Source organism: Streptomyces viridiviolaceus, from assembly GCF_014650995.1.
Taxonomy (GTDB): domain Bacteria; phylum Actinomycetota; class Actinomycetes; order Streptomycetales; family Streptomycetaceae; genus Streptomyces; species Streptomyces viridiviolaceus.
Map to the genome: position 1 here is coordinate 228,917 of NZ_BMWA01000003.1, position 57,339 is coordinate 286,255.

Annotated in this window: 50 protein-coding genes and 1 tRNA gene (2 of these 51 only partly in view); 21 read left to right on the plus strand and 30 right to left on the minus strand. The window is 72.0% G+C overall.

All coding sequences use genetic code 11. The annotated features are described in order from the left end of the window. A protein-coding gene (locus IE260_RS05110) for a LacI family DNA-binding transcriptional regulator (RefSeq protein WP_189869249.1) crosses the window boundary here: on the plus strand, positions 1-63 show its end. It extends 993 nt beyond the left edge of the window; only the last 63 of its 1,056 coding nucleotides appear in the window; the start codon falls outside the window, past its left edge; the stop codon is at positions 61-63. 71 nt (positions 64-134) lie between these two features. Here IE260_RS05110 and IE260_RS05115 read toward each other — a convergent pair. From IE260_RS05115 to IE260_RS05130, 4 genes are all read right to left on the minus strand, one after another. Continuing rightward, a tRNA-His gene (locus IE260_RS05115) sits at positions 135-207 on the minus strand. A 145-nt stretch (positions 208-352) separates the two neighbouring features. Continuing rightward, positions 353-955: an oligoribonuclease gene (orn, locus tag IE260_RS05120; RefSeq protein WP_189869250.1), complete on the minus strand. Its 603-nt coding sequence runs from the start codon at positions 953-955 to the stop codon at positions 353-355. A gap of 190 nt (positions 956-1,145) precedes the next feature. Further along, the gene (locus IE260_RS05125) at positions 1,146-2,351 is read right to left on the minus strand and encodes a helix-turn-helix domain-containing protein (protein ID WP_189869251.1); all 1,206 of its coding nucleotides are present in this window, start codon (positions 2,349-2,351) and stop codon (positions 1,146-1,148) included. A gap of 377 nt (positions 2,352-2,728) precedes the next feature. Beyond that, positions 2,729-3,073, minus strand: a complete 345-nt coding sequence (locus IE260_RS05130) for a hypothetical protein (protein ID WP_189869252.1) — start codon at positions 3,071-3,073, stop codon at positions 2,729-2,731. Between the two features lie 322 nt (positions 3,074-3,395). On the opposite strand from IE260_RS05130, the gene IE260_RS05135 reads away from it, so the two are divergent. Continuing rightward, positions 3,396-3,923, plus strand: a complete 528-nt coding sequence (locus tag IE260_RS05135) for a universal stress protein (RefSeq protein WP_189869253.1) — start codon at positions 3,396-3,398, stop codon at positions 3,921-3,923. Positions 3,924-4,098: 175 nt separating this feature from the next. Next, entirely contained in the window at positions 4,099-4,662 is a 564-nt protein-coding gene (locus IE260_RS05140; RefSeq protein ID WP_189869254.1) for a GPR1/FUN34/YaaH family transporter, read from the plus strand. Positions 4,663-4,834: 172 nt separating this feature from the next. On the opposite strand, the gene glmS is transcribed toward IE260_RS05140, so the two are convergent. The 3 genes from glmS to IE260_RS05155 form a co-directional block, all read right to left on the minus strand. Then, the gene (gene glmS / locus IE260_RS05145; protein WP_189869255.1) at positions 4,835-6,652 is read right to left on the minus strand and encodes a glutamine--fructose-6-phosphate transaminase (isomerizing); all 1,818 of its coding nucleotides are present in this window, start codon (positions 6,650-6,652) and stop codon (positions 4,835-4,837) included. A 13-nt stretch (positions 6,653-6,665) separates the two neighbouring features. Beyond that, the gene (locus IE260_RS05150; RefSeq protein ID WP_010986670.1) at positions 6,666-6,923 is read right to left on the minus strand and encodes a hypothetical protein; all 258 of its coding nucleotides are present in this window, start codon (positions 6,921-6,923) and stop codon (positions 6,666-6,668) included. A 99-nt stretch (positions 6,924-7,022) separates the two neighbouring features. Further along, positions 7,023-7,898 (minus strand): DUF4429 domain-containing protein, encoded by an 876-nt coding sequence (locus tag IE260_RS05155; protein ID WP_189869256.1) that lies wholly within the window; start codon positions 7,896-7,898, stop codon positions 7,023-7,025. A 164-nt stretch (positions 7,899-8,062) separates the two neighbouring features. On the opposite strand from IE260_RS05155, the gene IE260_RS05160 reads away from it, so the two are divergent. Next, positions 8,063-9,607, plus strand: coding sequence for a beta-N-acetylhexosaminidase (locus IE260_RS05160; RefSeq protein WP_189869419.1), 1,545 nt, complete (start codon positions 8,063-8,065; stop codon positions 9,605-9,607). 61 nt (positions 9,608-9,668) lie between these two features. On the opposite strand, the gene IE260_RS05165 is transcribed toward IE260_RS05160, so the two are convergent. The 10 genes from IE260_RS05165 to IE260_RS05210 all read right to left on the minus strand — a co-directional run bounded on the left by IE260_RS05165 (position 9,669) and on the right by IE260_RS05210 (position 22,693). Next, a complete protein-coding gene (locus IE260_RS05165; RefSeq protein ID WP_189869257.1) occupies positions 9,669-11,438 on the minus strand; it encodes an IucA/IucC family protein in 1,770 nt (589 codons plus the stop codon). Then, positions 11,435-11,983 (minus strand): GNAT family N-acetyltransferase, encoded by a 549-nt coding sequence (locus IE260_RS05170; RefSeq protein WP_189869258.1) that lies wholly within the window; start codon positions 11,981-11,983, stop codon positions 11,435-11,437. Before IE260_RS05170 ends, IE260_RS05165 begins: the two co-directional genes overlap by 4 nt. Next, entirely contained in the window at positions 11,980-13,260 is a 1,281-nt protein-coding gene (locus IE260_RS05175; RefSeq protein ID WP_189869259.1) for a lysine N(6)-hydroxylase/L-ornithine N(5)-oxygenase family protein, read from the minus strand. Before IE260_RS05175 ends, IE260_RS05170 begins: the two co-directional genes overlap by 4 nt. Beyond that, complete coding sequence (gene desA, locus IE260_RS05180) at positions 13,244-14,686, minus strand: lysine decarboxylase DesA (RefSeq protein ID WP_189869260.1); 1,443 nt, start codon at positions 14,684-14,686, stop codon at positions 13,244-13,246. Before desA ends, IE260_RS05175 begins: the two co-directional genes overlap by 17 nt. Positions 14,687-14,853: 167 nt before the next feature. Beyond that, entirely contained in the window at positions 14,854-15,717 is an 864-nt protein-coding gene (locus tag IE260_RS05185) for a siderophore-interacting protein (protein WP_189869261.1), read from the minus strand. A gap of 30 nt (positions 15,718-15,747) precedes the next feature. Then, on the minus strand, positions 15,748-16,794 hold the full coding sequence (locus IE260_RS05190) for an ABC transporter substrate-binding protein (protein ID WP_189869262.1): 1,047 nt from the start codon (positions 16,792-16,794) through the stop codon (positions 15,748-15,750). A 123-nt stretch (positions 16,795-16,917) separates the two neighbouring features. Next, on the minus strand, positions 16,918-18,078 hold the full coding sequence (locus IE260_RS05195) for an acyl-CoA dehydrogenase family protein (RefSeq protein ID WP_189869263.1): 1,161 nt from the start codon (positions 18,076-18,078) through the stop codon (positions 16,918-16,920). A 5-nt stretch (positions 18,079-18,083) separates the two neighbouring features. Continuing rightward, positions 18,084-19,049, minus strand: a complete 966-nt coding sequence (locus IE260_RS05200) for a hydroxymethylglutaryl-CoA lyase (protein ID WP_189869264.1) — start codon at positions 19,047-19,049, stop codon at positions 18,084-18,086. After that, the gene (locus tag IE260_RS05205) at positions 19,046-21,064 is read right to left on the minus strand and encodes an acetyl/propionyl/methylcrotonyl-CoA carboxylase subunit alpha (protein ID WP_189869265.1); all 2,019 of its coding nucleotides are present in this window, start codon (positions 21,062-21,064) and stop codon (positions 19,046-19,048) included. Before IE260_RS05205 ends, IE260_RS05200 begins: the two co-directional genes overlap by 4 nt. 12 nt (positions 21,065-21,076) lie before the next feature. Then, positions 21,077-22,693, minus strand: a complete 1,617-nt coding sequence (locus IE260_RS05210) for a carboxyl transferase domain-containing protein (RefSeq protein ID WP_189869266.1) — start codon at positions 22,691-22,693, stop codon at positions 21,077-21,079. Positions 22,694-22,779: 86 nt separating this feature from the next. Between IE260_RS05210 and IE260_RS05215 the strand changes: the two genes are divergently transcribed. The 4 genes from IE260_RS05215 (at position 22,780) to IE260_RS05230 (ending at position 26,520) form a co-directional block, all read left to right on the plus strand. Beyond that, positions 22,780-23,379, plus strand: coding sequence for an SACE_7040 family transcriptional regulator (locus tag IE260_RS05215; RefSeq protein ID WP_189869267.1), 600 nt, complete (start codon positions 22,780-22,782; stop codon positions 23,377-23,379). 316 nt (positions 23,380-23,695) lie between these two features. After that, positions 23,696-24,853 carry an acyl-CoA dehydrogenase family protein gene (locus IE260_RS05220; RefSeq protein ID WP_189869268.1) on the plus strand — a complete coding sequence of 386 codons (1,158 nt, stop codon included), beginning with the start codon at positions 23,696-23,698 and terminating at the stop codon, positions 24,851-24,853. Positions 24,854-24,888: 35 nt separating this feature from the next. Further along, positions 24,889-25,755, plus strand: a complete 867-nt coding sequence (locus IE260_RS05225; RefSeq protein WP_189869269.1) for an acyl-CoA thioesterase — start codon at positions 24,889-24,891, stop codon at positions 25,753-25,755. Between the two features lie 303 nt (positions 25,756-26,058). Further along, on the plus strand, positions 26,059-26,520 hold the full coding sequence (locus tag IE260_RS05230; RefSeq protein ID WP_189869427.1) for a hypothetical protein: 462 nt from the start codon (positions 26,059-26,061) through the stop codon (positions 26,518-26,520). An 88-nt stretch (positions 26,521-26,608) separates the two neighbouring features. Here IE260_RS05230 and IE260_RS05235 read toward each other — a convergent pair whose 3' ends face one another. Both IE260_RS05235 and IE260_RS05240 read right to left on the minus strand, forming a co-directional pair. Further along, entirely contained in the window at positions 26,609-27,409 is an 801-nt protein-coding gene (locus IE260_RS05235; protein ID WP_189869270.1) for a phosphatase, read from the minus strand. A 68-nt stretch (positions 27,410-27,477) separates the two neighbouring features. Next, a complete protein-coding gene (locus IE260_RS05240; RefSeq protein WP_189869271.1) occupies positions 27,478-28,965 on the minus strand; it encodes a PucR family transcriptional regulator in 1,488 nt (495 codons plus the stop codon). 184 nt (positions 28,966-29,149) lie between these two features. Between IE260_RS05240 and IE260_RS05245 the strand changes: the two genes are divergently transcribed. From IE260_RS05245 to IE260_RS05255, 3 genes are all read left to right on the plus strand, one after another. Continuing rightward, positions 29,150-30,610, plus strand: coding sequence for a sodium:solute symporter family protein (locus IE260_RS05245; RefSeq protein WP_189869272.1), 1,461 nt, complete (start codon positions 29,150-29,152; stop codon positions 30,608-30,610). 93 nt (positions 30,611-30,703) lie between these two features. Further along, entirely contained in the window at positions 30,704-31,672 is a 969-nt protein-coding gene (gene speB / locus IE260_RS05250; RefSeq protein ID WP_189869273.1) for an agmatinase, read from the plus strand. Beyond that, entirely contained in the window at positions 31,669-33,354 is a 1,686-nt protein-coding gene (locus IE260_RS05255) for a thiamine pyrophosphate-binding protein (RefSeq protein ID WP_189869274.1), read from the plus strand. The genes speB and IE260_RS05255 overlap by 4 nt, the downstream gene beginning before the upstream one ends. A gap of 9 nt (positions 33,355-33,363) precedes the next feature. Here the strand turns inward: IE260_RS05255 and IE260_RS05260 are convergent, their stop codons facing one another. From IE260_RS05260 to IE260_RS05275, 4 genes are all read right to left on the minus strand, one after another. Continuing rightward, positions 33,364-33,720 carry a peptidase inhibitor family I36 protein gene (locus tag IE260_RS05260; protein WP_189869275.1) on the minus strand — a complete coding sequence of 119 codons (357 nt, stop codon included), beginning with the start codon at positions 33,718-33,720 and terminating at the stop codon, positions 33,364-33,366. Between the two features lie 230 nt (positions 33,721-33,950). Further along, entirely contained in the window at positions 33,951-34,754 is an 804-nt protein-coding gene (locus IE260_RS05265) for an endonuclease I family protein (protein ID WP_189869276.1), read from the minus strand. A 150-nt stretch (positions 34,755-34,904) separates the two neighbouring features. Further along, the gene (locus IE260_RS05270) at positions 34,905-37,088 is read right to left on the minus strand and encodes an ArnT family glycosyltransferase (RefSeq protein ID WP_229880422.1); all 2,184 of its coding nucleotides are present in this window, start codon (positions 37,086-37,088) and stop codon (positions 34,905-34,907) included. Positions 37,089-37,172: 84 nt separating this feature from the next. Then, entirely contained in the window at positions 37,173-37,538 is a 366-nt protein-coding gene (locus tag IE260_RS05275) for a hypothetical protein (protein ID WP_189869277.1), read from the minus strand. A 91-nt stretch (positions 37,539-37,629) separates the two neighbouring features. On the opposite strand from IE260_RS05275, the gene IE260_RS05280 reads away from it, so the two are divergent. From IE260_RS05280 to IE260_RS05295, 4 genes are all read left to right on the plus strand, one after another. Next, complete coding sequence (locus IE260_RS05280) at positions 37,630-38,661, plus strand: esterase-like activity of phytase family protein (protein ID WP_189869278.1); 1,032 nt, start codon at positions 37,630-37,632, stop codon at positions 38,659-38,661. Between the two features lie 87 nt (positions 38,662-38,748). Further along, positions 38,749-42,480 (plus strand): ABC transporter ATP-binding protein, encoded by a 3,732-nt coding sequence (locus tag IE260_RS05285; protein WP_189869279.1) that lies wholly within the window; start codon positions 38,749-38,751, stop codon positions 42,478-42,480. Between the two features lie 101 nt (positions 42,481-42,581). Beyond that, positions 42,582-42,971, plus strand: a complete 390-nt coding sequence (locus tag IE260_RS05290; protein WP_189869280.1) for a hypothetical protein — start codon at positions 42,582-42,584, stop codon at positions 42,969-42,971. Positions 42,972-43,069: 98 nt separating this feature from the next. Beyond that, positions 43,070-44,497 carry a S28 family serine protease gene (locus tag IE260_RS05295; protein WP_189869281.1) on the plus strand — a complete coding sequence of 476 codons (1,428 nt, stop codon included), beginning with the start codon at positions 43,070-43,072 and terminating at the stop codon, positions 44,495-44,497. A 22-nt stretch (positions 44,498-44,519) separates the two neighbouring features. On the opposite strand, the gene IE260_RS05300 is transcribed toward IE260_RS05295, so the two are convergent. From IE260_RS05300 to IE260_RS05310, 3 genes are all read right to left on the minus strand, one after another. Then, on the minus strand, positions 44,520-45,161 hold the full coding sequence (locus IE260_RS05300; RefSeq protein ID WP_189869282.1) for a hypothetical protein: 642 nt from the start codon (positions 45,159-45,161) through the stop codon (positions 44,520-44,522). A 115-nt stretch (positions 45,162-45,276) separates the two neighbouring features. After that, complete coding sequence (locus IE260_RS05305) at positions 45,277-47,112, minus strand: glycoside hydrolase family 3 protein (RefSeq protein ID WP_189869283.1); 1,836 nt, start codon at positions 47,110-47,112, stop codon at positions 45,277-45,279. Between the two features lie 386 nt (positions 47,113-47,498). Further along, positions 47,499-48,416, minus strand: coding sequence for a LysR family transcriptional regulator (locus IE260_RS05310; protein ID WP_189869284.1), 918 nt, complete (start codon positions 48,414-48,416; stop codon positions 47,499-47,501). A gap of 88 nt (positions 48,417-48,504) precedes the next feature. On the opposite strand from IE260_RS05310, the gene IE260_RS05315 reads away from it, so the two are divergent. From IE260_RS05315 to IE260_RS05325, 3 genes are read left to right on the plus strand one after another with little or no spacing between them, the layout of a single operon-like run. Beyond that, on the plus strand, positions 48,505-49,455 hold the full coding sequence (locus IE260_RS05315; protein WP_189869285.1) for an EamA family transporter: 951 nt from the start codon (positions 48,505-48,507) through the stop codon (positions 49,453-49,455). Then, positions 49,452-50,087 carry a GNAT family N-acetyltransferase gene (locus IE260_RS05320; protein ID WP_189869286.1) on the plus strand — a complete coding sequence of 212 codons (636 nt, stop codon included), beginning with the start codon at positions 49,452-49,454 and terminating at the stop codon, positions 50,085-50,087. The genes IE260_RS05315 and IE260_RS05320 overlap by 4 nt, the downstream gene beginning before the upstream one ends. Positions 50,088-50,125: 38 nt before the next feature. Beyond that, a complete protein-coding gene (locus tag IE260_RS05325; protein WP_189869287.1) occupies positions 50,126-50,707 on the plus strand; it encodes an RBBP9/YdeN family alpha/beta hydrolase in 582 nt (193 codons plus the stop codon). Here the strand turns inward: IE260_RS05325 and IE260_RS05330 are convergent. Next, entirely contained in the window at positions 50,691-51,491 is an 801-nt protein-coding gene (locus tag IE260_RS05330; protein WP_189869288.1) for a sugar phosphate isomerase/epimerase family protein, read from the minus strand. The two genes, IE260_RS05325 and IE260_RS05330, sit on opposite strands and share 17 nt — an antisense overlap. A gap of 205 nt (positions 51,492-51,696) precedes the next feature. Then, complete coding sequence (locus IE260_RS05335) at positions 51,697-52,743, minus strand: LacI family DNA-binding transcriptional regulator (protein WP_189869289.1); 1,047 nt, start codon at positions 52,741-52,743, stop codon at positions 51,697-51,699. A 254-nt stretch (positions 52,744-52,997) separates the two neighbouring features. On the opposite strand from IE260_RS05335, the gene IE260_RS05340 reads away from it, so the two are divergent. The 3 genes from IE260_RS05340 to IE260_RS05350 are packed head-to-tail and all read left to right on the plus strand — an operon-like array spanning position 52,998 to position 56,130. Continuing rightward, entirely contained in the window at positions 52,998-54,149 is a 1,152-nt protein-coding gene (locus IE260_RS05340; RefSeq protein WP_189869290.1) for a Gfo/Idh/MocA family protein, read from the plus strand. Next, positions 54,146-55,297, plus strand: coding sequence for a dihydrodipicolinate synthase family protein (locus IE260_RS05345; protein ID WP_189869291.1), 1,152 nt, complete (start codon positions 54,146-54,148; stop codon positions 55,295-55,297). Before IE260_RS05340 ends, IE260_RS05345 begins: the two co-directional genes overlap by 4 nt. Beyond that, on the plus strand, positions 55,294-56,130 hold the full coding sequence (locus IE260_RS05350) for a sugar phosphate isomerase/epimerase family protein (protein WP_189869292.1): 837 nt from the start codon (positions 55,294-55,296) through the stop codon (positions 56,128-56,130). The genes IE260_RS05345 and IE260_RS05350 overlap by 4 nt, the downstream gene beginning before the upstream one ends. Before the next feature lie 197 nt (positions 56,131-56,327). Here IE260_RS05350 and rbsD read toward each other — a convergent pair whose 3' ends face one another. Further along, a complete protein-coding gene (rbsD, locus tag IE260_RS05355; RefSeq protein WP_189869293.1) occupies positions 56,328-56,717 on the minus strand; it encodes a D-ribose pyranase in 390 nt (129 codons plus the stop codon). Then, positions 56,714-57,339: the 3' portion of a ribokinase gene (locus tag IE260_RS05360; RefSeq protein ID WP_189869294.1), read on the minus strand. It continues 277 nt past the right edge of the window; the window shows 626 of its 903 coding nt (coding positions 278-903); its start codon lies beyond the right edge, outside the window; it ends in the stop codon at positions 56,714-56,716. The genes rbsD and IE260_RS05360 overlap by 4 nt, the downstream gene beginning before the upstream one ends.

Below are 57,339 nucleotides of genomic sequence, written 5' to 3' on the forward strand. Positions count from 1 at the left end.
CGGGGACTGGAGCGGCACCAGGCGGTGCTGGCGACGGAGCTCGTGGAGCGCGCGTCGTCCTGACCCGGCCGGGCCCGTGGCGCAACGCAATCAGCCGGTGACCTTCTCGCGAAGGCCACCGGCTGATGTGTCAGGGTGAGTGACGGGACTTGAACCCGCGACTTCCTGGACCACAACCAGGTGCTCTACCAGCTGAGCTACACCCACCACGACCGGTGCTCGGAAACCTTTGGTGGGTTTCCCCGACCGGCCGAGAAAAAGTGTACAGGGTCCGAAGGGGTGCTCGCGCACGCCTTTCGCCGCGCCCCTGTCCGAGGGCACCCGGGTGGCCCCCGAACGGCCCCCGTCCTGCCTACTGAGCAGGCAGGACGTGCTTGGCGGCGATCGCCTTGGCGGTGTCGGAGTCGGGGCCCGGCTGCGGGACGAAGACCGCCTCCCGGTAGTAGCGCAGCTCGGCGATGGACTCGCGGATGTCGGCGAGCGCGCGGTGGTTGCCGTTCTTCTCGGGACTGTTGAAGTACGCCCGCGGGTACCAGCGGCGGGCCAGCTCCTTGATGGAGGAGACGTCGACGATCCGGTAGTGGAGGTAGTCCTCCAGCGTCGGCATGTCCCGCAGCAGGAAGCCGCGGTCGGTGCCCACCGAGTTGCCGCACAGCGGGGCCTTGCCGGGCTCCTTGACGTACTTCTTCACGTACGCCAGGACCTGCGCCTCGGCGTCCTCCAGCGTCGTGCCGCCGTCGAGCTCCGCGAGCAGCCCCGACGCGGTGTGCATCTGCCGCACCACTTCCGGCATGGTCTCCAGGGCCCGCTCGGGCGGGCGGATGACGATGTCCACGCCCTCGCCGAGCACGTTCAGCTCGGAGTCGGTGACGAGGGCGGCCACCTCGATGAGCGCGTCGTCGGACAGCGAGAGGCCGGTCATCTCGCAGTCGATCCACACCATGCGATCGTTCATGCGAACACCCTACGGCGCCCGTCCGGGGGGTGAGCCGGGGTGTGCGTGACCTTGTTCACCGGGTTGCCCGGCGTCGGCGCGGGTGCGGCCGGGGCTGCCGCATCCGGGCCCGCGCTTTCGGGCCGGGCGGCCCCGTCCGCGAACGCCGGACGCCGGACGGGCTGATCTTGCCCGTCCGGCGTTCAGAGGTTCACGGCGCGCTGCGTGGCCCCGGAAGGCTTGCCGCCGTGGCCGGCAGCGGGGGCGCCGTGCGGCGGGTCTGGAACGGCACCGGGCTGTCCGGCTGGAGAGCGGCCGGCTGCTGCCCGTTCTCCGCCGCCGCGGAGGCGCGGGTGGCACCGGTGCCGCCGCCCTCGCCGTCCGTCGGTCTGTCGCCCTGCGGCCGGCGCGCCCGGTACGCGGCGCGGTAGGCGGCAGGGGACGAGCCGAGCTGACGGCGGAAGTGGCCGCGCAGCGCCACCGGCGAGCGGAAGCCGCAGCGGCCCGCCACCTCGTCCACCGAGTAGTCGGACGTCTCCAGCAGGCGCTGCGCCTGGAGCACCCGCTGGGTGATCAGCCACTGCAGCGGCGCACTGCCGGTCAGCGAGCGGAAGCGGCGGTCGAAGGTGCGGCGGCTCATGTACGCGCGCGCCGCCAGCGTCTCCACGTCGAACTGCTCGTGGAGGTGCTCCAGGGCCCAGGCGACGACCTCGGCGAGCGGGTCGGCGCCGATCTCCTCCGGTAAAGACCGGTCGAGGTAGCGCTCCTGGCCGCCCGACCGGCGCGGGGGGACCACCAGGCGGCGGGCCAGTGCTCCGGCCGCCTCGTTGCCGTGGTCCGTGCGCACGATGTGCAGGCACAGGTCGATGCCGGCCGCGGTGCCCGCGGAGGTGAGCACGTCGCCGTCGTCCACGAACAGTTCTCGCGGGTCGACGTGCACCGACGGGTAGCGCTTGGCCAGCGTCGGCGCGTACATCCAGTGCGTGGTGGCGGGGCGGCCGTCCAGCAGGCCCGCGGCGGCCAGCACGAAGGCGCCGGTGCACAGCCCGACGATGCGGGCGCCCTCCTCGTGTGCCCGGCGCAGGGCGTCGAGCGCCTCCTGCGGTGGCGGCGAGGTGATCGACCGCCAGGCGGGCACCACGACGGTGCCGGCCCGGGAGATCGCCTCCAGGCCCTGTGGCGCGGTGAGTTCCAGGCCTCCCGTGGTCCGCAGCGGGCCTTCCTCGCCGGCGCACACCAGCAGTCGGTAGCGCGGCACTCCGGCGTCCTGGCGGTCGATCCCGAACACCGACAGCGGGATGGAACTCTCGAAGATGGGGCCGCCGCTGACCAGCAGCACCGCGACGATCTCCTTGCGGCGTCGCCCGGACAGCTTCCGGGCCGCGGTTTCCGGCGCGGCAGTGGAGTCGTGGCTCATACTGCTAAGCCCCCCTCGGTGGTCGCGGCTCCTCGGTTGTGTCGCTCCTGCACGTTTCCCCTCGGTCCTGCACGAGTCCCCCGCCGTAGACAGTCAAGATCGAATCTACTGTGTCCCGCCGCGCCGAGTTGGCCGGTTCGGCACTTGGGACATTGTCGACATGGCAACTTGGCGTGAAGCATTCGATCACGAAGCGTTGCACTCCCGCGCGTCGCAGGGAAGTGCGCCTTGTGGCAGTGGCCAATCCCCGTAGGGTGCGCAGGGTCGTGGAGACCCTTTCCGTGCAGGTGGAACGGGGGTTGGGGGGTGGTTCGGGCAGGGGATGCGCCATGGACAGAAGTTGGCTGAAAAGAAGCGGGCGCGTGCGCGGAAACCGGTCAGCCGACCGGTGTGTTCTCCCCGGTCCGCCGCCCGCCCCCGCGCGCCTCGGGGCCGGCCCCGTGACGGCGTCCGCGCCGGAGTGCGCCGGGCTCGGCGCCCGGGCCCGCCGCGAGGCGCTCCGACCGGCGCAGCAGCACGCGGCAGACGCCCGTGACGGCGGCCAGACCGAAGGCCGTGCCGGTGGCACCGGCCAGCGAGGCGCCGTACCAGAGCAGAACGACCGGGACGAGGACACAGCTGAAGGCCGCCCAGCGGACCAGCTCGGTGACGCCGTCCCGGGGCCGGGAGGCGTCTTCGGGGGTGCCGGACGGCGGCTCGGCGGGGTCGTGCGGTCCGGACATGCGAGCTCCCTGGGGCGTCGTTGACCGGATCAACGTCCGGGATGTCGCCTCGGTCACGTCCGGTCACGACCGATCACGGTGAGGTGGGGCGCACGGGCAGTTGAATCCCGTGCAAACCGCCTGTACAGCGCAGCAACCATTGCGTTACGGGCGCCCCCTCGTGCATGCTCCGGGGAACCGCGACGGAGCGTACGCGGGATCTGGGCGAAGGAGGCGTGCCGCCGTACCCTTGGGGGTATGGGGTTGGGAAGATGATTCCCGGACACAGCTCCGCCGCACACGGACGTCCCTCCCATAAAAGGATCTGAACGCCGAGACAGCCATGGCCGGTCACGAATTCTTCGAACCCGCGGACCGCAAGCGGCCCGTCGCCGAACCCACGGCGGCCGAGCCCCTGGCGGCGGAAGAGGCACGTCACTCGTGCGACCCCGCCTTCAAGCACGGCGTCGTCGTCGGCTTCGACGGCTCCACGTCCAGCGAGCGCGCCCTCGCGTACGCCATCGGCATGGCGCGGCGACTGGGTTCGGGCCTGGTCATCGTGCACGTGGCCAACCGGCTGCCCACCACGGTGTGGGCCGGCTGCGAGCCACCGGTCTTCGTCGATGTGCCGGACCACCGCACCGAGGTGCTGGGTCTGGAGCTGGCGTGTGCGGACTACCTCGCCGAGGTGCCCTGGATCCTGGTCGAGCGCGGCGGTGACATCTGCCACGAACTCGAAGAGGTGGGACGGGAGTACGAGGCGGACGCCATCGTCGTCGGCTCCAGTCACGGCCTCGTGGGCCGGATCTTCGGCTCCGTCGCCGGGCGGCTCGCCAAGCGGGCGCAGCGGCCCGTCGTGGTCATCCCCTAGCGCCGGCTTCCCGGCGGCCGGCTCCCCGGCGGTCGAGGCGCCTCGCGATCGACCCGCCTTGCGGTCAACTCCCTTGCGGACAACCCGAATCTACCGGTGCGTAGAGGTGTTTGTGCTCTTGTGAAGGGCATATACGGGTCACCGCACAACTGCACATGCATGAAGGGAGCCCGCCGTGGACAAAGACGTCTCTGCGGGAAGCACCACCACGATCGTCGGCCGACTCGCCCTCGGCATCACCCTGCTGGCCTTCGGCCTCGGCTCGACCGGAGCGATCGACGGCGTGACGGCGGCGGACGCCGTGACCGTCGCCCAGTACGTCGGCGGAGTCACCCTCTTCGTCGCCGGCCTGCTGGCGCTCCGCGACCGTGACACCGGCGCGGGTACGGCCTTCGCCGCGCTCGGCGCCCTGTGGTTCACCTGGGCCGTCTCGGCCGACAACCAGGTCACCGCCAACGCCGCGGGGCTCTTCCTGCTCCTCTTCGCCCTCGTGGCCCTCTCGCTGACGTTCGCGGGCGGCGACCTGCTCGGCCAGGGCACCTACGGGCTGCTCTTCGTGTCCCTGCTGCTCATGGCCATCGCCCGCTTCGCGGACGGCGAGGCGCTGGGCAAGGCGGGCGGCTGGTTCGCGGTCGCCGCGGGCGCGGTGGCCTGGTACGCGGCGACCGCGGCCCTGGCCCACTGGCCGACGGCACTGCCGAGGCGCGCTGCGGGCCGGGGGGTGACGGCCACCGGTTAGCTGCGCAGGCCGGGGGTGGGGCAGCCCCCGGCATGGGGACGGCCCCCCGCGTGACGGTGGCACACGTGGGGGGCCGTTCGGTTGTCCTGCCTGTGCGGGTGCGTTGTGGTTGCTCGCGCCCACGCGGCGGAGCCGCAAACCGACGCAGCCCCGCACCCCTTTCAGGGGCGTTCTACTCCACCGTCACCGACTTGGCGAGGTTGCGGGGCTTGTCGATGTCCCGGCCCAGGGCCAACGCCGTGTGGTAGGCGAGGAGCTGGAGGGGGATGCCCATGAGGATGGGGTCCAGTTCGTCCTCGTTCTTCGGGACGACGATCGTGTGGTCGGCCTTCTCCTGCTCCTGGTGGGCGACCGCGAGGATCTGGCCGCTGCGGGCCTTGATCTCCTCCATGGCCGCCCGGTTCTTCTCCAGCAGGTCGTCGTCCGGCACGATCGCGACCGTCGGCAGGGCGGGCTCGATCAGGGCGAGGGGGCCGTGCTTGAGCTCGGAGGCCGGGTACGCCTCGGCGTGGATGTAGGAGACCTCCTTGAGCTTGAGGGAGGCCTCACGGGCCACCGGGTAGCCCCGGACGCGGCCGATGAAGAGCATCGAGCGGGCCTCGGCGTACTGCGCGGCCAGCTGCTTGATGTCCTCCTCCTGCTTCATGATCTCGGAGATCTGCTCCGGGAGCTTGCGCAGACCCTCGATGATCCGCTTGCCGTCCCGCACCGACAGGTCGCGGGTGCGGCCCAGGTGCAGGGCGAGCAGCGCGAAGGCGACCGTGGTGTTGGTGAAGCACTTGGTGGAGACCACGCACACCTCGGGGCCGGCGTGCACGTACATGCCGCCGTCGGCCTCGCGGGCGATCGCCGAGCCGACGACGTTGACGATGCCGAGCACCCGGGCGCCCTTGCGCTTGAGCTCCTGCACGGCGGCCAGCACGTCGTACGTCTCACCGGACTGGGAGACGGCGATGTACAGGGTGTCGGGGTCGACGACCGCGTTGCGGTAGCGGAACTCGGAGGCCGGCTCGGCGTCCGCGGGGATGCGGGCCAGCTCCTCGATCATCTGGGCGCCGATCATGCCGGCGTGGTACGAGGTGCCGCAGCCGAGGATCTTCACCCGGCGCACGGCACGCGCGTCGCGGGCGTCCAGGTTCAGGCCGCCGAGGTGCACGGTGGAGAAGCGGTCGTCGATCCGGCCGCGCAGCACGCGGTCCACGGCCTCGGCCTGCTCGTGGATCTCCTTGTGCATGTAGGTGTCGTGGCCGCCCATGTCGTAGGAGGCGGCCTCCCACTCCACGGTGGTGGGCTCGGCGGTGGTGCGGGTGCCCTCGGTGGTGTACGTGCGGAAGTCGTCGGCCTTGAGGGTGGCCATCTCGCCGTCGTCGAGGGTGACTATCTGCCGGGTGTGGGCGACCAGCGCGGCGATGTCCGAGGCGACGAACATCTCCTTCTCACCGATGCCGAGGACCACCGGGGAGCCGTTGCGGGCGACCACGATGCGCTCGGGGAAGTCGGCGTGCATGACGGCGATGCCGTAGGTGCCCTCGATCACCCTGAGGGTCTCGCGGACCTTGTCCTCCAGCTTCTCGGCCGTCGAGCGGGCGATGAGGTGGACGAGGACCTCGGTGTCGGTCTCGGAGAGGAACTCGACGCCGTCCGCCTCCAGCTTGCGGCGCAGGTCGGCGGCGTTGTCGATGATGCCGTTGTGGACGACGGCGACCTTGTTGTCGGCCGACATGTGCGGGTGGGCGTTCACGTCGGACGGGGCGCCGTGGGTGGCCCAGCGGGTGTGGGCGATGCCGGTGGTGCCCTTGAAGCGCGCCGGGACCTTGGCCTCCAGGTCGCGGACCCGGCCCTTGGCCTTGACCATCTTCAGGCCGGCCGTCTTGGGGGACGTGACGACGATGCCCGCCGAGTCGTAGCCGCGGTACTCCAGGCGCTGGAGGCCCTCCAGGAGGAGCGGTGCCACATCACGCTTGCCGATGTATCCGACAATTCCGCACATATATACGTATTCCTCAGCCGTAGACGATGCGGCGCAACTGGCGGAGCGTCAGCTCCGGTGGTGCCACCGCGCGGTACTTCAGGTCCGCCTCGATCCGCTCGAAGATCGTCGCGTTCACCAGCCCCTGAGCCTGCAGTTCGCGGTGGCGGCGACGGACGTACTCCTCGGTCGTCTCGTCGAAGTAGGCGAGCACGTCCTGGATCACGCGCAGCGCCTCACCCCGGTTGAGGGGCGTGGACCGCGTCAGATGATCAACAAGTTCGTCGTGCACCCGGTAGATCCTGGGGTAAGGGCGAGGGTTTCGCAAGAATCCTGCCCGATTTCGGGCAGGCGGTGAAGGGGTGTCTGTGCGGCCTGTGTGTGATGCGGCTTACATTCGCTTCAGTACCGCCTGCTTGGCCAGGGCGAACTCGTCGTCCGTCAGCACCCCGGCGCGATGCAGTTCGCCAAGCTCCCGCAGCCGCCGCAGCAGCGCGTCGTGGTCGTCCTCCGCGGCGGGGGCGGGCGCGTCCTGGACCGGCTCTGCGGCCCTGTGGGCGACCGGGGCGGCCGGATGCGGGAGCCGGGCCTGCACGGCGGCGGCGACCAGGGCCATCAGCGGGTCCTTCTTGAAGCCCCACAGCTCGACGGCGTTGGGGTCGTACTTCGGCGGGGCCTTGGTCGGCGCGTTCCTCACGGTGAACCGGAGGCAGCCGTTGTCCAGGCCGGCCGCCGGGTGCCACTCCACGGCCGCGATGTCGTCGAGGGAGAGGGTGCGGGCGCCGGCGGCGACCTTGGAGTCCTCCGTCTTCCAGTTCCACTCCAGGCGGACGCGCTCGCCGTCGAAGCTCGCGGTGCCGTCCCCGGCGGAGACGGACAGCGGGACGGACGGGCCCGGCAGCAGGTACGCGTCCACCGGGCCGGACGGAACCCGGTCCAGGAGCAGGGCGCCCCGGACCTCGTCCACGAAGTACTCCGCGACGCCGTACCGGTCGGACTCCACCACCAGCTGGTACGGGTCGTGCGGCTCCGTCAGCCGTCCGCCGGTCGCGTGCAGCAGCGGGTCGGCGCCGTCCCGCAGGCGCAGTCGCAACCGCCCTGTCTTCTTGCCCTGCTCGAACGATATGCCGGCCAACGCATCCAAGGGCACGACGAGTTCACCCACGGTCTTGCGGAGCAGGCTGACGTTCTTGTCCCGGCCGGGGGTCAACCGCAGGACATCGCCGTCGAAGGTCCAGGTGCCGTCCTTCTGGATGATTTCCGCCATGAGGTGATTGTTTCACCGCTTCTGCGGGAGCGGGATCTGCGAGAGGGTGGTCTATACCCGTCGGGGTTCCTGTGCGGCACCCCGGAGTTGAGCTGAAGGGAGCGCATGTGAGACGGCACCACAGAACGACTCCCCGCATCACCCGCCTGCTCGGTTCGCTGCTGATGGTGGCGGCGGCCGGCGCCTTCACCACCGGCGCGGCACCGACATCGGCGTCCACCGTCGCGACGCCGCTGGACCGCGTGATCCCGGCGCCCGCCTCGGTCGAGCCGGGCGGAGCCCCGTACCGCCTCACTCCCGGCACCCGTATCCGCGTCGACGACTCGCGCGAGGCCCGCCGCGTCGGCGAGTACCTCGCGGACATCCTGCGGCCCTCCACCGGCTACCGGCTGCCGGTCACCTCGCACGGCGACGGCGGCATCCGACTGCGCCTCGCCAAGGGCCCCTACGGCGACGAGGGCTACCGCCTCGACAGCGGACGCAGCGGCCTCACCATCACCGCGTACAAGGCGTCCGGCCTCTTCCACGGCGTCCAGACCCTGCGTCAGCTGCTCCCGGCGGCCGTCGAGAAGGACTCCGTGCAGCCCGGGCCCTGGCTGGTCGCGGGCGGCACGATCGAGGACACCCCGCGCTACGCCTGGCGCGGCGCCATGCTGGACGTGTCCCGGCACTTCTTCGGGGTCGACGAGGTCAAGCGGTACATCGACCAGATCGCCCTCTACAAGATCAACAAACTCCATCTGCACCTGAGCGACGACCAGGGCTGGCGCATCGCCGTCGACTCCTGGCCGCGCCTGGCGACGTACGGCGGCTCCACCGAGGTCGGCGGCGGCCCCGGCGGTCACTACACCAAGGCCGACTACAAGGAGATCGTCCGCTACGCCGCCTCCCGCCACCTCGAGGTGGTCCCCGAGATCGACATGCCGGGCCACACCAACGCGGCCCTCGCCTCCTACGCCGAGCTGAACTGCGACGGCGTGGCACCGCCGCTCTACACCGGCACCAAGGTCGGCTTCAGTTCGCTGTGCGTGGGCAAGGAGGTCACGTACGACTTCGTCGACGACGTCGTGCGCGAGCTGGCCGCCCTCACCCCGGGCCGCTACCTCCACATCGGCGGCGACGAGGCGCACTCCACCAGCCACGCCGACTACGTGAAGTTCATGGACCGCGTGCAGCCGATCGTCGCCCAGTACGGCAAGACGGTCATCGGCTGGCACCAGCTGACCGGCGCCACCCCCGCCAAGGGGGCACTCGCCCAGTACTGGGGCCTGGACCGCACCAGCGCCGAGGAGAAGGCCCAGGTCGCCAAGGCCGCGCAGAACGGGACCGGACTGATCCTGTCCCCGGCCGACCGGGCCTACCTCGACATGAAGTACACCAAGGACACGCCGCTGGGCCTGTCCTGGGCGGGGTACGTCGAGGTGCAGCGGTCCTACGACTGGGACCCGGGCGCCTATCTGCCGGACGCCCCGGCCTCGGCCGTCCGGGGCGTCGAGGCGCCGCTGTGGACGGAGACCCTGTCGGAGTCCGGCCACCTCGACCAGATGGCCTTCCCGCGCCTGCCGGGCATCGCGGAGCTGGGCTGGTCGCCGGCGTCGACGCACGACTGGGACGACTACAAGGTGCGGCTCGCGGCACAGGCGCCCCGCTGGGACGCGCTGGGGACCGGGTACCACCGGTCGCCGCAGGTGCCCTGGCCGACCGACTGAGCGGGAACGGCTGACGGGCACCCCGGAGGACCGTACTCCGGGGTGCCCGTCCGTCCGTGCGTCAGAATGCGGCGAGGGGGTTCTTCAGGGTGCCGATCAGCTGCAGCGCGCCGGACGGGTCCGCCAGGTCCACCATCTGCTTGTTGTTGCGCAGCTGGAGGCGGTTCAGGCAGGACAGCGCGAACTCCGGGGCGAACATGTCGTACTGCGCGAACTTGTCGGCCAGCTCCGGCACCGACTCCTGGTAGTCGCGGGTGACCTCCGCGACCGTCCTCCAGAAGGCGTCCTCCTCCAGGATTCCCTCGGTGGCCAGGTTCGCGGCGAGGAAGCGGAAGAAGCAGTCGAAGACGTCCGTGAAGATCGACAGCAGCTTCTTGTCCTCGGGGACCTCCACGGCGATGCGGGAGACCTCCGGCGGCAGCACCGCGTCCGGGTCCATCACCGCGATCTCCTCGGCGATGTCCTTGTAGATCGCGCGCTGCACGACCCCGTCCTTCAGGACGAGGATCACGTTCTCGCCGTGCGGCATGTAGACCAGGTCGTAGGCGTAGAAGCTGTGCAGCAGCGGGGTGAAGTAGGCCCGCAGGTAATGCCGCAGCCATTCGGCCGGCGCGAGCCCCGACCGCTCGATCAGCGCGCCCGCGAAGGAGGCGCCGTCGTGGTCGACGTGGAGCAGGGAGGCCATGGTGGCGAGCGACTCGCCGTCCTGGAGTGACGCGACCGGGCTCTCCCGCCACAGGGCCGCCAGCATCTTGCGGTACGGCGAGTACCGGTCGGTCGCCTTCTCGTACTCCAGGTGCCGGTAGCCGACCGCCGCCCGCTCGCGGATGATGCTCAGGCCCGTCGCCTTCAGCACCGGGTCGCCGTCGATCAGCTGGGCGAGCCAGTCGTTGATCGCCGGGGTCGCCTCCATGTAGGCGGCCGACAGCCCGCGCATGAAGCCCATGTTGAGGACGGACAGGGCCGTCTTCACGTAGTGCTTCTCGGGGTGGGAGGTGTTGAAGAAGGTTCGGATGGACTGCTGCGCCAGGTACTCGTCGTCGCCCTCGCCCAGGCACACCAGGTGCCCGCGGGCCACTTCGGCGGCGAAGGTGACGGTGAGCTTGTTCCACCACTGCCAGGGGTGCACCGGGACGAACAGGTAGTCGGCCGGCTCCAGGCCCCGCTCGCGCAGCACGCCGTGGAAGCGGTCGACGGTCTCCTCGCCCAGCTCGTCGCGGACGAAGGACTCGTACTCGATCCCGACGCCCGCCGTGAACGCCGCCCGGGAGCGGTGCGCGGCCAGCCACACCAGGCGCACCGGGCTCGCGGTCTCGGGGGCGTACGACAGGTACTCGTGGATGCCGAAGCCGAGCCGTCCGTTGTTGGCGACGAAGCAGGGGTGGCCCTCGGTCATGCCGGTCTCGACGGCCTGGAAGTCGCTCCCGGCCAGCTCGGCGGAGGTCACCCGCGGCTTGGTGAGCTTGTAGCAGGTGCCGGAGAGGGTGGAGGAGATCTCCTCCAGGTAGACCGGCAGGATCTCGTCGCTCAGGCCCAGCGACTCCTTCAGCTCGATGAAGAAGTCCAGTGCGGCGAGCGGGAGTTCGTCGCCGCCGCGGTGCCGGGTGATCGAGCCGGCGTCCACCTGCCAGTGGTCCAGGGCACGGACCGTGGCGGTGAAGCGGTAGGCGGTCCGGCCGTCGTCGCTGCGGACGACGTAGCCGTCACCGTCCCGCTCCGGCGTGATCAGCCGCTCGTGCGCGAACTCGGCGAGGCCCTTGCGGACCAGCAGGCGGTTGGCCGTCTCCCAGCGCTCGGGGGAGAGGTGGGCCACTGCGTCGGCGAGGCTCATGCGGACACCGCCTTCTCGAACTGCTCGCGGGTGCAGAAGCTCAGCAGTGCCTTCTTCTCCGGCTTCTGGATCTCCCGGTCGGGCACGAAACCGACCGCCGCGTTCAGGGCGTGCACGGCCTTGTTGCCGACGTCCGGCTCGACGACGACCCGCCGGGTCGCCGGGTCGGCGAAGAGCTCGGTCATGACGGCGGTGATGACGGCCCGGGTGAACCCGTGCACCGGCCGGTCGGTCGGCGCGACCAGGAAGTGCATGCCGACGTCGCCCGGCTCGGGCTCGTACAGGCCGACCAGCTCGCGCTGGGCCGGGTCGTACTTCTCCATCAGGAAGGCGGGGACGCCGTCGTGCAGGCCCAGGTAGGCGTGGTGGTGCTCGTCGGCGGCTATCTCCATGTACGCCCGCTCGACGTCGACCAGCTTGGCGTCCTGCATCATCCAGAACGCGGCCTTGGGGTGGGTGACCCAGCCGTGCAGCAGCTCGGCGTCCCTCGTCGGGTCGAGGGGGCGGAGGGTGAGGGCGCCGATGCCGGCGGTGGTGGTGCTCATGCGCTGAACTCCTGGAACGCGATCGTCTTCTCGACCGGGTAGTACTCGCTGCCGAGCAGCTCTCGGATGATGTAGCTGTTGCGGTAGGCACCCATGCCCAGGTCGGGGCTGGTGATGCTGTGCGTGTGGACGCCCGCGTTCTGCAGGAACACGCCCTTGCCCGTGACGTCGACGGCGTAGTTGCGGGCGACGTCGAAGTTGCCCTGGGAGTCGTAGCGCAGCCGGTCGCGGACCGGCTTGAGGAACTCCGGCTCGGTGTACTTGTAGCCGGTGGCCAGGATCAGGCCCTGCGAGTCGATCTCGAAGTCCCTGCCCTGCTCCTCCTGGCGGAAGCCGAGCGTGTACGTGCCGTCCGCGTACCGTGCGCTGGTGAGCGCCGAGTTGGTGAGCAGGCGGGTGGGGACGCGGCCGCCGAGCTTCTTCTGGTAGAGCAGGTCGAAGATCTCGTTGATCAGGTCGCCGTCGATGCCCTTGAACAGGCCCTTCTGCTCGGCGGTCAGCCGGTAGCGGGTGTCCTCGGGGAGCGCGTGGTAGTAGTCCACGTACTCCGGTGAGGTCATCTCCAGCGTGAGTTTGGTGTACTCCAGCGGGAAGAAGCGCGGGGAGCGCGTCACCCAGTTCAGCTGGTAGCCGTGGACGTCGATCTCGCCGAGCAGGTCGTAGTAGATCTCGGCGGCGGACTGGCCGCTGCCGACCAGCGTGATCGAGTCCTTCTTCACCAGCTCCGCCCGGTTCTGCACGTAGCGGGAGTTGTGGATGAAGTCGCCGGCCAGGCCCCGGCAGGCGTCGGGGATGTGCGGCGGGGTGCCGGTGCCGAGGACGAGGCGGCGGGCGCGGTAGGTGTCGCCGGACGTGGTCGCGACGGCGTACAGCTCCTCCCGCTCGTCGTACGTCACTTCCGTGACCGTCGTGCGGAAGCGGACGCTGCTCAGCTTGTTCGCGGCCCAGCGGCAGTAGTCGTCGTACTCGACGCGCAGCGGGTAGAAGTTCTCGCGGATGTAGAACGAGTACAGCCGGCCCTTCTCCTTCAGGTAGTTGAGGAAGGAGTAGGGGGACGTCGGGTCGGCGAGGGTGACCAGGTCCGACATGAACGGGGTCTGGAGGTGGGCGCCGTCCAGGAACATCCCGGCGTGCCACTCGAAGTCCGGCTTGGACTCCAGGAAGACGCCATTCAGCTCGGCGATGGGCTCGGTGAGGCAGGCGAGGCCGAGGTTGAAGGGGCCGAGGCCGATCCCCACGAAGTCGTACGTCGTTGCGGCTTCAGGAAGCGCGGTCAAGGGACTCTCCCAGGTACTGCTCGGCGTGGCCGGCGATCAGGTCGAGGACGGCGGAGATGTCGGCCGTCGTGGTCTCGGGGTTGAGCAGGGTGAACTTCAGGTAGTGGCGGCCGCCGACCTTGGTGCCCGCGACGACGGCGTCGCCGGAGGCGAACAGGGCCTTGCGGGCGTACAGGTTCGCGCGGTCGATCTCGGCGGGGTCGGTGACGGCCGCCGGTATGTAGCGGAAGACCAGGGTCGACAGGCTCGGCTCGACCACCACGTCGAAGCGCGGGTCGGCGGCGAGCAGCTTCCAGCCCTCGGCGGCGAGGTCGCAGACCTCGTCGAAGAGCTGTCCGATGCCGTCGGCGCCCATCACGCGCAGCGTCATCCACAGCTTGAGGGCGTCGAAGCGGCGGGTGGTCTGGAGGGACTTGTCCACCTGGTTGGGGATACGTTCCTGCACCATGCGGCGCGGGTTGAGGTACTCCGCGTGGTAGGTGGCGTGGCGCAGCGTGGCGACGTCCCGGACCAGCACGGCCGAGGAACTCACCGGCTGGAAGAAGGACTTGTGGTAGTCGACGGTGACCGAGTCGGCCCGCTCGATGCCGGTCAGCCGGTCCCGGTACTTCAGCGAGGCGAGCAGCCCGCAGCCGTAGGCCGCGTCCACGTGCATCCACACGCCGTGCCGGGCGCACAGCTCCGCGATCTCCGGCAGGGGGTCGATGGAGCCGAAGTCGGTGGTCCCGGCGGTGGCGACGACGGCCATGGGCACGAGGCCGTCCTCGGCGCAGCGGTCCAGCTCGCGGGCGAGGGCGAGGGTCTGCATGCGCTTGTCGTGGTCCACGGGGATCGCGATCACGGCGTCCTGGCCGAGGCCGAGCAGTTTCGCCGACTTCTTCACGCTGAAGTGGCTGACCTCGGAGGCGAAGATGCGCAGTTTCGCGGAATCGTCGGTCTTGGCCTCCTCGCGGGCCAGCAGCAGCGCCTGGAGGTTGGACTGGGTGCCGCCGGAGGTGAACACGCCGTCGGCGGCCGGGCCGAGGCCGATGCGGGCGGTCGTCCAGTCGATCAGTTTCCGCTCGATGAGCGTGCCGCCGGCCGACTGGTCCCAGGTGTCGAGGGAGGAGTTGACGGCGGACAGGACCGCCTCGCCGAGTACCGCCGGGATGACGACCGGGCAGTTGAGGTGGGCCAGGTAGCGGGGGTGGTGGAAGTAGACGGCGTCCCGGAGGTAGACGTCCTCCAGCTCGTCGAGGGCCGCGGTCGTGTCGTGCAGCGGCTTGTCGAGGTCGATCGCGTCGATGCGGGGGGAGAGGGCGTCGACCGTGACGCCGGTGAACGGCCGGTCGGTGGTGGCGAGTTTGGCGGCCACCCGCTCGACTCCTTGGGTCACGGAGCGGCGGTACTGCTCCGCGGTGGTGTCGTTGAGCAGGTGCGAGCGCATGTGGGGGTCCTCCGGTGGGGACGGTCCGAGAGGGACGGGAGAGGGCGGAGCCCGGGGCTTCGACTTAGGTAAGCCTAACCTAATGAACGACGTTGAAGCGCGGACTGTCACGTGACTGCTGTCACTAACGCCTCAACAGCCCCGGCACCGGCCGGGGTTGGCGAAGGTCAGCCCTGCTCGCGCAGCTGTTCCTCCGTCAGGCCCTGTCGCCAGTAACCGACGAAGGTGACCCGGCGGCGGTCGATGCCCCGCTCGCCCACGAAATGGCGGCGCAGCCGCTTGACGCGGCCGGACTCGCCCGCGATCCAGACGTACGGGTGCTCGGCGGGCGGCAGTGGAGCGTCGCGGAGCGCGGTGAGGGCGAGGTCGGCGGGCGCCTCGGCGTCCTCGCGGACGAGCCAGGTGACCTCGGCGTCCGCCGCCGTCGCCAGTTCCTGGACGTCCCCGGCGTGTGGCACCTCCAGCCAGACCCGGGCGCGGGTGCCGGCCGGCAGCGATTCGACGATGGCACAGGCGGCGGGTACGGCGGTCTCGTCGCCCCAGATCACCACCAGGTCGGTGTCCTCGGGCGGCCGGAAGCGGATCGCACGGTTGTCCGCGACCGCCGGGCCCAGCAGCAGGACGCGGTCGCCGGCACGCGCGTCGGCGGCCCAGCGGGCGGCCGGGCCGGCCTGGACCGCGGCTGCCGGTTCGACGCCGTGCAGCACGAAGTCGATGTCGATCTCCGACGTGTTCCCGTGCGCGTCGTGCCGCAGCTCCCGCAGCGTGTACGAGCGCATCACCGCCCGTACGTCGTCGGGCAGTTCACGCCAGGCCTGCCACCACTCGTCGCCCCGCTCGAGGGGCACCGCCGGCTCCGACTGGCCGGGGTGCGGCAGGAACAGCGACAGGGACTGGTCGCGTCCGTCGGAGCGGAAGGCGAGCAGGTCGGGGCCGGCGAACGTGACGCGGGCCAGAGACGGGCCGAGCCGCCTCGTCCGTACGACCTGGAGGGAGAAGAAACGGAACGGGGCGGCTACAGCAGTCGTCACGGGGGCTCCTGCGAGTCGGGACGGTCGGGGTCAGCTGACCTTCTTGGCGTTCTCGATCGCCTCGGCGAGGTTGTCGAGCAGCGGCGTGCACTTGTCGTAGGACAGGATCGGCTCGGGGGAGCGGGCGATCACCTGGCCGGCCTTGACCGCGGGCAGTTTCTTCCAGGTGCCCTCGGTGATGTCGGCGGGCTGGATGGTCGAGGCGCGGTCGTCCATGATGACGATGTCGGCCGGGTACTTGTCGACGTTCTCCCAGCTCAGGCTCTCGAACCAGCCGCCGGTCGCCTTCTTGGCCTCCTCCGAGGGCTCGACGAAGTTCACGCCGAGGGCCTTGAAGTACTCCAGGTCCACCGAGAGGTTGGTGCCGGAGACGTAGAAGAGCTCGGCGCTCGCCGAACCGGCCAGCACCTTGATCTCGGGCTTGGCCTTGGCGGCGGCGCGCAGCCGGGCCGCGGCCTTCTCGAAGGCGGCCTTGGCGTCGGTGACCTTCTTGGCCCTCATGTCCGCGCCGAGCGACTCGGCCAGCTCCCACATGCGCTGCAGCGGCTGGGTGAGCTGGCGGTCGAAGACGGAGATGGCGACGCTCGGGGCCAGCTTGGCGATCTTGTCCTTGGACTCCTCCGGGACGGACCACAGGGTGCCGGCGGTGTCGAAGGTCGTGGAGACGAGCAGTTCGGGGGCGAGGGCCGCGTACTTCTCGACGTTGAGCTTGCCCCACTCGTTGCCGAGGACGGTGACCTTGCTGACGTCGATGTCGCCGGCCTGGACGTCGGACTTGCCGTCCTTGGTGGTGGTGGGCCCGAACACGCCCTTGACCTGGACGCCGTAGTCCCACAGGGCGGCGGCGACACCGGTGAAGGCGACGATGTTCGCCGGGACCTTGTCCAGCTTCACCGTGGTGCCGCGGTCGTCCTTGAAGGACCAGGGGCCCGACTTGGCGGCGGCCTCGCCCTTGTCCGAGCCACCGTTGTTCGCGTCGTCGTCACCACAGGCCGCGAGTGCGGCACCGAGGCCGAGGGCACCGCCCGCGGCGAGGATTCCGCGGCGGGTCAGGTGGGTAGCTCTGGCGTTGGACATGGTTTGGCTGCTTTCGAACGGGGCGGAGCGCCCGCCGGACAATTCGAAGGTAGGTTAGCCTAACCTCAGATCATTTTGTCCAGAGGGTGGTGCCACTCCACCCCGCCCGAACGGCCGCCGCTCCTAGCTCACCAGACCCAACTCCCGCGCGATCAGCATGCGCTGGACCTCGCTGGTGCCCTCGCCGATCTCCAGGATCTTCGAGTCCCGCCACATGCGGGCGACCGGATACTCGTTCATGAATCCGTAGCCGCCGTGGATCTGGGTGGCGTCGCGGGCGTTGTCCACCGCGACCGTCGACGAGTACAGCTTCGCCAGCGCCGCCTCCTTCTTGAACGGCTCGCCCGCCACCAGGCGGGAGGCCGCGTCGCGCCAGGCGAGCCGGGCCGTGTGGGCCTTCATCTCCATGTCGGCGATCTTGAACTGGACGGCCTGGTTCGCGCCGATGGGCCGGCCGAAGGCGTGACGTTCCTTCGCGTATGCGACCGACTCGTCCACGCAGCCCTGCGCCAGGCCGGTGGCCAGCGCGGCGATGGCGATCCGGCCCTCGTCGAGGATGCGCAGGAACTGGGCGTAGCCCCGGCCCTCCTCGCCCAGCAGGTTCGCGGCCGGGACCCGCACGTCCGAGAAGGACAGCTCGCGGGTGTCGGAGGCGTTCCAGCCGACCTTCGAGTACGGGGCGGCCACCGTGAAGCCCGGGGTGCCGGACGGGACGATGATCGCCGAGATCCGCGGCCCGCCGTCCGGCTTGCGGCCGGTGACCGCCGTGACCGTCACCAGGCCCGTGATGTCCGTGCCCGAGTTGGTGATGAAGCACTTGGTGCCGTTGATCACCCACTCGCCCGTCGTCTCGTCCAGCCGGGCCGTCGTCCGCGTCGCACCCGCGTCCGAGCCGCCGTCGGGCTCGGTCAGGCCGAAGGCGCCGAGCATCTCGCCGGCGCACAGGCGCGGCAGCCACGTCCGCTTCTGCTCCTCGGTGCCGAAGAGGTGGATCGGCATCGCGCCCAGCGACACGCCCGCCTCCAGGGTGATGGCCACCGAGGAGTCGACGCGGGCCAGTTCCTCCAGGGCGATGCCGAGGGCGAGGTAGTCGCCGCCCATCCCGCCGTACTCCTCCGGGAACGGCAGGCCGAACAGGCCCATGCGGCCCATCTCCCGGACGATCTCGTACGGGAACTCGTGCCGCTCGTAGAAGTCGCCGATCTTGGGCGCCACGACGTCGTGGGCGAACTGCTCCACCGTGCGGCGGAGGTCTTCCAGTTCGGGGGAGAGCTTGTGGTCCATTGCTGTCACTGCTCCTCGTGGGAGTCGGAGCCGGCGTGGGCGAGGGCTCGTACGGTGCGGGACGGGCTGGTCCGGCCCAGGTGGGCGGCCATCCATACGCTTGTGGCGACGAGACGGCCGAGGTCGACCCCGGTGTCGATGCCGAGGCCCCGCAGCATCCACACCAGGTCCTCGGTGGCGAGGTTGCCGGTGGCGGACTTCGCGTAGGGGCAGCCGCCCAGGCCGCCGGCGGACGAGTCGACCGTGGTGACGCCGTGCTGGAGCGCCACCAGCGTGTTGGACAGGGCCTGGCCGTAGGTGTCGTGGAAGTGGACGCCCAGGGTGCTCACGGGCACACCGGCCCCGGTGAGAGCCGTGAGCAGGGCGCCGACATGGCCCGGGGTCGCCACGCCGATCGTGTCGCCCAGGCTCAGTTCGTCGCAGCCCATGTCCAGCAGGGCCTTGCAGACCTCGACCACCTGCGGGACCGGGACCGCGCCCTCCCAGGGATCCCCGAAGCACATCGAGAGGTATCCCCGGACGTGGACGTCCGCCTCCTTCGCCCGCGCCACCACCGGCGCGAACATGGCCAGGGCCTCGTCCACCGTGCGGTTGAGGTTGGCCTTCGCGAACGACTCGGTGGCGCTGGCGAAGACGGCGACGCGCCGCGCGCCGAGCGCCAGGGCCCGGTCGAGGCCGCGTTCGTTCGGGACCAGGACGGGGAGGGCGACCGGAAGGCCGGCGACGGCCGGGAACAGCTCCTCGGCGTCCGCCAGTTGGGGGACCCACTCGGGGCGCACGAAGCTCGTCGCCTCGATGGTCGTCAGGCCCGTGCCGGCCAGGCGGCGGATGAACTCCGCCTTCACCGCCGTCGGAACGGTCGCCCGCTCGTTCTGCAGGCCGTCGCGCGCGCCGACCTCGTGGATGCGCACGCGCGAGGGCAGGCCCTCGGCCGGTACGGCCATGGGCAGGCCCAGCTCCGAGGCGTTCATGCCGTCTCCTCCTCCGCGGGTGCGATGACCGCCAGCACCTGGTCCATGGCGACCGTCGTGCCCGGCGCGACGTCCAGTTCGGCGATGGTGCCGGCGTGCGGGGCGGAGATGACGTGCTCCATCTTCATCGCCTCGACGACCAGCAGGCTCTGCCCGGCGGTCACCTCGTCGCCGACGGCGACCTTCACCACCGTCACTGTGCCCGGCATGGGCGCCGTCAGCGAGTCGGCGCCCGCGTGGGCGGCGCGGGTGAGGGAGGCGGCGACCGGGTCGTGGTCGCGCACGTGCCAGGCGTCGCCGTCGCGGCCGAGCCAGGTGCCGTCCGGCAGGGCGGCGAAGGTGTGGGTGACGCCGTCGAGCCGGACGGTGTACCGGTGCCCGTCGCCGGGCCGCGGGGACGCGACCACGCAGGCCCGCAGCGGCTCCTCGGCACCGGCCGGCAGCAGCTCGGTCCCGCCGTCCGGTGTGCTGCGCACGCGTACGGTGACCGGATCCCGGCCCGGTACCCGCAGGTGGTACGAGGTCCAGGCCCGCTCTCCGGCCAGACGCCAGCCGTCCGCGGCGGCGAACGGGTCGGCCCACCCGCTGCCGTCGGCGGTGGCGAGTGCCGCGTGGCGCAGCAGCGCCGCCGCCGCGTACACCTCCGCCGGTACCGCGTCCGGGACGAGCGTGTGCACGTCCCGCTCGACCAGCCCCGTGTCCAGCTCGCCCGCCACGACCGCCGGATGGGCCAGGAGCCGCCGCAGGAAACCGGCGTTGGTCTGCACACCGAGGGTGACCGTCCCGGCGAGGGCCGCCCGGAGCTTCCTCAGCGCCGTCTCACGGTCGGCGCCGTAGGCGATCACCTTGGACAGCATCGGGTCGTAGAGGCTGCCGACCTCGGTGCCCTGGCTGAGCCCGGAGTCGGTGCGGATGCCGTCGCCCTGCGGCTCGTGGAGGCGGAGCACCGTGCCGCCCGACGGCAGGAAGCCCCGGGCCGGGTCCTCGGCGCACAGCCGGGCCTCGACCGCGTGCCCGGTCAGCCGGACGTCCTCCTGTGCGAGGTCCAGCCGCTCGCCGGCCGCCACCCGCAGCTGCCACTCCACCAGGTCCAGGCCCGTGACCAGCTCGGTCACCGGGTGCTCGACCTGCAGGCGGGTGTTCATCTCCATGAAGTAGTACGAGGACGGGTCACCGCCCGGCACGATGAACTCCACCGTGCCCGCGCCCCGGTAGCCGCAACTGCGGGCCGCCTGCACGGCCGCCTCGCCCATCGCGGCGCGGGTGGCCTCGTCGAGGAGCACGCTCGGCGCCTCCTCGATGATCTTCTGGTGCCGGCGCTGCAGCGAGCACTCGCGTTCGCCCAGGTGGACGACGCCTCCGTGGCCGTCGGCCAGGACCTGGATCTCGATGTGCCGGGGCCGGTCGATCCACCGCTCCACCAGGAGGGTGTCGTCGCCGAAGGAGGCGCGGGCCTCGCGGCGCGCGGCGGCGATCTCGTCGGCGAGGACGGAGGCGTCCCGCACCAGCCGCATGCCCTTGCCGCCGCCGCCGGCCGACGGCTTCAGCAGCACCGGCACACCGATCTCCCTGGCGGCGTCGGCGAGCTGCTCGTCCGTCAGCCCGCTGCCGCTGGAGCCGGGCACCACCGGCACACCGGCCGCCCGTACGGTCTCCTTGGCGCGGATCTTGTCGCCCATGAGGGCGATGGCGTCCGCGGGCGGCCCGATGAAGACCAGCCCGGCGTCCTCGCAGGCCCGCGCGAAGCCGGCGTTCTCGGCGAGGAAGCCGTACCCCGGGTGGACGGCCTGCGCGCCCGTCCGGGCCGCCGCCCGAAGCAGCCGCTCGACGGACAGATAGCTCTCCGCCGCGGGCGCCGGACCGATCCGGACCGCCTCGTCGGCCTCCCTCACGTGCCGGGCGTCCGCGTCGGCGTCGGAGAAGACCGCCACCGAGCGCACACCCAGCGAACGCAGCGTCCGGATGACGCGTACCGCGATCTCACCGCGGTTGGCCACCAGTACCGTGTCGAACATCAAGTCCCCTCCTCACATCCGGAAGACGCCGAACCGGGGCTCGCCCAGCGGCGCGTTGGCGCAGGCCGTCAGGGCCAGACCCAGTACCTGCCGGGTGTCGAGGGGGTCGATGACCCCGTCGTCCCACAGGCGGGCGGTCGCGTAGTAAGCGTTCCCCTGGCGCTCGTACTGAGCACGGACCGGTGCCTTGAACGTCTCCTCGTCCTCGGCCGGCCAGTCCTCCCCGCGGGCCTCCATCTGGTCCCGCTTGACCGTGGCCAGCACGGACGCGGCCTGCTCGCCGCCCATGACGGAGATCTTGGCGTTGGGCCACATCCACAGGAAGCGCGGGGAGTACGCCCGCCCGCACATGGAGTAGTTCCCGGCGCCGTAGGACCCGCCGACCACGACCGTCAGCTTGGGCACGCGCGTGCACGCCACGGCCGTCACCATCTTGGCGCCGTGCTTGGCGATGCCACCGGCCTCGTAGTCCCTGCCGACCATGAAGCCGGAGATGTTCTGGAGGAAGAGGAGCGGGATCCCGCGCTGGTCGCACAGCTCGATGAAGTGGGCGCCCTTCTGGGCGGACTCGGAGAACAGGATGCCGTTGTTGGCGACGATCCCGACCGGGTGGCCGTGGATCCGGGCGAAACCGGTGACCAGGGTCTGTCCGAACTCGGACTTGAACTCGGCGAACCGGGAGCCGTCCACCACGCGCGCGATGATCTCGCGTACGTCGTAGGGGGTGCGGGAGTCGACCGGAACCGCCCCGTACAGCCCGAAGGGGTCGGCCTTCGGCTCGACGGCCGGCCGCACCTCCCAGGGCAGTGCGCCGCGCGCGGGGAGGGTCGAGACGATGTTCCGCACGATGCGCAGGGCGTGCGCGTCGTCCTGGGCGAGATGGTCGGTCACGCCCGAGACACGGGAGTGGACCTCGCCGCCGCCCAGCTCCTCCGCCGTGACGACCTCACCGGTGGCCGCCTTCACCAGGGGCGGACCGCCCAGGAAGATGGTGCCCTGGTTGCGGACGATCACGGCCTCGTCGCTCATCGCCGGGACATACGCCCCGCCGGCCGTGCAGGACCCGAGGACGGCGGCGATCTGCGGGATGCCGGCGCCCGACATCCGCGCCTGGTTGTAGAAGATCCGCCCGAAGTGCTCGCGGTCGGGGAAGACCTCGTCCTGCATGGGCAGGAAGGCGCCCCCGGAGTCGACGAGGTAGAGGCAGGGCAGCCGGTTCTCCAGGGCGACCTCCTGCGCCCGCAGGTGCTTCTTCACGGTCATCGGGTAGTACGTGCCGCCCTTGACGGTGGCGTCGTTGGCGACGATCACGCACTCCCGGCCGCTGACCCGGCCGATCCCGGCGATGACCCCGGCGGCCGGGGCCTGTCCGTCGTACATCCCGTCGGCGGCGAGCGGCGCCAGCTCCAGGAAGGGTGAGCCCGGGTCGAGCAGCGTGTCGACGCGGTCGCGCGGCAGCAGCTTGCCGCGCGCGGTGTGCCGGGCGCGTGCCCGTTCGCCGCCGCCGAGCCGGGCCGTCGCGAGCTTGGCGCGCAGCTCCTCCACGAGGGCGCGGTGCGCCTCCTCGTTGGCCCGAAAGGCCTCCGACGCGGGGTCGGCCGCGGTCGTCAGCTCCGGTGCCTCGTGCATCCTGCGGTCCCCTCACGTTGTTAATGAGCGTTAACGCATTTCCTACAGGTTAACGACCGCTAACCTCCCTGTCTAGAATTGCTTCCATGGCCACCAGAACCGACGCCCTCACCCGCCGCGAGCAGATCCTCAAGGAGGCCGCCCGCCTGTTCGCCGAGCGCGGCTTCCACGGCGTCGGCGTCGACGAGATAGGCGCCGCCGTCGGCATCAGCGGCCCCGGTCTCTACCGGCACTTCGCCGGCAAGGACGCGATGCTCGCGGAGCTGCTGGTCGGGATCAGCGGCTCGCTGCTGACCGGCGCCAAGCGGCGGCTGGCGGAGGCCGAGGGGGTGGCCGGTCCCGAGGCGGTCCTCGACTCGCTCATCGAGGGCCACATCGACTTCGCGCTCGACGACCGCCCGCTCATCACCCTGCACGACCGCGAGCTGGACCGCCTCCGGGACACCGACCGCAAGCTGGTGCGCCAGTTGCAGCGGCAGTACGTGGAGCTGTGGGTCGGCGTGGTCCGCGAGGTCTACCCGGCGGCACCGGAACCCGCCGCCCGCTCGGCCGTCCACTCGGTCTTCGGCCTGCTGAACTCCACCCCCCACCTGGGCCGCCCGGGCGCCCTGCCGGGCCGCTCGGCGACGGCGGCACTGCTCCACCGGATGGCGCGGGGGGCGTTCGCGGCGGTGGGGGAGGGCTGAGCCGGGCCTGCCGGCTCCGGCGGGGGGTGTCGGGCGGGGTGCACCCGTGAAGCGGGGTGTTGTGCCGCAGGGTGGTGAGGCGTGGCCTCGCGGCGTGGGGGGCAGGCCGCGCGGGGACGGGAGCCGGTGTCGCGGCGGCTCGGGCCCGGCGCCGCTCGGGGCGGAGCCGCGTGGGCCGAGTCCGTCGGCGCCGGGTCGTCGAAAAGCGCACGGAGTGACGAGCGTTACCCGCGCCCCACCCTGGACGCCGTTCCCTACCCACCGGTACGGTGAAGCCTGAGCAAGCGCTTAGATACGTACCCGTGGAGGTGGCGCCGTGCGCCGTACGGTGTTCAACGAGGATCACGAGGCGTTCCGGGAGACCCTTCGCGCCTTCATCGAGGCCGAGGTCGTCCCCGTGTACGACGAGTGGTTCGCCGCCGGCCAGGCGCCGCGCGAGTTCTACTACAAGCTCGCCGAGCTGGGCCTGTTCGGCATCAACGTCCCCGAGGAGTTCGGCGGCGCCGGCCTGGAGTCCCACAAGTTCGAGGCGATCCAGTACGAGGAGACCGCCCGCGCGGGCGTCAGCTTCGGCGGCTCCGGCGTGCACGTCCTGCTCGCCCTGCCCTACATCAAGATGCTCGCCACCGACGAGCAGAAGAAGCGTTTCCTTCCGAAGTTCGTCTCCGGCGAGGAGATGTGGGCCATCGCGATGACCGAGCCGGGCACCGGCTCCGACCTCGCGGGCATGAAGACCACCGCCAAGCTCTCCGAGGACGGCACGCACTACGTCCTCAACGGCGCCAAGACCTTCATCACCGGCGGTGTCCACGCCGACAAGGTCATCGTCTGCGCCCGCACCTCCGCGCCCACCGCCGAGGACCGCCGCTACGGCATCTCCCTGTTCGCCGTGGACACCAAGTCCGAGGGCTACTCGGTGGGCCGCAAGCTCGACAAGCTGGGCCTGAAGACCTCCGACACCGCCGAGCTGGCGTTCGTCGACGTCAAGGTGCCCGCCGAGGACCTGCTCGGCGAGGAGAACAAGGGCTTCTACTACCTCGGCGCCAACCTGCCCTCCGAGCGCTGGGGCATCGCCTACGGCGCCTACGCGCAGGCCAAGGCGGCCGTCCAGTTCGCCAAGCAGTACGTGCAGGACCGCACCGTCTTCGGCAAGCCGGTCGCCGCCTTCCAGAACACCAAGTTCGAGCTGGCCGCCTGCCAGGCCGAGGTGGACGCCGCCGAGGCGGTCGCCGACCGTGCCCTCGAGGCCCTCGACGCGGGCGAGCTGACCGCGGCCGAGGCCGCCAGCGCCAAGCTGTTCTGCACCGAGGTCGCGCACCGCGTGATCGACCGCTGCCTCCAGCTGCACGGCGGCTACGGCTACATGAACGAGTACCCGATCGCCCGCCTGTACGCGGACAACCGTGTCAACCGCATCTACGGCGGCACCAGCGAGGTCATGAAGATGATCATCGCGAAGAACATGGGCCTGTAACACTCCCGCAGAGAACGCCGGATACAACGGACCTCATGAGCGAGGCACTCCACTCCCTCCTCGATCTGCTCGACCTCGAGCGGATCGAGGAGGACATCTTCCGCGGCCGGTCCCGGTCCGCCGTCGTCCCGCGCGTCTTCGGCGGGCAGGTGGCGGCCCAGGCGCTGGTCGCCGCCGGGCGGACCGTCCCCGAGGACCGGCACGCCCACTCCCTGCACGCGTACTTCCTGCGCCCCGGCGACCCGGGCGCCCCCATCGTCTACAACGTCGACCGCATCCGCGACGGCCGCTCCTTCACCACGCGCCGCGTGGTCGCCGTCCAGCACGGCAAGCCGATCTTCGGCCTGTCGGCGTCCTTCCAGACCTACGAGGAGGGTCTGGACCACCAGGCCCCGATGCCCGCCGCGCCCGACCCGGCCACGCTGCCGACCGGCGAGGAGCGGCTGCGCGGTTACCCGCACCTGCCCGCCGAGACGGTGGAGCGGTTCGTCGAGGCCCGCGCCGCGGTCGACCTGCGCTACGTCGACGACCCGCCGTTCGGCGACTTCGGCCGGCCGCGCGAGCCGCACTCCCAGGTGTGGTTCCGCACCAACGGCAAGCTCGCGGACGACCCCCTCCTGCACGTCGTCCTGGCCACCTACGTCTCCGACATGACCCTCCTCGACTCGGTCCTGCTCGCCCACGGCCGGGGCGGCTGGGCCGTCGGCGACGTCGTCGGCGCCTCGCTGGACCACGCGATGTGGTTCCACCGGCCGTTCCGCGCCGACGAGTGGCTGCTGTACGACCAGCAGTCGCCGTCGGCGTCCGGCGGCCGCGGTCTCGGCCAGGCGCGCATCTATACCCAGGACGGCCGGCTCGCCATCTCGGTGATCCAGGAGGGCGTGATCCGCGTCCCCCGGTGACCTCTGTGCCGCCTGGGTTGCCCGAGGTGCCGAGCCGCACATACGGAGCTAGGCTCTATGAGTGAAAAGCCGCAGGCACGGCATACCCGGCCGATCCGGCCACCGTACCTCCGGACCAGGGCCGCAGAGCCCGCCCGTGAACCTTTCCGGGCGGTCCGAGGGCGTCGGAGGCCGAGCCCGTGCCCGTGTGAAAACGCGGTGACGCCCAAGACCGCGCCGCACACTTCCCGTGCGGCAGCGGCCATCCACTCTCGCCGTCCCCTCCGGGAAACGCGGGAGACGATGGAACGAAGGGGAAATCTCATGCGAGCACAGCGCACGAAGCGTCTTTTCGCGGTGTCGGCCGCCGGGCTCATGATGGCCGGTGGCATCGCGATAGGCACTGCGGGGACCGCCTCGGCGAACGACTGGGACCGCCACGGTAACCACAGCCGCTACTGCGACGACGACCGCCACGGCTGGTGGTACGACGACGACTGCGACTACTGGGGCTACTGGGGCTACCACGACCACGACCGCTACGACCACGACGACGACGACCACGACAACGGACGCGGCGACCACGACAACGGGCGCGGCGACCACGACAACGGACGTGGCGACCACGACAACGGGCGCGGCGACCACGACAACGGACGTGGCGACCACGACAACGGGCGCGGCGACAACGGCGGACGCGGCGGCGACGGCGGCGGACGCGGCGGCGACGGCGGCGGACGCGGCGGCGACGGCGGCGGCAACGGCGGCGGACACGGCGGCCGGTGATCCGACTGTGAAATAGACGCGGTGTGCGGCTCCTGACCCAACGGAGCCGCACACTGCGGCGTTTGAGCCGCGAATACGTCGATTCCCCTTACGCCGGGCCCGCTTCCAGCCCGGCCTCCGTCAGCAGATACGCCGTCATCGGGTCGTAGTGGCGCGGGCTCACCACGTGGTCGTCCAGCGGCACCGCCACCTGCAGCGTGCCCTCCGACTCCGCGAGGAAGAGGGCCGGGTCGTTGCAGTCGGCGTAGCCGACGGAGTCGACGCCGTGCTGACCGGCGTACCCGGCCCAGCCGTGGTCGGCGACGACGAGGTCCGGCAGCGGGCGGCCCGCGCGCTCGAGACCGGTGAGGATGGCCTTCATCGGCTCGCCGGAGTGCGTGTGCCACAGCGAGGCGCCGTGCTCCAGCACCGCCACGTCCGCGAACTGCTGCACGTAGCCCTCGTCCGTGGTCAGCCCGTCCGGGATCACGACGATCTCGCAGCCGGCGGCGCGCAGCGCGGCGGCCGTGGCGCGGTGCACGTCGAGCAGGCCGCCCGGGTGGCCGGTGGCGAACAGCACCCGCTGCCCGCCGTCCGCCGCCTTGCGCAGCCGCCCGGCCATGCGCTCCAGTGCCGCCACCGTCAGTTCGGGGTCGATGGTGTCCTGGCCGTACCGGTGTTCGGGGTCGTCGTTGACGCCGACCCGCTCCGCCATCACCGCGAGCACGTCCTGCTCGTCGGTCCAGCGGTCGCCCAACTCCAGGCCGAGCCAGAAGTTGCGGTCGCCGTTCGCCAGTTTCCGGTAGTGGGAGAGGTTGTTCTCGCGGGGTGTGGCGACCTCCCCGGCGATACGGGTTCTGACGAGGTGTTCGACGAGTTCGGCGCGGCTGGGTGTCCCGGGTATCGGCATGGCTCCATTGTGAGGCAGCCGCCTGTGCGAGTCCCCGGCATATCGCACCCTGGGACGCGGGTCACCCGTCACGGGCGCCGCAGCGCGAACCACAACTCCATCCGCACGTCGGCGTCGTCGAGGTCGGCGTCCAGCAGCGCCGCGCACCGTGCGATGCGCTGACGGACGGTGTTGCGGTGCACGGACAGGGCGACCGCGGTGCGGTCCCAGCTGCCGTGCAGGGACAGCCAGGTGCGCAGGGTCTCGGTGAGCGCCGGGACGCGGGCGATCGGGGCGAGGAGGGCGCGGGCGTGCGCCTCGGCCTCGTCGTCCGGGACCAGGTCGGCCAGGGCGGGCCGGGCGCCGTGCCGGACCAGTGGAGTGCGGGTGGCGCGGGCGCGGGCCAGCGCGCGGGCCGCCTGTGCGTCGGCGGCCGGCCACTCGCGCGGGGCGACGGGGGCGCTCACGCCCAGTGTCCAGCCGGGCTGCGGGGCCGGTTCGGGGCCCGCCGGGACCAGGACTCGGACGACGTCCCCGGCCGGGTCGACCAGCGCGGAGCCGAGGGCGGCGCCCAGCGCGGAGGCGGCCACCGGGTCCGGGGCCTGCGCGACGGGCCGGGCGTGCACGACGTGCCACCGCCCGTCCTCGCCGCCCTCGCTGCCCTCGCCGCCGAGGAGCGGGGCGACCTCCTCGGGCCCGGCGCCCAGCAGCAGCCGTACCAGAGCCGAGGAGCGGGCCGCGCCGGTGCCGCTCTGGTGTTCGCCGGTGAGGAGGGAGAGCAGCACGGCGGCGACCGAGGCGATCGTGTGGTCCCCGGACTCCCGGCGCGGCGCCGTCACCCCGAGCACGAACCCCTGACCGGTGCCCAGGGCGTAGACGGACAGGTGGCTGCCGGCGACGGTCTCGGTGGCGGTGGTGGAGGCCCGGTCGGTGACGAAGCGGGCCAGCTCCGGCAGCGCGGCGCGCACCGCGTCCTCCGGCTCCCGTCCCGCCGCCGCGATCCCGGCGCCGTCCGGCCCGTACAGCACGGCCCGGCCGCCGAGCAGGGCGGCCAGCCGGCGCAGCACCGACGGCACCGGGTCCGGACGGGAGGCCGCGGCGGCCAGGCTCTGCTGCGCCTCCGAGACCCGGCGCAGCTCGGCCAGCCGGGCCTGCGCCATCAGCTGCCACACCGCACGGGCCACGCCCGAGAACGTGGTCCGCGGCGGCACCTCCACCAGCGGCAGGCCGTACGCCTCGCAGGCCGCGACGAGGGCCCGCGGCACGGTGTCGTGGACCGGCGCCACCCCGAAGCCGAGCGCCGCGCCGCCCGCGGCGACGATCCGGGACACGTAGTCGTCGAAGTAGGTCCCCGAGCCCGCCGCCTCCGTGATGTGCACGCCGGCCGTCAGCAGCAGCTCGCCGCCCAGCAGATACGGGTAGGGATCCGACATCTCGGAGGTGTGCGCCCAGTGGATCGCCACGTCCGCGGCGGGCGGCCCGGTGATCTGGCGCAGGCCCAGGTCGTCGCGTGACAGCAGGGCCGCGAGGGACACGGGAGGTGTGGGAGGCGCGGGAGGACCGGCCGGTTCCGGCATGGTGGACGATTCCTCCAGTCACAGGTGAGCGAGTAGATGAAACGTACACTTCGCAGTCGCTTTTCGGCCACCTAAGGTCAATCCAGACCGGCAGCCGCGGGTACGGGCGGATGTCCCCGCGACCAGCCACCGGACAACCCTCATCAGCACGACACGCCACCGAGAGTGCGCGAAGGAGGCCCCCATGGCCGTCGACTACATCGTGATCGTCGTCTATCTCGCCGGCATGCTCGCCATGGGCTGGTGGGGCATGCGCCGCGCCAAGTCCAAGAGCGAGTTCCTCGTGGCCGGGCGCCGCCTCGGCCCCGCGATGTACTCCGGCACCATGGCGGCGATCGTGCTCGGCGGCGCCTCCACCATCGGCGGCGTGGGCCTCGGCTACCAGTACGGACTGTCCGGCGCCTGGATGGTCGTCACCATCGGCCTCGGCCTGCTCGCCCTGTCCGTCTTCTTCTCCGCCCGCATCGCCCGGCTGAAGGTCTACACCGTCTCCGAGATGCTCGACCTGCGCTACGGCGGCAAGGCCGGCGTCATCTCGGGCGTGGTCATGTGGGCGTACACCCTCATGCTCGCGGTGACCTCCACCATCGCGTACGCGACGATCTTCGACGTCCTGTTCGACGTCAACCGCACCCTCGCGATCATCCTGGGCGGCTCGATCGTCGTCGCCTACTCCACGCTCGGCGGCATGTGGTCCATCACGCTCACCGACATGGTGCAGTTCGTGGTCAAGACCATCGGCGTGCTGCTCCTGCTGCTGCCCATCGCCGTCGTCAAGGCGGGCGGGTTCAGCGAGATGAAGGCCCAGCTGCCGACCTCGTACTTCGACCCGCTGGGCGTCGGCGGCGAGACGATCTTCACCTACGTGCTGATCTACACCTTCGGCATGCTCATCGGTCAGGACATCTGGCAGCGCGTCTTCACCGCGCGCAGCGACCGGACGGCCAAGTGGGGCGGCACCGTCGCCGGCACCTACTGCCTCGCCTACGCCGTCGCCGGCGCGATCATCGGCACCGCCGCCAAGGTGCTGTACCCCGACCTCGCCAGCGCGGACGACGCCTTCGCCACCATCGTCAAGGACGAGCTGCCCATCGGCGTGCGCGGGCTGGTGCTGGCCGCCGCGCTGGCCGCGGTGATGTCGACCTCGTCCGGTGCGCTCATCGCCTGCGCCACCGTCGCCAACAACGACATCTGGTCGCGGCTGCGCGGCGTCGTGCAAAAGACCGAGGAGGCGCACGACGAGGTCAAGGGCAACCGTGCCTTCATCCTCGTCATGGGCGTCGCCGTGATCTGCGCCGCCATCGCGCTGAACGACGTCGTCGAGGCCCTCACCGTCGCCTACAACCTCCTCGTCGGCGGCCTGCTCGTCCCCATCCTCGGCGGGCTGCTGTGGAAGCGCGGCACCGCCCAGGGCGCCCTCGCCGCCGTCGCGGTCGGCGGTCTCGCGGTCATCGGCCTGATGGCCGGGTACGGCATCCTCGCCAACGAGCCCGTCTACTACGGACTGCTGGCGTCCCTGGCCGTCTACGTCGCCGTCTCGCTCGCCACCCGGCCCACCGACGAGGCGATCCTCGCCGCCTGGCGCGAACGCCTCGCCGGACGGGCACCCGAATCCACGTCCGAACCGGTTCCGGCCCACCACTAGAGTCGAACCGGGTAGTACAGAGCAGTACAACGCAGTACACGCAGCACCACGCAGTGCATACGCGATGAAGCGTAGGAAAGAAGGCAGTTCCTGATGAGCAGCAACGAGACGCCCCGCGGCCCCGTCGACTCCTCCCGCATCCCGCGGTACGCCGGCCCCGCGACCTTCGCCCGGCTGCCCCGCCTGGACGAGGTCACCGCCGCCGATGTCGCCGTGGTGGGCGTGCCGTTCGACTCCGGCGTCTCGTACCGGCCCGGCGCCCGCTTCGGCGGCAACGCCATCCGTGAGGCCTCCCGCCTGCTGCGCCCCTACAACCCGGCGCAGGACGCCTCCCCCTTCGCCCTCGCCCAGGTCGCGGACGGCGGCGACATCGCCGTCAACCCGTTCAACATCAACGAGGCCGTGGAGACCGTCGAGGCGGCCGCCGACGACCTGCTCGGCACCGGCGCCCGCCTGATGACCCTCGGCGGCGACCACACCATCGCCCTGCCGCTGCTGCGGTCGGTCGCCAAGAAGCACGGCCCGGTCGCGCTGCTCCACTTCGACGCGCACCTCGACACCTGGGACACCTACTTCGGTGCCGAGTACACCCACGGCACCCCGTTCCGCCGCGCGGTCGAGGAGGGCATCCTCGACACCTCGGCGCTGTCCCACGTCGGCACCCGCGGCCCGCTCTACGGCAAGCAGGACCTCACCGACGACGAGAAGATGGGCTTCGGCATCGTGACGTCCGCGGACGTCTACCGCCGCGGCGCGGACGAGGTCGCCGACCAGCTGCGCCAGCGCATCGGCGACCGCCCGTTGTACATCTCCATCGACATCGACTGCCTGGACCCCGCCCACGCGCCCGGCACCGGCACCCCCGAGGCCGGCGGCATGACCTCCCGCGAACTGCTGGAGATCCTGCGCGGACTGGCCTCGTGCAACCTGGTGTCGGCGGACGTCGTCGAGGTGGCCCCGGCCTACGACCACGCCGAGATCACGTCGGTGGCGGCGTCCCACACCGCGTACGAACTGACGACGATCATGTCCCGCCAGATTGCAGAGGCTCGCTCGAAGTGACCCACGACCACGACCTGGTGCTCCGTCCGACCGCCGCCCAGACGGAGGCCGCGCTGAACCCGCCCCCCGGCCGAAACGGCGGAGACCTGGTCGTGGAGACCCTGGCCGGGCTCGGCGCGACCACCGTCTTCGGTCTGCCCGGCCAGCACGCCCTCGGCATGTTCGACGCGCTGCGCCGCTCGGACCTCAGGTACATCGGCCTGCGGGTGGAGAACAACGCGGGCTTCGCGGCGGACGCGTACGGCCGGGTGACCGGCGAGGCGGCCCCGCTGCTGCTGTCCACCGGGCCGGGCGCGCTGACGTCGCTCGCCGCACTCCAGGAGGCGGCGGCGGCCTCGGCCCCCGTCCTCGCGATCAGCAGCCAGATCCCGACGGCCGGGCTGGGCGGTGGCCGCCACGGCTACCTGCACGAACTCCCGGACCAGGCGGCGTCCTTCCGGGGCGTGGTGAAGTCCGTCCACACGGTCCGCACCCAGTCCCAGATCCCGTCCGCGATCGCCGCCGCCTGGAAGTCGGCGCTGACGGCCCCGCACGGCCCGGTGTGGGTGGAGATCCCGCAGGACGTCCTCCTGGCGGAGACGGGCCTGCCGGTGGTCACGGCCGTGGACGCGACCCCGGAGGAACTGGCGCCGCGCGTGGAACTCACGGCCGTGGCGGCCGACCTGCTCTCCCGTGCCGCCCGCCCGGCGATCATCGCGGGCGGCGGAGTGGTCCGCGCGGACGCGTCCGGCAAGCTGCGGCAGCTCGCGGAACGGCTCCAGGCCCCGGTCGTGACGACCTTCGGCGGCAAGGGCGCGTTCCCGTGGGAGCACCCGCTGTCGCTGCAGTCCTGGCTGGAGGACCGTCACACGACGGACTTCCTCGAGGACGCGGACGTCCTGTTGGTGGTCGGCTCGGGCCTGGGCGAGCTCTCCTCGAACTACCACACCTTCAAGCCCAGGGGCCGTGTCATCCAGATCGAGGCGGACCTCGGCAAGCTGGAGTCCAACCACCCGGCCCTCGGCATCCACGCCGACGCCCGCCTGGCCCTCCAGGCGCTGCTGGAGACGGTGGAGGAACGGGCCGACGCGTCGGCTCCGGAGCGTGTCCGGGAGCTGCTGGCCAAGGTCCGTGAGCGGATCGCCTCCCAGGAACTCACCCTGGAGCAGGACGTGCTGGCGGCGGTCCGCGCGGCCCTGCCCGCCGGGTCCCCGTCCTTCTGGGACATGACGATCCTCGCCTACTGGGCCTGGTCGGCCTTCGACGCCAAGGCCCCCAACACCATGCACTCCGCCCAGGGCGCCGGCGGCCTCGGCTACGGCTTCCCGGCCGCACTGGGTGCCGCGGCCGCCGACCCGACCCGCCCGGTGCTGGCGGTCTCCGGAGACGGCGGTGCCCTCTACTCCATCGCCGAGCTGGCGACGGCACGCCAGTACGACCTCGACGTCACCTGGCTCATCGTCGACGACGGCGGCTACGGCATCCTGCGCGAGTACATGACGGACGCCTTCGGACAGGCGACGGCGACCGAGCTGACCCGCCCCGACTACGTGGCCCTGGCCGAGTCGTTCGGGGTGCCGGGCGTACGGACGTCCCCCGAGACCCTGGAGGCCGACCTGGCGAAGGCGCTGGCCTCACCGGGCCCGTCGGTGGTCGTCCTCCCGGCCGTCCTGCGCATGTTCGCGCCGACGCACCTGGGCTGAGCCGGCGGGTCAGCAGCCGCCCGGGCCCACCCCGTCGATCCGTCCGCCGAAGTCGCCGAGGTAGCGGGAGCGCCAGTCGCCGTTGAAGACGTCCCGCTTCTCGGTCGGCTGCCAGTTCACGAAGCAGGCCCGGGTGCTGGCCACGAACGAGCCGACGTGGTCGTGGAGGCGGGGCGGCATGTCGCGGTAGCCGCTGCGCGCGGTCCACTCCCAGTAGTCGCCGTCGAAGCCCTCCCCGCTCCAGAAGCACACCGACCCGTCGGGACAGGACGGGGGTGCGGCCGGTGCGGCGGACGCCGAGTGGGCCGGCAGCAACAGCGCGGTCAGGGTCAGGGCGGCGGCGAGGGACCAGGAACGGGTCTTCACGGCACTCTCCAGTAAGGCGTCGCGGGAGCATGGCCCCGGCGGACCTGCCGGGGCGATCCCATGCTCCCGGCGGGGCGGGGCCGACCGGCCCGGACCGCAGCCCACACCACCTGATGGAGCGAACCGGAGGCCCGACAGGGTATTCGCCGTCGGCTGCGGGCGCGCACGCGCGGGGCGCACGGGCCCGGAGCACCGGCGCCCGCGGGTGCGGTGTGACGGCGGTACGCGGCCTACCAGATCGCCTCGACCCACTCCGGGTGGTCGACGAACGGGTTGCGGTTGTGCTGGTAGGAGTCGTAGATGACCTGGTTGCGGCGTTCCTCGAAGGCGTCCGGCGGGTCCTCGTCGTTCCACGCCTTGAGGACGGCGAGCTTCCCGATGTACGGGTTGCTGCCGTTGTTCACGCTGCCGTTGACCTCCAGGTCGGCCCAGCCGTCGCCGCCCTCGTAGCGGACCGCCATGTAGAAGATCATGCGGGCCACGTCGCCCTTGACGGCGTCGCGGGGCTCGAAGGAGTCGGAGTCGGTGAGGCTGCCGCCGCCGCCCGGCACCGCGCTGCCGCCGTCGTCGAAGTCCTTGTTGCCCCGGATGCTGTTGACCTGGACGTCCTCGGGGCGCAGGTGGTGCAGGTCGGTGCCGGGTCCCGTGGCGGTGCCGAAGTCGCCGTGGGACTTGGCCCAGACGTGCTCGCGGTTCCAGTCGCCGGTGTCGCCGCCGTTGAGGGACTTGCTGCGGGAGGTGCCCGAGTAGAGCAGGATCACGTTGGCGCTGTCGGCGGGGTCCTGGTCGGTGGCCTTCAGCGCGTCCCAGACGGCCGAGTACGAGATCTTCGTCTGGTCGCTGATGATCGTGTGCAGCGAGGACTTGAGGCTGGTCCCCGTCTTGCCGATCGCGCTCTTGTAGTAGGTCGAGTCGTAGTCCGTCGTCGTCGCCGTGGCCGGTGTCGCGGTCAGGGAGGGTGCGGCGAGACCCGCCAGGACGGCGGCCGTGGCGAGGGCCACCGCTTTCCGGCGCCGTGTGCGTATCGCGAGCATGTGGGGTGTCCGATCTACGCGGGTTGAATGGAGCGGTTCCCCGAGCGTGGCATGGACATGCAGGGGATCGGGTGTACGGGGCGTGGCGATTGCGTGACGGCGGCCCCCGGCCGTGGTGGTCGGGGGCCGCCATGTGCGGTGTGTACGGGGTCAGTTCACGTCCGACGGGTCCAGCCGGTACACGGACGACGTGCTGCCCGCCTCGGAGTCGGATTCCGCGCCGTAGTCACTCGCCTTCACGGCCGTGCCGTGCTCCTGCACCCACTGGGTGACCTCGGAGCTGACGTCGGAGCCGCCGCCCATGGGGCCGCCCGTGCCTGCGCCGCCCACCTGGACGTAGTGCAGCTCGCCCTTCTTCACCAGTTCCTCGAGCCTGGCGAGGGTCATCGCCTTGTCGCTGCCGGACCAGCCCCACATCGAGATGACCGGCTCGCCGCTGCCGAGGATGAGTTGAGCGGCGCTCTGCGAACCGGACACCGCCAGCAGCCACTTGGCGCCGTCCTGATGCTTCTTCAGGTAGGCGATCAGCTCGGAGTCGGCACCGCCCGTGCCGCCGTCCGTGCCACCTCCGCCGAAGCCGCCGGCGCCGTCCGGCCGTTCGCCCTCGCCGGTGCCGCCGGTGCTCGTACCGCCGTCCGGGGACGCGCCGTTCGGGAGCGTGCCGCCCGCCTCGCCGGCGCCGCCGGGAGCCTGCCCGTTCCGGCCGCCGCCGGGCATGGCGCCGGTCTGACCGTCGGGCAGCTCACCACCGCCCGGGAAGCCGCCCCCCTGACCGCCCTGCGGCTGCCCGGCGGGCCCTTCGCCGCCTTCGCCGCCGCCCGGGAAGCCGCCCCGGCCGCCGCCTCCGCCGGGCCCGCCCATGCCGCCGCCCGTCGACGGACCGGCCGTGGGGTTGGTCCCGCCCATGCCGCCGCCCGAGCCCGACGGCACCGACCAGGCGTACGCCGCGGGACCCGCCACGGAAGCCACGACCGCCGCGGCGACGGAGACCGCGAGCAGCCGGATCCGGCGGCCGGAGCGGCACAGGAGCAGACCCGCGATCGCCAGCGCCATGACCACCGCGATCGCCGGCCACAGCCAAGTGTTCCAGCCGGAGGCGCGGCGCAGCAGCACGATCGCCCACACGCCGGTGACCCCGAGGGCGAGAGGCAGCACCCACACCCACCGGCCCTCGCCCCGGAAGGCACGCAGGAGCATGACGCCGCCGCCTCCGCACAGCGCCGCGATGCCCGGGGCGAGCGCGGTCGTGTAGTACGGGTGCATGGTGCCCTCGGCCATGCTGAAGGTCAGGTAGTGCAGGACGGTCCAGCCGCCCCACAGCACCAGCGCGGCCCGGGTGAGGTCGGTCCGGGGCGCCCGGCCGCACAGCACCAGGCCGCCGACGAGCGCGATGCCCGCGAACGGCAGGAGCCAGGAGATCTGGCCGCCGAGGACCTCGTTGAACATCCGTCCGATGCCCGCGGCCCCCGAGAAGCCGCCGCCCCCGCCTCCACCGCCGCCCATGTTGCCGTCGCCGCCGAAGATCCGGCCGAGGCCGTTGTAGCCCGTGATCAGGTCCCAGGCCGTACCGTCCGTGGAACCGCCGATGTACGGCCGCTCGGAGGCGGGCACCAGCGACACGGCCGCCGCCCACCAGAAGCTGGAGACGACGAGCGCGACGGCCGCGGCCAGCAGCTTCACGATCCGCCGGGTGATCGGGGCCCGGGCCGCGTACACGTAGACGACGAAGACGGCGGGCAGCGCGATGTAGCCCTGGAGCATCTTCGTGTTGAAGGCCAGCCCGAAGCAGACCGCGGAACCGAGCAGCGGCAGCAGCCGGTCGGTGCGCACGGCGCGCAGGCCCAGGGCCGCCCCGCCCACCATCAGAAACACCAGCAGGGTGTCGGGGTTGTTGTCCCGGTTGATGGCGACGGTGATCGGGGTGAGCGCCAGCACCAGCGCCGCGACCGCCGCCGCGCCGTGGCCCCACACCCGCTTCACCGAGGCGTGCAGGATCCAGATCGTCGCCAGCGCGGCCACGATCAACGGGGCCATCATCTGCCACGTGCCGTACCCGAGGAGACGGCAGGACAGCCCCATGACCATCAGCGCGAAGGGCGGCTTGTCGACGGTCAGGAAGTTGCCCGCGTCCAGGGAGCCGAAGAACCACGCCTTCCAGCTCTCGGTACCGCTGAGCACGGCGGCACTGTAGAAGCTGTTCAGGCCGGCCCCGGACAGGTTCCAGGAGTACAGCACCGCCGCGAGCACGAGGATCGCCGACAGGGCGGGCAACGACCAGCGGGGTGCCGGTGCGGGGGAGGTCGGGCGGGGCGGGGATTCGGTGGCTGAGGTCACGCCCGCATGGTTCAGGCCGGGCGTGAGCGCGGGCTGTGGCGTTCCTGGCCGCGGCCTGTGAATCGGCGCAGGAGGATCAGGCGGTCACTTGAGCAGTCCGGGAAACTTCTCCTTGATGTCGGCCAGCTGAGCGCGGTGGCCTTCGGCGAACTCACGGATCTCCTGCGGATTCATGGTGGCCGCGGGCACCCCCTGCGGCGGCAGCAGATCCGGCAGGGACCGGAACAGTTCGACCGCCGCTTCCCTGCGCCCGTTGCCGCGCACCGCCAGCAACGCCCTGAACGGCTCGGACCTCAGATCCCTGATCCGCTCGGCAGGTCCGGTCTTGTCCTCGCGGACCTCCTCCTCGACGGGCCCCGCGCCGGCCGGAGCGCCGAGGTACTTCAGCACCCGCAGCGTCGCGTACAGCCGTCCGGCCAGTCTGTGTCCGCTTTCCTTCTCCTCCGGCATGGCTCATTACTTGCCGTCGGAGCGCGGCCGAACCCCCATCCTTCGAGAAGGGGCCAACTTCCGGCCACCCCTCGCCCCTAAGGTGACGCCCATGCGCCCGAGAACCCTGCGAACCGCCCTCGCCACCCTCACCGCCGGCCTCGCGGCGGCCGGCTGTCTGACCGCCGCCGCACCGGCCACCGCGCAAGAGAACCACCGCTGCTCGCCCACCGTCTCCCTCACCGGCTTCTCCGACGCCCTCGACAAGACCACTTACGGCGACACCTACGTCGGCAACTTCTCCGCCCTCGCCCCCGACGGCCGCGGTTCCCTGGCCGCGCTGTCCGACCGCTCCTCCCTGTTCCGCCTGGACGCCACGACCCTCCGGCCTCAGTCGGTGGTCCCGCTCGCCGACGAAAGCGGCGCGGCGCTCGACTCCGAGGGACTGGTCGTCGACCGCGACGGGACGTACCTCGTCTCCTCCGAGACCGAGCCGTCCGTCCGCCGCTACTCGCGGGACGGGAAGATCCTCGACCGCCTCCCCGTGCCGGACGCCCTGCGGACCGCTCCCGCCGGCCGCGCCCGGACCAACGGCAGCTTCGAAGGGCTGACCGTCCTGCCCGGCGGCCGGACCCTGATCGCCTCCATGGAGTACGCCCTCTCGGGCGACAGCACCGGCCTGGTCCGCTTCCAGAGCTGGCAGAGGCAGAAGGACGGCGGATTCCGGCCCGCCGCCCAGTACGCCTACCCCGTCGACGCCGGCCTCGGGGTCCCCGAGGTCACCGCGCTGCCCGACGGCCGCCTCCTCGTGCTGGAGCGCGGCTTCACCGCCGGCGTCGGCAACACCGTCCGCCTCTACCTGGCCGACCAGCGCCGGGCCACGGACACCAGCGGGATCGACACCCTCACCGACGCTCAGCAGGGCGTACGCACGGTCAGGAAGACCCTCCTCGCCGACCTCGTCGACTGCCCCTCCCTCGGCGCCACCGCCAAGCAACCCCAGCCGAACCCGCTCCTCGACAACATCGAGGGCATGGCGGTCACGGGCCGCTCCGAGGGCCGTCTCGACGTGGTCCTCGTCAGCGACGACAACCAGAACGCCGCCCAGACGACCCGCTTCCTCCGCCTGCGGGTCCGCCTCTGATCACCACGGATTGTTACGGCGGGATGAAATCCCGCCCCGGCCGCGTTGGTGCCTTCCGGTAGATCAGGACGATCGGAGGGCACCGGCGTGGACGCGCAACGGGGATGGGTACGGCGGCTGGCGGGCTACGCCTGGCGGTACCCCAGGGACGTGGTCCTCGCCCTCGGCTCCTCCCTCGGCGGCATGGCCGTCATGGCCCTGGTCCCGCTGATCACCAAGGTGATCATCGACGACGTGATCGGCGACAAGACCAGGGACATGGCCGTCTGGGCCGGTCTGCTCGTCGGCGCCGCGGTCGTCGTCTACGTCCTGACCTACGTCCGCCGCTACTACGGTGGCCGGCTCGCCCTCGACGTCCAGCACGACCTGCGCACCGACATGTTCCGGACGATCACCCGGCTCGACGGGCGGCGGCAGGACGAGTTGTCCACCGGGCAGGTCGTCGGACGGGCCACCAGTGACCTCCAGCTGATCCAGGGCCTGCTGTTCATGCTCCCGATGACCATCGGGAACGTCCTGCTCTTCCTGATCTCGCTCGTCATCATGGCGTGGCTGTCGCCCCCTCTCACGCTCGTCGCCCTCGCCGTCGCCCCCGCCCTGTGGTTCATCGCCCGCCGCAGCCGCACCCGGCTGCATCCGGCCACCTGGTACGCCCAGGCCCAGGCCGCGGCCGTCGCGGGCGTGGTGGACGGCTCGGTCAGCGGCGTACGCGTGGTGAAGGGCTTCGGGCAGGAGGAGCAGGAGACCGGGAAGCTGCGGGAGGTCGGGCGGCGGCTGTTCGCCGGCCGCCTGCGGACCATCCGGCTGAACGCCACCTACACCCCCGCCCTGCAGGCCGTCCCCGCCCTCGGCCAGGTCGCCATGCTCGCGCTCGGCGGCTGGCTCGCGGTGCGCGAGAGCATCACGCTCGGCACGTTCGTCGCGTTCTCCACCTACCTCGCCCAGCTCGTCGGTCCGGTCCGCATGCTCGCCATGGTCCTCACCGTCGGCCAGCAGGCCCGCGCGGGCACCGAACGCGTCCTGGAGCTGATCGACACCGAGCCGTCGATCGAGGACGGCACCAAGACCCTTCCCGCCGACGCGCCCGCGACCGTCGAGTTCGACGACGTCTCCTTCGGCTACGACTCCGCCTCCGGGAAGAGCAGCCCCGTCCTCGACGGCCTCTCCTTCGAGATCCGCCCCGGCGAGACCCTCGCCGTCGTCGGCTCCTCCGGATCCGGCAAGTCCACCGTCTCCCTGCTCCTGCCGCGCTTCTACGACGTCACGCGCGGCGCCGTCCTCGTCGGCGGGCACGACGTCCGCGAGCTGACCCTCGACTCGCTGCGGGCCGCGATCGGGCTGGTGCCCGAGGACTCGTTCCTGTTCTCCGACACCGTGCGCGCCAACATCGCGTACGGCCGCCCGGACGCGACCGACGAGGAGATCGAGGCCGCGGCACGGACCGCGCAGGCCCACCGGTTCATCACCGAGCTGCCCGACGGCTACGACACCACGGTCGGCGAGCACGGCCTGACCCTGTCCGGCGGCCAGCGCCAGCGCATCGCACTCGCCCGCGCGATCCTCACCGATCCCCGCCTGCTGGTCCTCGACGACGCCACCTCTGCGGTGGACGCCCGGGTCGAGCACGAGATCCACGAGGCGCTGGGGCACGTCATGCGGGGCCGGACCACCCTCCTCATCGCCCACCGCCGCTCCACCCTGAACCTCGCCGACCGCATCGCCGTCCTCGACCACGGCAGGCTCGCCGACATCGGCACCCACGACGAGCTCCAGGAACGGTCCGCCCTCTACCGCCGTCTGCTCACCGACCCCGACGAGCTGGGCGGCGTCTCGCCGGGCCACGCCCAGCCGGCCGCGCCGCACGAGGAGACCTCGGTACGGGAGGAGCTGGACGCCGAGTTCGACGCCGAGCGCGGCGTCACCCCCCGGCTGTGGACCGGCGACCGGGAGCCGAAGGACACCGCCCTGGCCGGCACCCCGGCCACCCCGGAGCTGCTGGCCCAGGTCGACGCCCTGCCCCCGGCCACCGACACCCCGGACGTGGACGAGGCACGTGCCGTCCGGCCGGAGGCGTCGTACGGACTCAGACGCCTGCTGCGCGGCTTCGGGCTGCCGCTCCTCGTCAGCCTCGGCCTCGTCGCCGTGGACGCCGGGATGGGACTGCTGCTGCCGGTGCTGATCCGGCACGGCATCGACGAGGGCGTCACGCAGGTCGCGCTCGGCGCGGTCTGGACGGCGTCGCTGCTGGCGCTGCTCGCCGTGCTCGCCCAGTGGGCGGCCCAGACCGGTGAGATCCGCATGACCGGACGGACCGGGGAGCGGGTCCTGTACTCGCTGCGGCTCAAGATCTTCGCCCAGCTCCAGCGGCTCGGCCTCGACTACTACGAGCGGGAGCTGACCGGGCGGATCATGACCCGCATGACGACGGACGTGGACGCGCTGTCGACGTTCCTGCAGACGGGCCTGGTCACCGCGTTCGTCTCGGTCGTCACGTTCTTCGGCATCATGGTCGCCCTGCTCGTGATCGACGTGCAGCTCGCGCTCGTCGTGTTCGCCACCCTGCCGCCGCTGATCATCGCCACGTACTTCTTCCGCCGGGCGAGCGTGAAGGCCTACGAGCTGGCCCGTGAGCGTGTGTCCACCGTCAACGCCGACCTCCAGGAGTCGGTGTCCGGGCTCAGGATCGTGCAGGCGTTCCGGCGCGAGGACGACGGCGGGCGGCGCTTCGCCGAGCGCAGCGACAGTTACCGGCAGGCCCGCATCCGCGGCCAGTGGCTGATCTCGGTCTACTTCCCGTTCGTGCAGCTGCTGTCCTCGGCCGCCGCCGCGGCCGTGCTGGTCGTCGGCGGTGCGCGGATCGACGACGCGACGCTGACCACCGGCGCGCTGGTGGCCTACCTGCTCTACATCGACCTGTTCTTCGCACCGGTCCAGCAGCTGTCCCAGGTCTTCGACGGCTACCAGCAGGCGTCCGTCTCCCTCGGCCGCATCCAGGAGCTGCTGCGGGAGCCGACCTCCACCCGGGGCGCCGAGCAACCGCTCCCCGTCACGTCCCTGCGCGGAGAGATCGCCTTCGAGGACGTGCACTTCGCCTACGGGGACGGCGAGGAGGCCCTCACCGGCATCGACCTGCGCATCCCGGCCGGGCAGACCGTCGCCTTCGTCGGCGAGACCGGCGCCGGCAAGTCGACCCTGGTCAAGCTGGTGGCCCGGTTCTACGACCCGACCGGCGGCCGGGTGACCGTCGACGGGCGGGACCTGCGCGCCCTCGACCTCACCTCCTACCGGCACCGCCTGGGCGTCGTCCCGCAGGAGGCGTACCTCTTCCCGGGCACCGTCCGGGACGCCATCGCCTACGGCCGCCCGGACGCCACCGACGCCGAGGTGGAGGCGGCGGCGCGCGCGGTCGGCGCCCACGAGATGATCGCCACCCTGGAGGGCGGCTACCTCCACGAGGTCGCCGAGCGGGGCCGCAACCTGTCCGCCGGGCAACGGCAGCTGATCGCGCTGGCTCGCGCCGAGCTGGTCGACCCGGACGTGCTGCTCCTCGACGAGGCGACGGCGGCCCTGGACCTGGCCACGGAGGCACAGGTCAACCAGGCCACCGACCGTCTCGCCGGCCGCCGCACGACCCTCGTGGTCGCCCACCGGCTGACCACCGCCGCCCGCGCCGACCGGGTCGTCGTCATGGACCACGGGCGGGTCGCCGAGGACGGCACGCACGACGAACTGCTGGCGCGGGGCGGGCGGTACGCACGGCTGTGGCGGACCTTCGTCGGGGCCGCCGAGCCGGAGGAGCCGGTCGGCGCGCCGCGGTGACGCGCACAAGGTGACGTACGGCACCGCTCGCGCAACCATTCGACGTACGTCATGCGTCCGTACAGCCGTACGTCAATGATCGCCGTACGGAAGGGTCCACAGTGGGCGAGGGGGCTGGGATACGCCGGCGGCTGGCGCTCGCGACGGCCGTACTGACCGTGGCAGGGCTGCTCACCGTCGCGCTGCCGCAGGACGCGCAGGCCGCCGCGTACTGCCCGGGACGCAAGGTCCGCACACTGCCGTTCTCCACGGGGACCGTCCTGGTCCACAAGCGAGGCGGCTACGTCTGCGCCGTCACCGTCCCCGAGAAGCCCGGCACCAAGCGGAAGATGTCCGTCAGCGTGCAGGCGCGCGGCGGCCGGCCGGTCGTCGACGAGGGGCGGTACGCCTACCGGGCCGGGCCGGTGACCGTGTACGCCGGACAGCGGTGCGTGTGGGTGAAGGGCGCAGTGGCCCGGGGATCGGTCAGTTCCGGCCGGATCCTCTGCTGACCCGCGGGTTTCTTGCAGGTATTTCGTCATCTCCCCTGGTGCGTCCCCGAGTTGCTCCGATAGCTTCCGCCGGACGTCAGTTACCCAGGGGAGGGTGCATGCGCAAGGCGCTCAGATGGCTGCTGGCGCTGGTGGTGCTCATAGGCACCGTCAGTACGGCAGGGGTGGCCACCGCCGCCCAGCCGGAGGCCACCGGCGACATCAAGGACCGGCTGCTGTCCATACCGGGCATGAGCCTGATCGAGGAGAAGCCGTACCCCGGCTACCGCTTCTTCGTCCTCAACTACACCCAGCCGGTGGACCACCGGAACCCGTCCAAGGGCACGTTCCAGCAGCGGATCACCGTGCTGCACAAGGACGTGTCGCGCCCGACGGTCTTCTACACCGGCGGCTACAGCGTCTCCACGAACCCGGGCCGCCGCGAGCCGACCCAGATCGTGGACGGCAACCAGGTCTCCATGGAGTACCGCTTCTTCACGCCGTCCCGGCCCGAGCCGGCCGACTGGTCCAAGCTGGACATCTGGCAGGCCGCCAGCGACCAGCACCGCATCTTCAAGGCACTCAAGCCGCTCTACACCAAGAACTGGATCTCCACGGGCGGCTCCAAGGGCGGCATGACCGCGACCTACTACGAGCGCTTCTACCCGCGTGACATGGACGGCGTCGTCGCCTACGTCGCGCCCAACGACGTGGTCAACAAGGAGGACTCGGCCTACGACCGCTTCTTCGCCACCGTCGGCACCGAGGAGTGCCGCGCCCGGCTGAACGGTGTCCAGCGCGAGGCGCTGGTGCGCCGGGCGCCGCTGGAGAAGAAGTACGCGGCGTACGCGGCCGAGAACGGCTACACCTTCGACACGATCGGCAGCCTGGACCGGGCGTACGAGGCCGTCGTCCTGGACTACGTCTGGGGCTTCTGGCAGTACAGCACGCTGAAGGACTGCGACTCGATCCCGGCCGACGCCAAGAACGCCACCGACGACGAGATCTGGACCTCCGTCGACACGATCTCCGGCTTCTCCTTCTACACCGACCAGGGCCTCGCCCCGTACACGCCGTACTACTACCAGGCGGGCACGCAGCTGGGCGCGCCGACGATCCAGTTCCCGCACATCGAGAAGCAGTACATCCGCTACGGCTACCAGCCGCCGCGCAACTTCGTGCCCCGCGACATCCCGATGACGTTCCAGCCGTGGGCCATGCGGGACGTCGACACCTGGGTGAAGCACAACGCGCGGCAGATGCTCTTCGTGTACGGCGAGAACGACCCGTGGGGCGCCGAACCGTTCCGCCTCGGCCACGGAGCGCGTGACAGCCACGTCTTCACCGCCCCCGGAATGAACCACGGCGCCAACGTCGCCGGCCTGGTGCCCGACCAGAAGGCGTTCGCCACGGCCCGCATCCTCCAGTGGGCCGGCGTCGCCTCCGCCACGGTCCAGGAGAACCCGTCGGCGGCGAAGCCGCTGGCCCGGTTCGACGCCAAGCTGGACAAGCGCGACGTGGAGCGCGAGCCGGCGCTTCGTCCGTAAACCCTGAGCTGCGCCCGGGAGGTCACAACGCCCGGGCGCAGCCCACCGGCCGCTCGCCGCCCAGCCGGACGTACAGGGCGGTCGAGGCGGGGCAGTCGGCCCGCTCGGCGACGGCCTTCGTCACCCGGTACTGCGGCCGGTTCTTCCCCTTGCCGTCGCACGCCGTCTCGCGGACCTTGCCGCCGCCGGCGTCGTAGACGCAGTCGCCGACGATGGTCCGCGGACCGCCCCCGCCGCCGGGGTCGCCGGGATGCGGCGGCTGGAGGTGGCGCATGCAGGCGTAGCCCCGCGGCACGGCCCCGTCGCCGTCCTCGTCGGAGGACGGGCGCTGTTCGCTGATGTGCAGCACGAAGTCGGTGGTCGCCGGGCAGGGCGGCCCGTCCGACACCCGGCCGTCGTGCCGGGCCACGACCCGCGCGGCCGCCCGTTCACTGGTGCACGGCACCTCGGTGAAGCTGACCGTCCCGAACGAGCTGCACTCGTCGATCGCGAGGAACACCGCCCCGTACCCCGACGGCCGGGCCGCCGCCGTCGGCGTCGGCGACTTCTCGCCGAGCCGGCCGTCCTCCTCCGCCCCGCCAGACGGGCTCTGGCACCCCGTCAGCAGCGCCGCGAGCAGCGCCGGGAGCGCGCACAGCACCCCCACGGACCATCTCTCACGCATCGCCAACCCCCCGGATCCCCCGTCCAGCGTGGCCCGTCGGGGCGGGCGCACGCCAGACGCCCGGGGTGCTTTGCGCACGGTGCGGGTGGCCCTCCCGGCGCGTGTCGTACGTGCCCTACGTCCGGTACGACAGGCCGTGGCCGACGGGATACAGCACCGTCGTCGGATCGTCCGCCCGCACCACCGGCACCGGCAGCCTGCCGCGCGGCCCCACCTGTCCGGCGATCACCCGGGCCGCCGCCTGCACCTCGACGTCCGTCCAGGAGTAGGCGGCGAGGCAGGCGGGGACGCCGGGGAGGTGGGCCACGTCGTAGGGGTTGCGGACGGCCACCGCCACGACCGGCTTCCCGGTCGCCAGCAGCCGTGTGACCAGCGTCCGCTGGCTGCTGCTCGCCGTGACGTTGTACGTGGCCACGACCACCGCGTCGGCATCCCCGGCCGCCGTGACCGCGCGGTCGATGGTGGCGGCGGACGGCGCGGTGCCCGTGGACAGGGCGGTGGCGGTGAAGCCCAGTTCCGTGAGCGCGCCGGCGAGCACGCCCGTCGGCGGCCCGGTCGTGCCCGACGGCGAGGCCGGGTCGGCGCCGACGACGAGCAGCCGGGGATGCTCGCGCCGGGACAGCGGCAGCAGGCCCCCCTCGTTGACCAGCAGCGTGGTGGTCCGCTCGGCGATCCGGTCGGCCGCCGCCAGGTGCCCCCGTGTGCCGACGGTGCGGTCGACGTCCCGCCGGCCGGTGTAGGCGTCCCGGAACAGTCCCAGCTTCGCCTTCAGCCGCAGCACGCGCAGGATCGATTCGTCGAGCCGGGCCTCGGTGAGTTCGCCGTCCCGAACGGCCGTCAGGACCGCGTTCCAGGCGAGGTCCAGGTCCGGCGGGTTGAGGAGCTGGTCGACGCCCGCCTTCAACGCCAGTACCGGCACCCGCTCGTCGCCGTACTTCGTCCGTACGCCCTCCATGCCGAGGGAGTCGGTGACCACGACACCGTCGAAGCCGAGCTCCTCGCGCAGGATGCCGGTGAGGATGGGGCGCGAGAGGGTGGCCGGGTCACCGGAGTCGTCGAGCGCCGGCACCATGAGGTGCGCGGTCATGATCGCGTCGATGCCGGCCGCGATCGCCGCACGGAACGGCGGCGCGTCCAGCTCCTCCCACTGCGCACGGCTGTGCGTGATGACCGGGAAGCCGGTGTGGCTGTCGGTCGCGGTGTCGCCGTGGCCCGGGAAGTGCTTGGCGCACGCGGCGACCCCCGAGCCCTGGTAGCCGGTGACCTCGGCGGCCACCAGACGGGCCACCGCCTCCGGGTCGGCACCGAAGGACCGCACGCCGATCACCGGATTGGCCGGGTTGACGTTCACGTCGGCCACGGGGGAGTAGTCCTGCCGGATGCCCATCGCGTGCAGCTCGGCGCCCGCGATCCGGCCGAGCGTGCGGGCGTCGGAGCGCGAACCGCCGGCGCCGATCGCCATGGCCCCGGGGAACAGCGTGGCCGGCTTGCCCACCCGGGCCACTATCCCGTGCTCCTGGTCGGTGGAGATGAGGACGGGCAGCCCGCGCGGCAGCTCCAGGGACGCCTTCTGGATGCCGTTGGACAGGTCCGCGATCTGGTGCGGGTCGCGGGTGTTGTGCGCCCAGGCGAAGTAGATGATGCCGCCGACCCGGTACTTGGCGACCAGCTCGGCGGCCGTACGGACGCCGATCTCCTTGAGGTTGGCGTCGATGTCGGCCTGGTCGGGGGCGGTGGCGGAGTGGCCGTAGACCCGCATCACGAAGAGCTGGCCGACCTTCTCCTCGAGGGTCATGCGGGAGATGAGGGAGCGGAGCTTGGCGTCGTCGGGCCGTTCGGCGCCGGCGTGCGCGGTGCCGCCGGCGGCCAGGGCGGCGGTGACGCCCGCGGTGGCGGCGAGGACGGTACGTCTGGAGGGCTGTGCGGGGCTGGACGTGCTGCTGTGGGGCACGTGCGCTCCTTCCGGAGTGTTCCGCTGGAGGTCCGCTGAGTTCTGCCGAAGATCCCTGAAGGAAACTTCCGAGGAGTCAGCAATATCCGGGAAGTTTCTGCCAGTCAAGGGAACGCACAGGAGTCGCGGCGGGCGGCGCGGGACGACGTCCGCGGGTGATCCGAACGGCAGGCCCCGGGGGCCGCCATCGGCGCTGTGGAGGGGGGCGCGCCGATGGCGGCGTGCTGCCGGCCGCAGTACGGCGGAGAGGGTGGTCAGCGATCGCAGCCAGCAGCGAGGCCGACACCGCACCGCGGAGACTCATCCGGCAGTTCGCGGATTGGACGTGCGGGAGCGGGGCGTGGTTCCCGGTTCCGCCCCGTCTTCCGAAGTTGGTGACGGTGGGTTCAGCGGGGCCCGTGGGCCGACACCGCCGGCCAGTGCTCCCGCAGCGCGCGCACGGTCTCCGCGATCGCCGGACGCCGGGCGGCCCCCGTGCGCCACAGCGCGTACAGCCGCCGCACCGGCATCGGGTCGAGCGGCACCTCCACCACCCCGGCGGGCAGCGGACCGCGCCCCAGCCGCGGGATCAGGGCGATCCCGAGACCCGCGGCGACCAGCGCCACCAACGTCGGGTTCTCGTCCGCCTGGTGGACGATGTCCGGCTCGAAGCCGGCCGTCCGCAGCGTCCGCACCAGCCAGTCGTGGCAGACCCGGCCGGGCGGCTGGCAGATCCACCGCTCCCCGCCCAGCTCCGAGCGCCGTACGGCGCCACGCCCGGCGAAGCGGTGCCCCTCGGGAACGAGCAGATCGCACAGGTCGTCGCCGATGGCCGCCTGCTCCACCCCGGCCGGGGCGGGCAGCGGCGCGATGTCCCAGTCGTGGGCCACGACCAGGTCGACCGCGCCCTTCGCCACCAGATCCACCGACAGATGCGGGTCGACCTCGGTGAGCCGGGGGTCGAGCGCGGGGTGCCGGCGGGTGAGGTCGGCCAGCACGGTGGGCATCAGTCCGCGCGCCGCCGACGCGAACGCGGCGATCGTCAGCCGCCCCGCGGGAACTCCGCGCCGCTCCTCCAGCTCGGTCTCCGCCCGCTCCACGATGGACATCAACTCGCGGGCGGTCGCGGCGAGCGCTTGCGCCTCGTCGGTGAGCCGCACCCCGCGCCCCTCCCGCTCCAGCAGCACGGTCCGGGTCTCCCGCTCCAGCTTGGCGATCTGCTGGGACACGGCGGAGGGCGTGTAGCCGAGCGCGGCGGCGGCCGCGCCGACGGTGCCGTGCACGGAGACGGCGTGCAGGGCCCGCAGACGCTGGAGGTCGAGCATGACGGCTCCCGAAGATTAGTGATGCTTCATCCAACCATGCAGCAATCATCGCTGGTGCTTCACGGTCGTGGGAGGTGATCCTCGACGCATGCGCCCGTCACACCTTGCTCTCGCCGTTCTCGTCGCCGCCGTCTGGGGCGTGAACTTCACCGTCATCGAGGTCGGCCTCGACCACTTCCCGCCCCTCCTCTTCTCCGCCCTGCGCTTCCTCGCCGCCGCGCTGCCCGCCGTCTTCTTCGTGGGACGCCCGAAGGTGGCCTGGAAGTGGATCGTGGCGGTGGGCCTGGTACTCGGGGTGGCGAAGTTCGGGCTGGTGTTCGTCGGCATGGACGCGGGGATGCCGGCCGGCCTGTCGTCGCTGGTCCTGCAGATCCAGGCCGTGTTCACCGCCGTGATCGCCTGGGCGGCCCTCGGCGAACGCCCGTCGGCCGTGGGCACCGTGGGCATGCTGGTCGCGCTGGCCGGCATCGGGGTGGCGGCGGTCGACGAGGGAACCTCGGGACCGCTGGGCGCCTTCGCGCTGGTGGTCGCGGCGGCGGCGGCCTGGGGCGTGTCCAACGTGCTGACCCGCAAGGCGTCCCCGCCCGACGCGCTGAACTTCATGGTGTGGGTGAGCACCGTTCCCGTCCTGCCCCTGGTCGGCCTCTCCCTGCTGACGGAGGGCGCCTCCCGCGACCTGGCGGCGCTCGGGGCCCTGGACTGGCAGGGCGCGGGCACGGTGCTCTTCGTCGCCTGGGTATCGACCGTCTTCGGGTTCGGCGCCTGGGGGTGGCTGCTGAAGCGCCACCCGGCGTCCAGGGTCGCGCCGTTCTCCCTGCTGGTCCCGGTCTTCGGCATGTCGTCGGCTGCCCTGTTCCTCGGCGAGCCGGTGACCCCGCTGCGCTGGTGCGCGGCGGCGCTGCTGGTCGGCGGCGTGGCGCTCACGTCGATCACGCCGCGGAACCGCGACCGCAGCCGTGTCCGTGCCGAGGGCGGGGCCCCGGCCCCGGCAGAAGTCGGTCGACGGACTCCCGTGCCGGCGGAAGAATTCGGCCGGTGACGTTCACATCGGAGGGCCCTGCCCTCGAAGGATCCCTGGTCCGGCTGGAGCCGCTCGGCCACCGGCACGCCGCCGACCTGGCCGTGGCGGCGGAGCAGGACCGGGAGACCTACGCCTACACATGGGTGCCGAGGGCGGCCGAGGTCGGCGCGTACATCGACGCCCAGCTCGCCCGCGCCGCCGCCGGCCGGCTCGTGCCGTACGCCCAGGTGTCCCTCGCCTCGGGCCGGGCGGTCGGCACCACCTCCTACTGGGAGCCGCGGTCCTGGCTCTCCGAGGACCGGCTCGACGCCGTCGAGGTCGGCTTCACCTGGCTCGCCCGGTCCGCCCAGGGCACGGGGCTGAACACCGAGGCCAAGCTGCTGCTGTTCCGGCACGCCTTCGAAATCTGGGGCGTGTCCCGGGTCGACCTGAAGACCGACGCCCGCAACAGCCGCTCCCGCGCCGCGATCGAGGCGACCGGCGCCCGCTTCGAAGGCGTCCTGCGCAACTGGTCCCGCTCCTGGGCGCCCGGCGAGGACGGCCGGCTGCGCGACTCCGCGATCTACTCGGTCACGGCGGCGGAGTGGCCCGCCTGCCGCGATCGGCTGGAGAGCCGGCTGGCCGCGCGCCGTACGGGGAGCCGGGTGTGACCGGCACTCGCAGCGGACGATCGGACATCATCGGCCCCATGACCGCATACTTGATCCTCCACGGCTGGCAGAACCGCCGGCCCGAGGAGCACTGGCAGCACTGGCTGGCCGACCGCCTCACCGCACTCGGACACGACGTCACCTACCCGCAGCTGCCCGCCCCCGACGACCCCGACCGGGACGTGTGGCTCGGCGAGGTGACCCGGCACATCAAGGCCCTGCCCGAGGACACCGAGCGGGTCGTCGTCGCGCACAGCGCCTCCGCCGTGCTGTGGCTGCACGCGGTCGCGCGGGGCATGGACGGGCCGGGCTCCGTGGACCGGGTGCTGCTCGTCGCGCCGCCGTCCGCCTCGGTGCTCGCCCGGCACCCGGAGGTCGCCGCGTTCGCCCCGCCGCCGCTCGACGGCCTCGTCCTGCCCGGGCCCACCCGCCTCGTCGCGGGCGACGACGACCCGTACTGCCCGGAAGGGGCACGCGCCGTCTACGGCGACCCGCTCGGCATCCCCACCGACATCCTGCCCGGCGCCGCGCACCTCGACCTGGACGCCGGTTACGGCCCCTGGCCGGCGGTGCTCGACTGGTGCCTGGACGGCTCCGCGCCGCTCACGCCGAGTCGGTGAGCAGCCGGGCGAGGTGCTCGCGCCCCGGGCCCAGCAGGTCGGGCAGCGGGGCGGCGGCCTCGTACCACCGCTTCTCGTACTCCCAGCACAGCCAGCCGTCCCAGCCGTGCCGGGAGAGGACGTCCACGACCTCGGTGAGCGGCAGGACGCCGGCGCCCAGCGGCAGCGGCGTGGTGTCGTCGGCGGAGGCGATGTCCTTGACCTGGACGTATCCGAGGTGCGGGGAGAGGGCGGCGTAGCTCTGCGAGGGCTGCTCGCCGCCCAGCCAGGTGTGCATGACGTCCCACAGGGCGCCGACCTGGCGGTGGCCGACCAGACCGAGGACACGCATCGCGTCGGCGCCGGTGCGGTGCGAGTCGTGGGTCTCCAGCAGGATGCGTACGCCCAGGTCGGCGGCGTACTCGGCGGCCGTGCCCAGGCGCCGGGCGGCCGTCGCGTCGGCTTCCTCGGCGCTCTGCTCGCTGCTCCCGCCGGGGAAGACCCGGACGTACGGGGCGCCCAGGTCGCGGGCCAGGTCGAGGAGCGCGCGGACCTCGGCGATCACTGGCTCGTCGTCGCCCGGCGCGGCCACCCGCGCGTACCCCGCCACGCCCAGCACCTCGACGCCCGCCCCCTTGAACTCGGCCGCGACCGCGGCTCGTTCGTCCGGGGTCAGGCCCGGGTGCGCCGGTTCCTCGGGATGGGCGCGCAGTTCGACACCGTGGTAGCCGTGTGCGGTCGCGAGCCGCAGCACGTCCGTCAGGGGCAGGCCGGGGACACCGAGGGTGGAGAACGCCAGCTTCATGGGGACGGACAGTACCCGCTGCCGCGCCGGTCAGTCCGGCGTCACGCCCAGGTCCTTGCGAACTCGTCGCCGGGCAGCTTCTCGGCAGGGGCAGGCACTCCCGGCCCGTCCGGCGCTTGAGGACGAGGGGTTCGGGCCGGAGCGGGGCCCGGGGCGGCAGCCCCCAGTACACGGACGCCGGGCACCCGTCAAAGCAACGGCACCCTCACCCCCGAGGAACCCCGGAGGACCCCCGCACCATCAGCTCGCCCCGCACCGTCGCGATCCCCCCGGGCGGCGGCTCCTCCCGCCCCATCGCGATGCGCCCGGCCCGCGCCCCCGCCTCCGCGAGCGGCAGCCGTACCGTCGTCAGCGACGGCACCGCGTCGATGCTGAACGGGAGATCGTCGAACCCGGCGACCGACACGTCCCCGGGAATCCGCAGCCCGGAGTCACGCAGCGCCGCGCACGCGCCGAGCGCGACGGAGTCGTTGGCGGCGACGACGGCCGTCAGGGAGGGGTCGCGGCGCAGGAGTTCGAGGGTGGCCTCGTAGCCGGACTGCCGGTCGTAGCGGCCGTGGACCGTCCAGCGAGGGTCCTCCGCGACGCCGTGCGCGGCGAGCGCGGCGCGGTGGCCCTCCAGGCGGTGGCGCGTGGTCGTCCGTTCCTCCGGACCGGCGATGTAGCCGAGGCGCCGGTGCCCGAGCCCGAGCAGATGCTCGGTCAGCTCGCGTCCGCCCCCGCGGTTGTCGAAGGTCAGCGCGATCGCCCCGGTCTCCGGCGCCGGTGGCCGGCCGCACAGCACGACCCGCGTCCCGGCCTCCGCCAGCTTGCGCAGCTTGGCCGCCACGGCCGCCTTGTGCGTGGCGTCCTCCACGGCCCCGCCGGTCAGCACGACGGCCGCGGCCCGCTGCCGCTGCAGCAGGGTGAGGTAGGTCAGCTCCCGTTCCGGGACACCGCCGGTGTTGCAGACCACCGCGAGTCTCTCGCCGCCCGCCCGGCCGCCCGGGCCCCCGATCTCCGACTGGATGGCGCTCGCCATGATCCCGAAGAAGGGGTCGGCGATGTCGTTCACCAGGATGCCCACGAGGTCCGACGTGGCGGCGGCCAGGGCGCTCGCGGGCCCGTTGAGCACGTAGTCCAGCTCGTCGACCGCCTTCAGCACCCGCTCGCGGGTGGAGGCCGCCACGGGATAGTTCCCGTTCAGCACGCGCGACACCGTCGCGGGGGAGACCTGGGCGCGGGCCGCCACGTCCGCCAGGGTCACCGTCATGTCCTCGTCCTCCGGTCGCGCATCCGCCGTACACCGCCTCGTCGTACGTCCTGGTACACGGGCCGGTGTCCGGTCCCGGTTCCGTGCCGACCCTACGACCACCGCCCGCCGTTGTTCGCCCCCTCGAACAACTCGTTCCGGCCGCGGTCTTGTCCGCACGGCCGTCCACAGGTTAGCTTCACCATGAATAGAAAGCGCTTGCTGTACTGCTCTCCGCCGTACGCGGCGCGCGGACCGCGCACGAAGGGAATGACGTGACACGCAAGACGGTGCGTATCGCCATGAACGGCGTGACCGGGCGCATGGGCTACCGCCAGCACCTCGTCCGCTCCATCCTGGCCATCCGCGAGCAGGGCGGGCTCGACCTCGGCGACGGCACCGTGCTGTGGCCGGAGCCGGTCCTGGTCGGCCGCCGCGAGCACGCGCTCAGGGCGCTGGCGGAGCGGCACGGCCTGGAGCACGTCTCGACCGACGTGGACGCTGTCCTCGCCGACGAGAGCGTCGAGATCTACTTCGACGCCCAGGTGACCTCGGCCCGCGAGGAGGCGATCAGGAAGGCGATCGCCGCGGGCAAGCACATCTACACCGAGAAGCCCACCGCGACCGGCCTCGACGGCGCACTCGAACTCGCCCGCCTCGCCCGGGCCGCGGGCATCAGGCACGGCGTCGTGCAGGACAAGCTCTTCCTGCCCGGCCTGCTCAAGCTCAAGCGCCTCATCGACGGCGGCTTCTTCGGCCGCATCCTGTCCGTGCGCGGCGAGTTCGGCTACTGGGTCTTCGAGGGCGACTGGCAGTCCGCCCAGCGGCCGTCCTGGAACTACCGCGCCGAGGACGGCGGCGGCATCGTCGTCGACATGTTCCCGCACTGGGAGTACGTGCTCCACGAGCTCTTCGGCCGCGTGAAGTCCGTCCAGGCCATCGCCACCACCCACATCCCGCAGCGCTGGGACGAGAACGGCAAGCCCTACGACGCCACCGCCGACGACGCCGCCTACGGCATCTTCGAACTCGACGGCGGCGCGATCGCCCAGATCAACTCCTCCTGGGCGGTCCGCGTGGGCCGCGACGAACTGGTCGAGTTCCAGGTCGACGGCACCGAGGGCTCCGCGATCGCCGGCCTCAGGAACTGCCGGGTGCAGCACCGGTCCGCCACCCCCAAGCCGGTCTGGAACCCGGACGTCCCCGCCACCGAGGTGTTCCGCGACCAGTGGCAGGAGGTCCCGGACAACCAGGACTTCGACAACGGCTTCAAGGCCCAGTGGGAGCTGTTCCTCAAGCACGTCCACGCCGACGCCCCGTACCACTGGGACCTGCTGGCCGGCGCCCGCGGCGTCCAGCTCGCCGAGCTGGGCCTGAAGTCCTCGGCCGAGGGCCGCCGCCTCGACGTGCCGGAGATCGCCCCGTGACCCTCCACCTGCCCGACGCGAACGGCACCCTGCGGCCCTACGAACCCCGCACCGAGCCCCTCGCCCTGACCCCGGGAAGCGCTTTCACCTCCCGTACGGTCTTCTCGGCGGCGCACGTCGTCGCCGACCCCTTCGCGGACGTGTCGCCGGACTCGCCCGCCGCCGTCGACTGGGACGCCACCCTCGCCTTCCGCCGCCACCTGTGGTCCCACGGGCTCGGTGTCGCCGAGGCCATGGACACCGCCCAGCGCGGCATGGGCCTGGACTGGGCGGGCGCGGCGGAGCTGATCCGCCGGTCCGCCGCCGAGGCCAGGGCGGCCGGCGGCCGGATCGCCTGCGGGGTGGGCACCGACCAGCTCGCCGCCGGCACGCTCGACGAGGTCAGGGCGGCGTACGAGGAGCAGCTCGCCGTCGTCGAGGAGGCGGGCGCCCAGGCCATCCTGATGGCCTCCCGCGCCCTCGCGGCCGCGGCACACGGCCCCGAGGACTACCTGGAGGTCTACGGCCACCTGCTGCGCCAGGTCACGGAGCCGGTGATCCTGCACTGGCTCGGCCCGATGTTCGACCCGGCCCTGGAGGGCTACTGGGGGGCGGCGGACCTCGACGCGGCGACGGACACCTTCCTGGAGGTCATCGCCGCCCACCCCGAGAAGGTCGACGGCATCAAGGTCTCCCTGCTGGACGCCCAGCGGGAGATCGACCTGCGCCGCCGCCTCCCGAAGGGCGTGCGCTGCTACACCGGCGACGACTTCCACTACCCCGAGCTGATCGCCGGCGACGACCAGGGCTTCAGCCACGCCCTGCTCGGCATCTTCGACCCGCTCGGCCCGCTGGCCGCGGAGGCGGTGCGCGTCCTGGACACGGGGGACGCCGACGGGTTCCGGTCCCTCCTCGACCCCACCGTGGAACTCTCCCGCCACCTCTTCCAGGCCCCGACCCGCTTCTACAAGACGGGCGTGGTGTTCCTGGCCTGGCTCGCGGGCCACCAGTCCCACTTCACCATGGTCGGCGGCCTGCAGTCGGCCCGCTCCCTGCCGCACTTCGCCCGCGCCTACGAACTGGCCGACGGCCTCGGCCTGTTCCCGGACCCGAAACTGGCGGAGGAACGGATGAGGACCCTGCTGAACCTGTACGGAGTGCCCCGATGAACGAGGCACTGGAGCGTTTCTCCGTCAACCAGATGACGGTCAAGCAGCTGTCGCTGCCGGAACTGGCCGACGCCTGCCAGGAGCTGGGCGTCAGGAACGTCGGCCTGTGGCGCGAACCGGTGCAGAGGTACGGCGTGGAGGCAGCCGCCGAGCTGATGCGCGACGCCGGCCTGACCGTCACCACCCTGTGCCGGGGCGGCTTCCTCACGGCGATCGACCCCGTCGAGCGGGCCGAGGCCCTGGGCGACAACCACGCCGCGATCGAGGAGGCCGCCATGCTCGGCACCGACACGCTGGTGCTGGTCTCCGGCGGACTCCCCTTCGACAGCAAGGACCTGCACGGGGCCCGCGAGCGCATCGCGGACGCCCTCGACATCCTCGCCCCCTACGCGGCCGAGCGCGGCGTCCGCCTCGCCATCGAGCCGCTGCACCCCATGTACGCCTCCGACCGCTGCGTGGTCTCCACCCTCGCCCAGGCGCTGGACATCGCCGAGCGCTTCCCCGCGGACCAGGTCGGCGTCACGGTCGACACGTATCACATCTGGTGGGACGACGGGGCGCCGGAACAGATCGCCCGGGCCGGCGCGGGCGGCCGCATCCACACCTTCCAGCTCGCCGACTGGACGACCCCCCTGCCCGAGGGCGTTCTCAACGGCCGCGGACAGATCGGCGACGGCGCGATCGACATGCGGGAGTGGAAGGGGTACGTGGAGGCGGCCGGGTACACCGGCGCGATCGAGGTCGAGCTGTTCAACGAGGCGTTGTGGGCCCGCGACGGACGGGAGGTGCTGGCCGAGACGGCGGAGCGGTTCGTCGCCCACGTCATGCAGTAGCGGCGCGGGAGCCCCGGGTCGCGGGCGGAGAAAAAAATCCCGCAACCCGTGCAACCCTTCCCGCCGCCCGCGGGTCGTACTTGGCATCAGGACACCCCGGAGGGGGAGATCTGGGGGGATCGCGGGGGTTCTGAGGGAGGGGAAAACCAAGGGGGCCAGGTCGTGGACCTGGCCCCCCGAAGTTTTCGGGTCACGCCTCAGAAGAAGACCCCGCACCGCAGCAGCACGTTCGCGTACGGCCGTGCCTCCCCGGTCCGCACCACCAGGCGAGCACCCGCCGACAGCTCCTTCAGCCGCTCGTGCGTGACCAGCTCCAGTTCGGGGAAGCGGCCGTCGAGCAGCGCCGACGCATCCGGATTGGCCTCCCGCACCTCCGTCGCCGCCGTCGCGCCCTCGACCACCAGCTCGGCCAGCAGACCGTCCAGGACCTCGGCGAACGACGGCACCCCGGCCCGGAACGCCAGGTCCACCACCCGTGGGCCACCGGGAATCGGCATGCCCGCGTCGCACACCAGCACCCCGTCGCCGTGGCCCAGTTCGGCCAGTGCGCCGGACAGGTGACGGTTCAGTATCCCGGCCTTCTTCACAGTGCCTCGACCTCCGCCGCCGTCGGGTACGACTCCTGCGCCCCCGCCCGCGTGACGGCCGCCGCCCCGACCCGGGCCGCGTACGCCGCCGCCTCGGCGAGCGAGGCGCCCGTGCCCAGCCGCCAGGCCAGCGCCGCGGTGAACGCGTCGCCGGCGCCCGTGGTGTCGACGGCGTCCACCTTCACGGACGGGACACGGCCGACGCCGTCGGCCGAGGCGACCAGCGCCCCCTCGGCGCCCAGCGTCACCACCACCGAGCGCGGGCCCTTGGCCAGCAGCAGCCCCGCCCAGTCCTCGGGCCGCTCGCTCACGCAGGACTCGCCCAGGATCACCTTCGCCTCGTGCTCGTTCACGATCAGCGGGTCGCAGGCCACCAGCACCTCGCGCGGCAGCGGGCGCGGCGGCGACGGGTTCAGGACGAACCGGCTGCCCGGCGCCAGGCTCCGCACCACCTCCACGACCGTCTCCAGCGGAATCTCCAGCTGTACGGAGACCACCCGGGAGGCGTGGAAGAGGCTCCCGGCCGCGCGGACGTCCGCGGGGGTCAGCCGGCCGTTGGCGCCCGGCGAGACCACGATGCTGTTGTCCCCGGACGGATCCACCGTGATCAACGCGACGCCGG

Coding starts and splice junctions, on each gene's coding strand:
- IE260_RS05240 (WP_189869271.1), bottom strand. CDS start 28,965: ATGCCGGAACCGGCCGGTCCTCCCGCGCCTCCCACACCTCCCGTGTCC.
- IE260_RS05225 (WP_189869269.1), top strand. CDS start 24,889: ATGAGCGAGGCACTCCACTCCCTCCTCGATCTGCTCGACCTCGAGCGG.
- IE260_RS05205 (WP_189869265.1), bottom strand. CDS start 21,064: ATGTTCGACACGGTACTGGTGGCCAACCGCGGTGAGATCGCGGTACGC.
- IE260_RS05325 (WP_189869287.1), top strand. CDS start 50,126: ATGACCGCATACTTGATCCTCCACGGCTGGCAGAACCGCCGGCCCGAG.
- IE260_RS05335 (WP_189869289.1), bottom strand. CDS start 52,743: ATGACGGTGACCCTGGCGGACGTGGCGGCCCGCGCCCAGGTCTCCCCC.
- IE260_RS05165 (WP_189869257.1), bottom strand. CDS start 11,438: ATGAGCCTCGCCGACGCAGTGGCCCACCTCTCCCCCGAGCGCTGGGAG.
- IE260_RS05135 (WP_189869253.1), top strand. CDS start 3,396: ATGGCCGGTCACGAATTCTTCGAACCCGCGGACCGCAAGCGGCCCGTC.
- speB (WP_189869273.1), top strand. CDS start 30,704: ATGAGCAGCAACGAGACGCCCCGCGGCCCCGTCGACTCCTCCCGCATC.
- IE260_RS05190 (WP_189869262.1), bottom strand. CDS start 16,794: ATGTCCAACGCCAGAGCTACCCACCTGACCCGCCGCGGAATCCTCGCC.
- IE260_RS05300 (WP_189869282.1), bottom strand. CDS start 45,161: ATGCGTGAGAGATGGTCCGTGGGGGTGCTGTGCGCGCTCCCGGCGCTG.
- IE260_RS05215 (WP_189869267.1), top strand. CDS start 22,780: ATGGCCACCAGAACCGACGCCCTCACCCGCCGCGAGCAGATCCTCAAG.
- IE260_RS05200 (WP_189869264.1), bottom strand. CDS start 19,049: ATGAACGCCTCGGAGCTGGGCCTGCCCATGGCCGTACCGGCCGAGGGC.
- IE260_RS05160 (WP_189869419.1), top strand. CDS start 8,063: ATGGTGGCGGCGGCCGGCGCCTTCACCACCGGCGCGGCACCGACATCG.
- orn (WP_189869250.1), bottom strand. CDS start 955: ATGAACGATCGCATGGTGTGGATCGACTGCGAGATGACCGGCCTCTCG.
- IE260_RS05275 (WP_189869277.1), bottom strand. CDS start 37,538: ATGCCGGAGGAGAAGGAAAGCGGACACAGACTGGCCGGACGGCTGTAC.
- IE260_RS05125 (WP_189869251.1), bottom strand. CDS start 2,351: ATGAGCCACGACTCCACTGCCGCGCCGGAAACCGCGGCCCGGAAGCTG.
- IE260_RS05170 (WP_189869258.1), bottom strand. CDS start 11,983: ATGAGCACCACCACCGCCGGCATCGGCGCCCTCACCCTCCGCCCCCTC.
- IE260_RS05195 (WP_189869263.1), bottom strand. CDS start 18,078: ATGGACCACAAGCTCTCCCCCGAACTGGAAGACCTCCGCCGCACGGTG.
- IE260_RS05210 (WP_189869266.1), bottom strand. CDS start 22,693: ATGCACGAGGCACCGGAGCTGACGACCGCGGCCGACCCCGCGTCGGAG.
- IE260_RS05280 (WP_189869278.1), top strand. CDS start 37,630: ATGCGCCCGAGAACCCTGCGAACCGCCCTCGCCACCCTCACCGCCGGC.
- IE260_RS05130 (WP_189869252.1), bottom strand. CDS start 3,073: ATGTCCGGACCGCACGACCCCGCCGAGCCGCCGTCCGGCACCCCCGAA.
- IE260_RS05155 (WP_189869256.1), bottom strand. CDS start 7,898: ATGGCGGAAATCATCCAGAAGGACGGCACCTGGACCTTCGACGGCGAT.
- IE260_RS05235 (WP_189869270.1), bottom strand. CDS start 27,409: ATGCCGATACCCGGGACACCCAGCCGCGCCGAACTCGTCGAACACCTC.
- IE260_RS05310 (WP_189869284.1), bottom strand. CDS start 48,416: ATGCTCGACCTCCAGCGTCTGCGGGCCCTGCACGCCGTCTCCGTGCAC.
- IE260_RS05230 (WP_189869427.1), top strand. CDS start 26,059: ATGCGAGCACAGCGCACGAAGCGTCTTTTCGCGGTGTCGGCCGCCGGG.
- IE260_RS05295 (WP_189869281.1), top strand. CDS start 43,070: ATGCGCAAGGCGCTCAGATGGCTGCTGGCGCTGGTGGTGCTCATAGGC.
- IE260_RS05245 (WP_189869272.1), top strand. CDS start 29,150: ATGGCCGTCGACTACATCGTGATCGTCGTCTATCTCGCCGGCATGCTC.
- IE260_RS05350 (WP_189869292.1), top strand. CDS start 55,294: ATGAACGAGGCACTGGAGCGTTTCTCCGTCAACCAGATGACGGTCAAG.
- IE260_RS05330 (WP_189869288.1), bottom strand. CDS start 51,491: ATGAAGCTGGCGTTCTCCACCCTCGGTGTCCCCGGCCTGCCCCTGACG.
- desA (WP_189869260.1), bottom strand. CDS start 14,686: ATGCGCTCGCACCTGCTCAACGACACCACCGCGGAGCAGTACCGCCGC.
- IE260_RS05265 (WP_189869276.1), bottom strand. CDS start 34,754: ATGCTCGCGATACGCACACGGCGCCGGAAAGCGGTGGCCCTCGCCACG.
- IE260_RS05315 (WP_189869285.1), top strand. CDS start 48,505: ATGCGCCCGTCACACCTTGCTCTCGCCGTTCTCGTCGCCGCCGTCTGG.
- glmS (WP_189869255.1), bottom strand. CDS start 6,652: ATGTGCGGAATTGTCGGATACATCGGCAAGCGTGATGTGGCACCGCTC.